This window comes from Pseudomonas sp. WC2401 (assembly GCF_041200115.1).
Taxonomy (GTDB): Bacteria; Pseudomonadota; Gammaproteobacteria; order Pseudomonadales; family Pseudomonadaceae; genus Aquipseudomonas; species Aquipseudomonas fragi.
Genome location: NZ_CP165623.1, coordinates 3291509 through 3349179, shown reverse-complemented (window position 1 = coordinate 3349179; position 57671 = coordinate 3291509). Strand labels below are relative to the sequence as shown.

The 57671-nt window shown below is 59.6% G+C and carries 50 protein-coding genes and 1 pseudogene (2 of these 51 running past the window's edge); 25 read left to right on the top strand and 26 right to left on the bottom strand.

Translation table 11 applies throughout. The annotated features are described in order from the left end of the window. Positions 1–472 carry the 3' portion of a purine nucleoside transporter PunC gene (gene punC / locus AB3G35_RS15265; RefSeq protein ID WP_315246400.1) on the top strand. The gene continues 710 nt to the left of window position 1, outside the view, so 472 of the gene's 1182 nt are visible here — the last part of the coding sequence; its start codon lies off the left edge, out of view; the stop codon is at positions 470–472. A gap of 566 nt (positions 473–1038) precedes the next feature. Here punC and AB3G35_RS15260 read toward each other — a convergent pair. Continuing rightward, positions 1039–1734: a pirin family protein gene (locus AB3G35_RS15260; RefSeq protein ID WP_369781723.1), complete on the bottom strand. Its 696-nt coding sequence runs from the start codon at positions 1732–1734 to the stop codon at positions 1039–1041. Positions 1735–1990: 256 nt separating this feature from the next. Between AB3G35_RS15260 and AB3G35_RS15255 the strand changes: the two genes are divergently transcribed. Beyond that, the gene (locus AB3G35_RS15255) at positions 1991–4462 is read left to right on the top strand and encodes a UvrD-helicase domain-containing protein (RefSeq protein WP_369781722.1); all 2472 of its coding nucleotides are present in this window, start codon (positions 1991–1993) and stop codon (positions 4460–4462) included. Positions 4463–4476: 14 nt separating this feature from the next. Beyond that, entirely contained in the window at positions 4477–6306 is a 1830-nt protein-coding gene (gene ggt / locus AB3G35_RS15250; RefSeq protein ID WP_369781721.1) for a gamma-glutamyltransferase, read from the top strand. A gap of 88 nt (positions 6307–6394) precedes the next feature. On the opposite strand, the gene AB3G35_RS15245 is transcribed toward ggt, so the two are convergent. Next, positions 6395–6673, bottom strand: a complete 279-nt coding sequence (locus AB3G35_RS15245) for a DUF1652 domain-containing protein (protein ID WP_016781028.1) — start codon at positions 6671–6673, stop codon at positions 6395–6397. A 241-nt stretch (positions 6674–6914) separates the two neighbouring features. Here AB3G35_RS15245 and AB3G35_RS15240 point away from each other — a divergent pair, with 241 nt between their 5' ends. Genes AB3G35_RS15240 through AB3G35_RS15225 form a run of 4 tightly spaced genes read left to right on the top strand, consistent with a single transcriptional unit; the run spans position 6915 to position 10694 of the window. Further along, the gene (locus AB3G35_RS15240; RefSeq protein ID WP_016781027.1) at positions 6915–7733 is read left to right on the top strand and encodes an AraC family transcriptional regulator; all 819 of its coding nucleotides are present in this window, start codon (positions 6915–6917) and stop codon (positions 7731–7733) included. A gap of 48 nt (positions 7734–7781) precedes the next feature. After that, the gene (locus AB3G35_RS15235) at positions 7782–9188 is read left to right on the top strand and encodes an FAD-binding oxidoreductase (RefSeq protein WP_106115849.1); all 1407 of its coding nucleotides are present in this window, start codon (positions 7782–7784) and stop codon (positions 9186–9188) included. 30 nt (positions 9189–9218) lie between these two features. After that, positions 9219–9560: a cupin domain-containing protein gene (locus AB3G35_RS15230; protein ID WP_016781025.1), complete on the top strand. Its 342-nt coding sequence runs from the start codon at positions 9219–9221 to the stop codon at positions 9558–9560. A 54-nt stretch (positions 9561–9614) separates the two neighbouring features. Next, the gene (locus tag AB3G35_RS15225; RefSeq protein WP_016781024.1) at positions 9615–10694 is read left to right on the top strand and encodes a polyamine ABC transporter substrate-binding protein; all 1080 of its coding nucleotides are present in this window, start codon (positions 9615–9617) and stop codon (positions 10692–10694) included. Here the strand turns inward: AB3G35_RS15225 and AB3G35_RS15220 are convergent, their stop codons facing one another. The 5 genes from AB3G35_RS15220 to AB3G35_RS15200 form a co-directional block, all read right to left on the bottom strand. Next, positions 10695–11684 (bottom strand): 2-hydroxyacid dehydrogenase, encoded by a 990-nt coding sequence (locus AB3G35_RS15220; RefSeq protein ID WP_369781720.1) that lies wholly within the window; start codon positions 11682–11684, stop codon positions 10695–10697. It lies immediately after the preceding gene. 5 nt (positions 11685–11689) lie between these two features. After that, positions 11690–12985 carry an MFS transporter gene (locus tag AB3G35_RS15215; RefSeq protein ID WP_016781022.1) on the bottom strand — a complete coding sequence of 432 codons (1296 nt, stop codon included), beginning with the start codon at positions 12983–12985 and terminating at the stop codon, positions 11690–11692. 49 nt (positions 12986–13034) lie between these two features. Then, positions 13035–14006, bottom strand: a complete 972-nt coding sequence (locus tag AB3G35_RS15210) for a sugar kinase (protein ID WP_369781719.1) — start codon at positions 14004–14006, stop codon at positions 13035–13037. Then, positions 13999–14781 carry a sugar phosphate isomerase/epimerase gene (locus tag AB3G35_RS15205; RefSeq protein WP_016781020.1) on the bottom strand — a complete coding sequence of 261 codons (783 nt, stop codon included), beginning with the start codon at positions 14779–14781 and terminating at the stop codon, positions 13999–14001. The genes AB3G35_RS15210 and AB3G35_RS15205 overlap by 8 nt, the downstream gene beginning before the upstream one ends. 83 nt (positions 14782–14864) lie before the next feature. Next, positions 14865–15893 carry a LacI family DNA-binding transcriptional regulator gene (locus AB3G35_RS15200; RefSeq protein WP_106116012.1) on the bottom strand — a complete coding sequence of 343 codons (1029 nt, stop codon included), beginning with the start codon at positions 15891–15893 and terminating at the stop codon, positions 14865–14867. A 680-nt stretch (positions 15894–16573) separates the two neighbouring features. On the opposite strand from AB3G35_RS15200, the gene AB3G35_RS15195 reads away from it, so the two are divergent. The 6 genes from AB3G35_RS15195 to AB3G35_RS15170 all read left to right on the top strand — a co-directional run bounded on the left by AB3G35_RS15195 (position 16574) and on the right by AB3G35_RS15170 (position 24890). Further along, positions 16574–18016 (top strand): serralysin family metalloprotease, encoded by a 1443-nt coding sequence (locus AB3G35_RS15195; RefSeq protein ID WP_106115853.1) that lies wholly within the window; start codon positions 16574–16576, stop codon positions 18014–18016. A 135-nt stretch (positions 18017–18151) separates the two neighbouring features. Then, positions 18152–18463, top strand: coding sequence for a protease inhibitor Inh/omp19 family protein (locus tag AB3G35_RS15190; RefSeq protein ID WP_016781017.1), 312 nt, complete (start codon positions 18152–18154; stop codon positions 18461–18463). Between the two features lie 120 nt (positions 18464–18583). Then, positions 18584–20326 carry a type I secretion system permease/ATPase gene (locus AB3G35_RS15185; protein WP_369781718.1) on the top strand — a complete coding sequence of 581 codons (1743 nt, stop codon included), beginning with the start codon at positions 18584–18586 and terminating at the stop codon, positions 20324–20326. Next, positions 20323–21654 (top strand): HlyD family type I secretion periplasmic adaptor subunit, encoded by a 1332-nt coding sequence (locus tag AB3G35_RS15180; protein ID WP_169910144.1) that lies wholly within the window; start codon positions 20323–20325, stop codon positions 21652–21654. The genes AB3G35_RS15185 and AB3G35_RS15180 overlap by 4 nt, the downstream gene beginning before the upstream one ends. 13 nt (positions 21655–21667) lie before the next feature. Further along, positions 21668–23053 carry a TolC family outer membrane protein gene (locus tag AB3G35_RS15175; protein WP_369781717.1) on the top strand — a complete coding sequence of 462 codons (1386 nt, stop codon included), beginning with the start codon at positions 21668–21670 and terminating at the stop codon, positions 23051–23053. Continuing rightward, the gene (locus AB3G35_RS15170) at positions 23040–24890 is read left to right on the top strand and encodes a polyurethanase (RefSeq protein WP_369781716.1); all 1851 of its coding nucleotides are present in this window, start codon (positions 23040–23042) and stop codon (positions 24888–24890) included. Before AB3G35_RS15175 ends, AB3G35_RS15170 begins: the two co-directional genes overlap by 14 nt. A gap of 33 nt (positions 24891–24923) precedes the next feature. Here AB3G35_RS15170 and AB3G35_RS15165 read toward each other — a convergent pair whose 3' ends face one another. Beyond that, entirely contained in the window at positions 24924–26558 is a 1635-nt protein-coding gene (locus AB3G35_RS15165; protein ID WP_134048546.1) for a methyl-accepting chemotaxis protein, read from the bottom strand. A 283-nt stretch (positions 26559–26841) separates the two neighbouring features. On the opposite strand from AB3G35_RS15165, the gene AB3G35_RS15160 reads away from it, so the two are divergent. Further along, entirely contained in the window at positions 26842–27666 is an 825-nt protein-coding gene (locus AB3G35_RS15160) for an undecaprenyl-diphosphate phosphatase (protein ID WP_086797220.1), read from the top strand. Between the two features lie 5 nt (positions 27667–27671). Further along, positions 27672–28085 carry a DUF1294 domain-containing protein gene (locus AB3G35_RS15155; protein ID WP_134048544.1) on the top strand — a complete coding sequence of 138 codons (414 nt, stop codon included), beginning with the start codon at positions 27672–27674 and terminating at the stop codon, positions 28083–28085. On the opposite strand, the gene AB3G35_RS15150 is transcribed toward AB3G35_RS15155, so the two are convergent. After that, positions 28074–28418, bottom strand: coding sequence for an MmcQ/YjbR family DNA-binding protein (locus AB3G35_RS15150; protein ID WP_029611424.1), 345 nt, complete (start codon positions 28416–28418; stop codon positions 28074–28076). The two genes, AB3G35_RS15155 and AB3G35_RS15150, sit on opposite strands and share 12 nt — an antisense overlap. Positions 28419–28423: 5 nt before the next feature. Beyond that, positions 28424–29332 (bottom strand): LysR substrate-binding domain-containing protein, encoded by a 909-nt coding sequence (locus tag AB3G35_RS15145; RefSeq protein ID WP_016781008.1) that lies wholly within the window; start codon positions 29330–29332, stop codon positions 28424–28426. Positions 29333–29458: 126 nt separating this feature from the next. Between AB3G35_RS15145 and AB3G35_RS15140 the strand changes: the two genes are divergently transcribed. Together AB3G35_RS15140 and AB3G35_RS15135 are read left to right on the top strand one after the other, a co-directional pair. Further along, positions 29459–30070, top strand: a complete 612-nt coding sequence (locus tag AB3G35_RS15140) for an FMN-dependent NADH-azoreductase (protein WP_086797215.1) — start codon at positions 29459–29461, stop codon at positions 30068–30070. Positions 30071–30229: 159 nt separating this feature from the next. Continuing rightward, positions 30230–31267: an alpha/beta hydrolase family protein gene (locus tag AB3G35_RS15135; RefSeq protein WP_369781715.1), complete on the top strand. Its 1038-nt coding sequence runs from the start codon at positions 30230–30232 to the stop codon at positions 31265–31267. On the opposite strand, the gene AB3G35_RS15130 is transcribed toward AB3G35_RS15135, so the two are convergent. The 4 genes and pseudogenes from AB3G35_RS15130 to AB3G35_RS15115 form a co-directional block, all read right to left on the bottom strand. Next, complete coding sequence (locus AB3G35_RS15130) at positions 31264–32451, bottom strand: MFS transporter (protein WP_095039605.1); 1188 nt, start codon at positions 32449–32451, stop codon at positions 31264–31266. The two genes, AB3G35_RS15135 and AB3G35_RS15130, sit on opposite strands and share 4 nt — an antisense overlap. A 232-nt stretch (positions 32452–32683) precedes the next feature. Then, on the bottom strand, positions 32684–34270 hold the full coding sequence (locus AB3G35_RS15125; protein WP_029611422.1) for an ABC-F family ATPase: 1587 nt from the start codon (positions 34268–34270) through the stop codon (positions 32684–32686). 20 nt (positions 34271–34290) lie between these two features. Then, positions 34291–34503: pseudogene (locus AB3G35_RS15120) on the bottom strand (hypothetical protein); the annotation flags it as partial. Positions 34504–35189: 686 nt separating this feature from the next. Continuing rightward, positions 35190–36164: a LysR family transcriptional regulator gene (locus AB3G35_RS15115; RefSeq protein ID WP_106115862.1), complete on the bottom strand. Its 975-nt coding sequence runs from the start codon at positions 36162–36164 to the stop codon at positions 35190–35192. 128 nt (positions 36165–36292) lie between these two features. On the opposite strand from AB3G35_RS15115, the gene AB3G35_RS15110 reads away from it, so the two are divergent. The 6 genes from AB3G35_RS15110 to AB3G35_RS15085 all read left to right on the top strand — a co-directional run bounded on the left by AB3G35_RS15110 (position 36293) and on the right by AB3G35_RS15085 (position 40365). Further along, positions 36293–36568, top strand: a complete 276-nt coding sequence (locus tag AB3G35_RS15110; protein ID WP_016781001.1) for a DUF2798 domain-containing protein — start codon at positions 36293–36295, stop codon at positions 36566–36568. 133 nt (positions 36569–36701) lie between these two features. Next, a complete protein-coding gene (locus tag AB3G35_RS15105) occupies positions 36702–37742 on the top strand; it encodes a zinc-dependent alcohol dehydrogenase family protein (protein ID WP_016781000.1) in 1041 nt (346 codons plus the stop codon). Positions 37743–37820: 78 nt separating this feature from the next. Next, positions 37821–38135, top strand: coding sequence for an acid-activated periplasmic chaperone HdeA (gene hdeA, locus AB3G35_RS15100; RefSeq protein ID WP_086797207.1), 315 nt, complete (start codon positions 37821–37823; stop codon positions 38133–38135). Between the two features lie 195 nt (positions 38136–38330). Next, positions 38331–38843: a hypothetical protein gene (locus AB3G35_RS15095; RefSeq protein ID WP_029611419.1), complete on the top strand. Its 513-nt coding sequence runs from the start codon at positions 38331–38333 to the stop codon at positions 38841–38843. Positions 38844–38856: 13 nt separating this feature from the next. Then, positions 38857–39198, top strand: a complete 342-nt coding sequence (locus AB3G35_RS15090; protein ID WP_029611418.1) for a hypothetical protein — start codon at positions 38857–38859, stop codon at positions 39196–39198. Between the two features lie 18 nt (positions 39199–39216). Then, positions 39217–40365, top strand: a complete 1149-nt coding sequence (locus AB3G35_RS15085; RefSeq protein ID WP_369781714.1) for a PQQ-dependent sugar dehydrogenase — start codon at positions 39217–39219, stop codon at positions 40363–40365. Positions 40366–40421: 56 nt separating this feature from the next. Here AB3G35_RS15085 and eco read toward each other — a convergent pair whose 3' ends face one another. After that, positions 40422–40904, bottom strand: a complete 483-nt coding sequence (eco, locus tag AB3G35_RS15080) for a serine protease inhibitor ecotin (RefSeq protein WP_088377431.1) — start codon at positions 40902–40904, stop codon at positions 40422–40424. Between the two features lie 184 nt (positions 40905–41088). Here eco and pgm point away from each other — a divergent pair, with 184 nt between their 5' ends. Continuing rightward, positions 41089–42729, top strand: a complete 1641-nt coding sequence (pgm, locus tag AB3G35_RS15075) for a phosphoglucomutase (alpha-D-glucose-1,6-bisphosphate-dependent) (RefSeq protein WP_169904671.1) — start codon at positions 41089–41091, stop codon at positions 42727–42729. Positions 42730–42789: 60 nt separating this feature from the next. Here the strand turns inward: pgm and AB3G35_RS15070 are convergent, their stop codons facing one another. The 10 genes from AB3G35_RS15070 to AB3G35_RS15025 all read right to left on the bottom strand — a co-directional run bounded on the left by AB3G35_RS15070 (position 42790) and on the right by AB3G35_RS15025 (position 56369). Beyond that, a complete protein-coding gene (locus AB3G35_RS15070; protein ID WP_369781713.1) occupies positions 42790–44661 on the bottom strand; it encodes a DUF3857 domain-containing transglutaminase family protein in 1872 nt (623 codons plus the stop codon). Between the two features lie 173 nt (positions 44662–44834). After that, on the bottom strand, positions 44835–45308 hold the full coding sequence (locus tag AB3G35_RS15065) for a YbaK/EbsC family protein (protein ID WP_369781712.1): 474 nt from the start codon (positions 45306–45308) through the stop codon (positions 44835–44837). Positions 45309–45386: 78 nt separating this feature from the next. Continuing rightward, positions 45387–46397 carry an NAD(P)-dependent alcohol dehydrogenase gene (locus AB3G35_RS15060; RefSeq protein ID WP_083369522.1) on the bottom strand — a complete coding sequence of 337 codons (1011 nt, stop codon included), beginning with the start codon at positions 46395–46397 and terminating at the stop codon, positions 45387–45389. Positions 46398–46451: 54 nt separating this feature from the next. Beyond that, positions 46452–46748 carry an ArsR/SmtB family transcription factor gene (locus tag AB3G35_RS15055; RefSeq protein ID WP_369781711.1) on the bottom strand — a complete coding sequence of 99 codons (297 nt, stop codon included), beginning with the start codon at positions 46746–46748 and terminating at the stop codon, positions 46452–46454. 145 nt (positions 46749–46893) lie between these two features. Beyond that, on the bottom strand, positions 46894–47361 hold the full coding sequence (locus tag AB3G35_RS15050; protein ID WP_095039526.1) for a MaoC/PaaZ C-terminal domain-containing protein: 468 nt from the start codon (positions 47359–47361) through the stop codon (positions 46894–46896). Next, positions 47358–48995: an AMP-binding protein gene (locus AB3G35_RS15045; protein WP_369781710.1), complete on the bottom strand. Its 1638-nt coding sequence runs from the start codon at positions 48993–48995 to the stop codon at positions 47358–47360. Before AB3G35_RS15045 ends, AB3G35_RS15050 begins: the two co-directional genes overlap by 4 nt. A 29-nt stretch (positions 48996–49024) precedes the next feature. Beyond that, positions 49025–50410, bottom strand: coding sequence for a GntP family permease (locus AB3G35_RS15040; protein ID WP_088377428.1), 1386 nt, complete (start codon positions 50408–50410; stop codon positions 49025–49027). A 114-nt stretch (positions 50411–50524) separates the two neighbouring features. Continuing rightward, entirely contained in the window at positions 50525–53581 is a 3057-nt protein-coding gene (locus tag AB3G35_RS15035) for an efflux RND transporter permease subunit (RefSeq protein ID WP_369781709.1), read from the bottom strand. A gap of 9 nt (positions 53582–53590) precedes the next feature. Continuing rightward, entirely contained in the window at positions 53591–54787 is a 1197-nt protein-coding gene (locus tag AB3G35_RS15030) for an efflux RND transporter periplasmic adaptor subunit (protein WP_086797199.1), read from the bottom strand. 28 nt (positions 54788–54815) lie between these two features. Beyond that, complete coding sequence (locus tag AB3G35_RS15025) at positions 54816–56369, bottom strand: efflux transporter outer membrane subunit (RefSeq protein ID WP_369781708.1); 1554 nt, start codon at positions 56367–56369, stop codon at positions 54816–54818. Between the two features lie 230 nt (positions 56370–56599). Here AB3G35_RS15025 and AB3G35_RS15020 point away from each other — a divergent pair, with 230 nt between their 5' ends. Beyond that, entirely contained in the window at positions 56600–57274 is a 675-nt protein-coding gene (locus AB3G35_RS15020) for a dTMP kinase (protein ID WP_106115870.1), read from the top strand. Between the two features lie 44 nt (positions 57275–57318). Here AB3G35_RS15020 and AB3G35_RS15015 read toward each other — a convergent pair whose 3' ends face one another. Further along, positions 57319–57671, bottom strand: partial view of an endonuclease gene (locus AB3G35_RS15015; RefSeq protein WP_106115871.1) — the end only. 613 nt of this gene lie beyond the right edge of the window; the window shows 353 of its 966 coding nt (coding positions 614–966); the start codon falls outside the window, past its right edge; its stop codon occupies positions 57319–57321.

The following is a 57671-nucleotide window of genomic DNA, read 5'->3' as shown; positions in this document are numbered from 1 at the left end:
CCCAAGCGATATCGGCTTGAGCTACGCGCTGCCTACTGTTGCATTTATGGTGGGTGGCTACAGCTGTCGCAGCGCGCTGCAGCGGATCAGCGGACGGGCGCTGTTGCCCTGGTTGCTGGTGGCGTACTGCGCGAGCATGGTCGGGTTGTATGTAGTTGCGACCCAGACCGTGCCGACGCTGACCACCTTGCTGATACCATTTTGTCTAATGGCGCTGGTTAACGGTGCGAGCTATCCGATTGTAGTCGCGAGTGCATTGAAGCCGTTTTCGCAAAATTCCGGCAAGGCCGCAGGTTTGCAGAACACCTTGCAGCTTGGATTGTGCTTTTTGGGCAGCTTGCTGGTGTCGAGTTTTATCAGCCAGCCGCTGCAAATCACGGTAGAAGTGATGCTGGCAACGGCGCCACTGGCGGTGCTGGGGTATTTTATTCAGCGGCGCAAGGTGAATGCCGAGGTGTTGGCGGCGTCTTGACTCAAGAAACTTCCCGTGACGCACCTGTCACCCATCAGGCGCGAGCCACAAAAGAGTGAGGGTAGGCCCCCCATGCCAACAGGCCAACAGGCCGGCCGGTCGGCCGCCTCGGGTGCAGTGCTTTTGATCTGCCAGCCCTCCCGGGAGGCCGAGAGGAAGTTCTGTGGAGTGGGTCGACCGGCATGGATGCCGGGAGAGCCGCGATGGGCCATGGATGGCCCGTGGCGGCGTGCCCACGGAGCAGGACTGTAGCGAGGGCACCTGAGCGAAGCGAAGGCCGTACGATGGGGCGAAAGCGCTTTGGTTACTTTGCCGCTTTTGCAAAGTGACTCGCTGTAAGAGCGAAACCTATCTTCCGGTTAAACGCAAATGCCGGATATGTACACGGTGGGTCAGTTTTTCCCGACACCAACGAGTCAAAACAACGCGCCTGTAGGCAATCAGGCGCGTGTTGTTTGAGTGCGTTACCAGTATGTGTCCAGCGATTTGTCGTTATAACTATTGACCAGCCGTACGCAGCCTTCGTGCCTCGACAGCGACTACAGAAATTGCGCACGCACACTTCGTCAAGCCACATCCACCAGCACAATCTCACTGTCTTCAATTGCCGTGACCCGTAGCACGGTCTCATCGACAACGGCCACACCGTCCCGTGCGCTGGCCCGTAGGCCATTAACCTCGATCACCCCGGTGGCAGGCACCAGATAGGCGCGGCGGCCACTGTCCAGGCGATACTCGGCAGTCTCGCCGGCCTTGAGGTTGGCCGCTACCAGTCGCGCATCGGCACGAATGCGCAGGCTTTGCTGATCGCCATCCTTGCCGCTGGCCAGGGTCACAAAACCCTCGCGCTGGCCTTTGGGGAAAGGCTTGGCCCCCCAGGACGGGGCATCCCCTTGCTGGTTGGGGATGATCCATATCTGGAAAATCCTGGTCGGCGTCGGCTCCAGATTGTATTCGCTGTGGGCAATCCCGGTACCGGCGCTCATGACCTGCACGTCGCCTGCTTCGGTACGGCCCTTGTTACCCAGGTTGTCTTCGTGGCTGATAGCCCCTTCACGAACGTAGGTGATGATTTCCATATCGCGGTGCGGATGCTTCGGGAAACCGGTGCCCGGGGCGATCACGTCGTCGTTCCATACCCGCAGGTTGCCCCAGTTCATTCGCTGCGAGTCGTAATACTCGGCGAACGAAAAGTGGTGATGGGCGTCCAGCCAGCCGTGGTTAGCTGCGCCCAGTGTGTTGAAAGGTCTGAGTTCAAGCATGATGCTTCTCCTGAGTAGGCTGCCAAGGGTTGCCCGGTTGGCGATGGGATGATTCTCCACCCGAAACCTATCGATAAAAAGCTGAAAAAATGCGTTAAACCCATCTATTTGATTGATGTGTTTCTGAGCCATTAAATCGCTATTAACCTTCAAAACAAGCTCTAAACGGCTGATGCCCAAGCAATTAGCTAGAAATTGGCGGGCAATGGGGCGACCATAGCCCTTCCGCCCGGACAGCCTCACACCTGGAGTCAGCGTGCCGCAACACAATCCCGAACTGCCTGAACAACTTGCCCCCATTGCTCAATTGCCTTTGCTCAAGCGCCTGGCGGCGCGATTGTTTGGCAGTGGCCTGAGCCGTTTGCACGCACAGCATGCGCCGTCCTGGTTGCAGGGGCAGGCGGACGGCTTTCGTAGCGGGCACAGTGCCGGGGTGGATTACGGTTTCAAGGAGGGCCATGCCGAAGGGCTGGAAGAGGGCCGCCAGGTGCTGTTTATCAGCGACATGCGCCCGCAGGTACTGCGTGCCCCCGGGATCGACGACAACCTGTTCGATGACTGGCGCCTGCCGCTGGGCCCGGAACTGAAAAAGCTGATCAAGGCCGACGTGGCCGCCAATCTGCCCGGGCATGCCCAGCCCAGTGCGGCACAGTGGAAGATGATCTTCAGCGATACCCCGTCAACCTCGGTGGTTGCAGGCGCCGGTGCTGGCAAGTCGACTTCGCTGGTGTTGCGCATTCTGTTGCTGACCCATTACCTGGGTTTTGAACTCGATTCGATGACCGTGGTGACCTTCACCCGCGAGTCACGCAAGGACTTTATCAAGAAGCTGCAGGAAATCTTCGCCTTGTGGGGGCGCGATCTGTCGCTCAAGGAAGCCCGTGATGTAGTACGCACCTTTCACTCGCGGATTTTGCCTATGGTGCGCAGCTTGCCCGGCTACAGCCAGTTACAGGCCTTCGAGACCCTGAATAATCGCAACCTGCTCAACGACGACGATACCGACAGCAATCCCTTTGACCTGCGCATCAACGACGCCCAACGCCAGCAGCTCAACACCTGTTATCACGCGCTGCATAACCGTGATGAGCGTTTCCGCCAGGCCCTAGCACCGCTGCGCCTGCATGCCTTGCAGCTCAAGGAGCTGGAGCGCGACCACCCGGATGTGCAAAAACGCATGGCGGTGACCGAGCTGGCCGCCAGGCGTGACGAAGAACTGTGTGACACCCTCGAAGACCTCTGGTTTGCCGCCGGCGCGTGGCCGATCAAGGGCATCGAGCCCAATCGCGAAACGGTTGAGATCAATGGCTCGCAGTTCCATTGCCACGGCTATATTGCCGAGCTGGATGCCTGGGTGGTGTTGGGTTTCGACCCGCGTGAGAACCCGCAGATCTGCCGCCCCGGGGCCAAGCTCAGCGTGCGCGCCGAATGGGCAGTCAAGCGCACGCTGTTTCAAGCTTTTTGCAGTAAGCCATTGATATGGCTTGAAAATTATGACGCAGCCAAACGTGTGGTCAGTGCCCTGGCAGGGGATGCCAGCGCAGGCCCAGGGTTCGATTACAAGCTCAAGGGCGAGCTGGGTTCAGCGCCCTTGCTCGACAGTTTTGTCGCGGCCGCCAGTTTTATCGAAAACCTGGGGCTGGACGTGGCCGCTGCCGTGGGCGACATGCGCTTTGCCAAGGATGACCCGGACCGCTTCTTTTTTGAGGCCTTGAGCCTGTTCTGGCGAGCGCTGGAAGACCATTTGCTGGCACAGACCCCGCCGGTGATGACGTACAACCGCATGTTCTCCCTGTTTGGCGAAAACACCCCGCAGAACTTCAAGCTGCTCAGCCACGAGCAGCTGCGCCCGCTGTCGCACTTGATGATCGATGAGTTCCAGGATGTCTCGCCGCAGATTGTGTCCTGGCTGCGCGCCAGCCTGCGCGAGATCCGCAGCCGTGGTCCGGCCATGCATGTTGGCCGTGGGGCCCAGCGTTCTTCGCTATTGTGCGTGGGCGATGACTGGCAATCGATCTACGGCTGGCGGGGCAGTTCACCCAAGTACTTTATGGAGTTCGACAAGCAATTCCTGTCGCCCGCCACTACCCGGGTGATGCTCAGCGACAACTTTCGCAGTCATCAGCACATCATCGATGCTGCCGAGCATATCGTCCGTGCCGCGCCGTCGATTGCCGGCAAGCGGGCCAAAGCCAGCGGTGAGCCCAAGCTGGCGGTCCCGGTGAATGTGCTCAATCGCGATGATCAGGCCCTGGCCGCGCAGTTGATCGAGCATTACAACGCCGGCGACAGTATCTTGATGTTGTTTCGAAAAAGCAGCGACAAGTTATTGATTGAAAAGGATATACAGTCAGTAGTTAATGTTGATTCTAGGTTGGCGCCGGAGCAACGCAGGCTCAAGCAACTGACCTATCACAGTTCCAAGGGCCTGCAGGCCGATGCTGTTTTCCTGCTGGGGGATTGTCAGCATCTGACAACCTCGCCTTACAAAAACCAGGTGTACCGCATGGCAGGCCTGGGCAAGGAGGGTGACCCCGAGCCGTACGATAATGCCCAGAAAGACGAAATCCTGCGCCTGGCCTATGTCGGCATCACCCGGGCCGTGAAGCATTGCTACTGGTATGTGGAAAACCAGGATGGCCAAGGGCCGAATAACCCCAGAGCCTCGGACCGCGTGCCCCAGGGCAAGGCGTTTTTCGAGGATTTGCGCCTCACCCACAATAATTAAAGGATTGCCTTTTGATGGATGCCCTGTTTGCCAAAAATAACCGTGCCCGTGTATTTGCACTTTCAGCCCTGGCCCTGTGGACGGGGGGATGCAGTACCGTGCAGCCGGGGTTGCAACCGCCCAGCGAGTTGCCTCCAGCACCCGAAATAGCCTCGGGTTTGCGCACCGATATGGCTACGGTACAGGCTACCCGGCATATGGCCGCCGCCGCCAACCCGCTGGCCACGCAGGCTGGCCAGCAAATGCTGCGCAAGGGCGGCTCGGCAATAGATGCAGCGATCGCCATGCAGGCCGTACTCGCACTGGTCGAACCGCAGTCCAGCGGCATCGGCGGCGGTGCTTTCATTATGTATTGGGACGGCAAGCGGGTGCAGGCCTTCGACGGTCGCGAAACCGCCCCGGCGGGTGCTACCCCGGATATGTTCCTCGGCGCAGATGGCCAGCCGATACCATTCTCGCAGGCCCAGATAGGCGGGCGTTCAGTTGGCGTGCCCGGGGTGCTCAGGGCGCTGGAGATGGCCCATCAGCAACATGGCAAACTGCCCTGGAGTGACCTGTTCCAACCGGCAATCAAACTGGCCAGCGACGGCTTTCCTGTGTCCAAACGCTTGCATACGCAAATCGCCGCCGACCCGTTTATCGCTGGCTCTCCGGAAATGGCCCGGTATTTCCTCACACCGCAAGGGCAAGCCTTGCCAGTGGGTACCTTGCTGAAAAACCCGGAACTTGCACACACCCTGCAAACCATTGCAGAGCGCGGCGCCGACGGGTTTTACCAGGGGCCAGTGGCCCGGGCGATGGTGGACAAGGTGCGCTCCCACCCGCGAGCCGGCACTCTGTCCCTGGCTGACATCAACGGTTACCAGGCCCGGGAGCGCACGCCGGTATGTGGTGACTACAAGCAGTGGCAAATCTGTGGCATGCCCCCGCCGTCCTCGGGCGGTGTGGCCGTGATCCAGACCCTGGGCATACTTGAGGCCCTGCAACAGCAATCCCCGGCCTTTGACCTGGCCATAATGCCACCTGTACCGAGCAGCACCGGAGCAAGCCTTGAGCCTTCATCTGCAGCCGTACACCTGATCGCCGAAGCCGAGCGCCTGGTTTACGCTGACAGGGCACAGTACCTGGCGGACAGCGACTATGTACCGGTCAATGTGAAAGGTCTGACAGACCAGGGTTATTTCAAGACTCGGGCGGCGTTGATGGGTGACAGGAGCATGGGCCGCGCCGAGGCGGGGGTACCGGCGGGTATTCACCTGGCCCTGGCCCCGGATCGATCGCCACTGCGCATTTCTACCTCACAAATTGCCGCTGTCGACGATCAGGGCGGGGCCATATCCATGACCACCTCGGTTGAAGCCGCGTTTGGTTCGCATGTGATGACCAATGGCTTTCTTTTGAACAACCAGCTCACCGACTTCTCGTTTGTTCCCGAAGAAAACGGCAAGCCGGTGGCCAACCGTATCGAGCCCGGCAAACGCCCGCGCTCTTCAATGGCCCCGACCCTGGTGTTCGACCGCAACAGTGGCGCACTGGTCGCAACCATTGGTTCGCCGGGCGGTTCGCAGATCATCGAGTACGTCAACAAGTCGGTGGTTGGCCTGCTGGACTGGAAACTAAACCCTCAGGACGCCATCAGCCTGCCCAATTTCGGCAGCCGCAATGTCGACACCGAACTGGAGACAGGCCGCTTCAGCCCGGCCCTGGTGCAGCAGCTGCAGGCCCGTGGGCACAAGGTTGCGCTGATTGAAATGACCAGTGGCACGCAAATTATCATGCGCAGCAAGGACGGTTGGGTGGGCGGTGCCGATCCGCGCCGTGAAGGCACTGCATTGGGGGATTGATGTCTGTAGCAGTTGCCGAAGGAACGAGGCGGCGTCGGAGTACCACGCCATCGCAGCATCGCTTCGCTCCTCAGCGGCTACAGCAAACTCAGGCTTGTGCCTGCCACGCCATCGGCGGCACAAAGCTTTCTAGCTCGTCTTCAACGCACTGGATGATGCGCCCCACCTGGCCGGGCGTCATGACTGCCGAGCAGGGGATACCGGCGACGGCAATCACGGTTTCGCCACTGGCGCGGTCAAACAGCCTGGCCACCATGCTGCTGGGCGCGTCCATGGTCGCCTCGAAGCCCATCGGGTGGAAATGCCAGCGCATCAGTTGGCAGGCATTGGGGAAGGTGACCTTGTTGATGTTGTCCATCGGGTACATAGAGCAATTCCTTTAGCTCAAGGTATCGGGCGGTTGTTTCTGACCGCATCTGTATATCGAGTATTTCGAGTTCAAACCTAGCACCCAAAAGCATTGCTGCTAAGCCTTTTTTACCCTGCAACCCGGTTGTTTACCCGTACTTTGATGTGAATCATGCACTTAGGTGATTTATCCGCTGCCTGTCCCCATTGAAGGCCACGCGCAAACTCGGCACTCTGTATTTTTTGCCCTTGAGCCTGCCATGCCAGCCCCAGACGACGGCCCCGAAAATACCCGCGCCACTGGCGAAACCGTGCTGCGTTACCACCTGTGCTGGAAGCATCGGGATCTGGACGGGGTCATGGCGCTGTATCACCCCGATGTGACCTACAACGACTTCTTCCAGAATCGGGTCATGCTGCTCGATGAACTGCGCGAATATGTGCAGTCGTCCATGCCCAGGGCGCCGGATGAGGCCCTTGAGCACAGCGACCGTATCCGGCTGGATGGCAACACCGCGTTTATTCAATACCGCATGACTTTGCGTGGTAGCCAGGGCCTGGTGTCATTTCGCGCCAGTGAGGCGATTACCGTGCGCGACGGGCTGATCTGGCAGGTCAATGAGTACGCCTCGCTGGTTCACGAAACGGCGGCCAGCCCGGCCCGACAGGGCTCGTTGCGCCCGGCGGTGAGCCGTTTGGGGCTGTCGGCACGGCAACTGAGCTTTATGGCGCAAGACCTGCAAACCTACTTTGAACGCCAGCAACCCTTCCTTGACCCCGAACTTGACCTGCAGCAAGTCGCCAGGGCCTGCGGTTACACGCGCAACCAGATGTCGTACCTGCTTAATCAGGTGCTCGGGCAAAGCTTTTACCGCTATGTGAATCAGGCGCGCCTGCGCCATGTGCTGGCGGCGATGGACGCAGCTGCAACTCCGGCCAAAGTTGATGAAATGGCCTTTGCGGCAGGCTTCAATTCGATTTCGGCGTTTTACAGCTGTTTTCGCCAGCACACCGGGCAATCGCCCAAGGCTTACGCCAAACAAATTTCTTTGCGGGCACGCACGCAAGACGCGCCCTGATGCCAGCGACTAGGATCGAGCCATTCCTGGATCGGTGTGGAGTCGCAAATGCCAGCATGGCGTTCAATCAGTTTATGGATGGACCAGCTCGGGGAGGACCTGACGCCTCGCCCGTCCCTTGAGCATGATCTGGATGTCGATGTGGCCATTATCGGCGCCGGTTACACAGGGCTCTGGACGGCCTATTACCTCAAGCGCCATGCGCCTGAACTGAGCATTGCCATTGTTGAAGCGCAAACGGCCGGTTTTGGTGCATCAGGGCGCAATGGCGGCTGGCTGATGGGCAACCTGCTGGGCGAAGACCGCTTGCTTGCAGGCCTGCCTGCAGCACAGCGGCGCCAATCCTTCGATTTGCTCCACGGCATTCCCGATGAGGTGAAAAACGTCATCGATCGTGAAGGCATCGACTGCGATTATCGCAAGGGCGGCGGGCTGTATTGCGCAGCACGCTACCCGGAGCAGGAAGCCAGCTTGCGCCGCTATCTGGCAAACCTGTATGGCGAAGGCTTGAATGAATCCGACTACCGCTGGTTGAGCCCCGCCGAACTGGCAGAGCAAATCCGCGTGGCAAAACCGTATGGCGCAATCTTCACCCCCCATATCGCCACCCTCCATCCTGCCAAACTGGTGCGTGGACTGGCCCGTGCCGTTGAGCGCATGGGGGTGCAAATCTTCGAACAAAGCCCGGTCACTGAATGGCGTGCAGGCTTTGCCCGCACCGCCAGGGCACAAGTGCGCAGCCGCTGGGTGGTGCCTGCCGTGGAAGGCTACGCCAACACCCTGGCGCCTTTGGGGCGCTATCAACTGCCGGTACAAAGTCTGATCGTGGCAACAGAGCCATTGTCTCAAGCCACTTGGAACGAGATTGGTCTGTGTCATGGCCAGGCCTTCAGTGAAAGCAGCCGGCAGGTCACCTACGGCCAGCGTACGGCAGACAACCGCCTGGTATTCGGTGCCCGGGGTGGCTATCAGTTCGGCGGGCGCCTGCGTGAGAATTTTGACCTCAGCAGTGACGAAATCGAACTGCGCCGCTATCTGTTCAGCGAACTGTTCCCGCAACTTGAAGACGTCGAGATCAGCCATGCCTGGGGCGGCAATCTGGGCATGTCGCGACGGTTTCAGCCGCACATGCTCTGTGATCACCAGCAGGGCATAGCCCTGGCAGGGGGTTACGGCGGTGAGGGGGTAGGCGCCAGTCATTTGGGCGGGCGCACCCTGGCCGACCTGATTTTGCAGCGCGACACCCTTGAGGTCAGGCAGCCGTGGGTATTGACCGCAGGCGGGCTTGGCGCACTCAAGGCTTGGGAACCCGAGCCGTGCCGCTGGCTGGGCTACAACGCGATCATTCGCAGCTTTGTGTACGAAGACAAAACCCTGGCCAATCCGCATAGCCCGCCCTGGCGTCGGCAGTTTGCCAGCCGCATGGCCGGGTTTATGGAAGGCTTCATGCATTAACCACCACGTGCGCTTAACAGGAAGCATGCCATGAGCATCACTCAGTTTAAAAACACCGCCAACGTCACCTTGCAGGAATCTTTCCCCGTCGCCGTGCCGCTGGGTACGCCGGTGGCCGTGACGTCGGTGACCTGCGTCGAGCGCAACGACGGTGTCGAAACCGGTATCTGGGAATGCACCCCGGGTCGTTGGCGCCGGCAGATCATGGAGCAGGAGTTCTGCCACTTCATTCAAGGCCGCTGCACCTTCACCCCGGATAACGGTGAAACCCTGACCATAGAAGCGGGCGATGCACTGATGTTGCCTGCAAACAGCACCGGCATCTGGGATATCCAGGAGACCGTGCGCAAGACTTATGTATTGATCCTTTGATCGCCGAAACCTGCCTATAAAAACAGCTGCCCCAAACATGCAAGGAATCGAATCATGATCCGTATGACCCTGTTGCCCCTGATGCTGGCCGGTACGCTGTGTCAGGCCGCCGAGACCGTGAAGGTCTATAACTGGTCGGACTACATTGCTCCCGACACGATGAAGAACTTCCAGCGTGATACCGGCATTGCCTTCAGCTATGACCTGTTCGACAGCAACGAGACGCTGGATGGCAAATTGATGACGGGTTCATCGGGTTATGACGTGGTATTTCCGTCCAACCACTTTATGGCGCGGCAAATTCAGGGCGGGGCACTGAAGAAGCTCGACAAGAGCCAGTTGCCGAACTGGAAAAACCTCAACCCGGTGCTGCTCAAGGCACTGGAGGTCAACGATCCGGGCAACGAGCATGGGTTTCCTTACCTGTGGGGCAGCACCGGGATTGGTTACAACGTCGCCAAGGTCAAGGCCGTGCTGGGCGAAGATGCGCCGGTGGACTCCTGGGACCTGATCTTCAAGCCCGAAAATATGCAGAAGCTCAAGTCCTGCGGCGTGGCGATTCTGGACAATGGCCCGGAGGTCTTGCCGGCGGCGCTCAACTATCTGGGCTTGCCTCATCACAGCAAAAACCCCGCTGACTACAAGAAAGCTGAAGAGTTGCTGCTTAAGGTCCGACCTTATATCAGCTACTTTCACTCATCGAAGTACACCAGTGACCTGGCCAACGGCAATATATGCGTAGCGGTAGGTTTCTCAGGCGATATCTTGCAGGCCGAAACCCGGGCCAAAGAGGCCAAAAATGGCGTTGAGATCGGGTATTCGATCCCCAAGGAAGGTGCTGCGATCTGGTTTGACATGGTTGCCATGCCCGCCGATGCGCCGGATGAAAAAGCCGCTTACAGCTTTATGAACTATTTGCTGCGCCCGGACGTGATGGCCGGGATCAGCAACTATGTGCACTACGCCAATGGCAACGAACAGGCCGATGCCCTGGTCAGCCCTGAAATCAAGGCTGACACCAAGGTCTACCCAACCCCCGCCATGATGGACAAGCTGTTTGCCCTGGAAGCCATGCCGCTGAATATTGACCGGGTTCGCACGCGCGTCTGGACCAATATCAAAAGCGGCAAATAATCAGCGCAATGCCTGCGGGTTGACCAGGTTGGCCGGGCGTTCACCGGCCAATGCCGCCAGCAGGTTGTCGACGGCGCAGCGGGCCATCGCTTCGCGGGTTTCGAAAGTCGCCGAGCCGATATGCGGGGTGGCCACCACGTTATCCAGTTGCAGCAGCGGCGAGGTCGGCTCCAGCGGCTCGCGCTCGAACACGTCCAGCCCGGCCGCGCGAATCTGGCCTTGCTGCAGGGCGTTGATCAACGCCGCCTCGTCCACCACTTTGCCCCGCGAGATATTGATAAAGATGCTCTCGCGGCGCATCAGGGCAAATTGCTCGGCACCGATCAAACCTTCGGTATCTGCGGTGAGGGGCAAGGTCAGGCAAATAAAGTCGGCTTCTTGCAGCAACGCGTCGAGGCTGCGGTACTGCGCATTGAAACGCGCTTCGACTGCGGGCTTGGGTGAATTGCTGTGGTAGATCACCGGCATGCCAAAGCCAAAGTGACCGCGTTGCGCCAGGGCTTCGCCGATGCGGCCCATGCCGATAATACCCAGGGTCTTGCCATGCACGTCGGTACCGAACTGCTCGGGGCCGACGTTTTTCAGCCATTGCCCATTGCGCACCATATTGGCCAGTTCCACCACCCGCCGGGCGCTGGCCAGAACCAGGGCAAAACCGGTGTCGGCGGTGGTTTCGGTCAGGACGTCAGGGGTGTTGGTGAGCTGGATCTTGCGCTCGGTCATATAGTCGATGTCGTAGTTGTCGACACCCACCGACACGCTGGCCACTGCTTCCAGGTTGGGTGCCAGGTCCAGCAGTTGCGCATCCAGTTTCAGGCTGGCGCCCAAAATCCCCTGGGCTTGGGGCAGGGCGGCACGCAATTGGTCCATGCCCGCGGCGTCCAGCTTGTCGATCAGCGTGACATTGGCCTGGGCCTGCAAGCGCTGCATCAGTTGCGGGGAGAGTTCTTTGTAAAGCACGACATTCTTTTTCAAGGGATTCACCGACATTGAATTCAAGAGTGGGCCAGGCGTTGCGATGTGCTGTGCTGCGACGCAGCAGGGTCTTTGGCTGCGGGTTTAAGCATCAGGGTGAGCAGTACCGAAATCAGCAGCGCGCCGCTCATCAACAGAAAGGACGCGCCCGTCGAACCGGTGGAGCTGTTCAGGTAACCCACCAGGTACGAACCGGCAAACGAGCCCAGTGCGCCCATGCTGTTGATCAGCGCCATCGCGCCACCGGCCACGTTGGAGGGCAGGATTTCCGGGATGATGGCGAAAAACGGACCATAAGGGGCGTACATGCAGCCACCTGCAATCACCAGCAGTGCGTAGGACCACCAAAAGTGTTCTGCACCCAGCATGTAGGAAGCGTAGAACGCGATAGAGGCGATCAGCAGCGGCGGCCAGACGAAGCGTTTGCGCTTTTGCATCTTGTCCGAGCCCCAGGACACCACCAGCATCGCGATCACGGCTGCCAGATACGGCAGGGCCGAGAGCCAGCCGGCTTCGATCATGTCCATCTGCGCGCCTTGCTTGAGAATTGACGGCAGCCACAGGACAAAACCGTACACGCCGATGCTCCAGCAAAAGAACTGCAAGGCCAGCAGGATCACGGCGGGGGTACGGAACGCCGCAGCGTAGTTTTTCACCGGCTTGAGGCCCACTTGCTCGGCATCCAGTGCGCTTTGCAGGTCTTGCTTCTCCTGATGGCTCAGCCACTTGGCTTCGCTTGGGCGGTCATCGGCCAAGCGCCACCAGATAAAGGCCCAGAGCACTGCCGGCAGGCCCTCGACGATAAACATCCAGCGCCAGCTGTAATGCTGCACCAGATAACCCGATACCACCGACATCCACAGCATGGTTACCGGATTACCGAGGATCAGGAAGGTGTTGGCGCGTGAGCGTTCGGCACGGGTAAACCAGTGGCACAGGTACACCAGCATGGCCGGCATCACGGCCGCTTCGACCACGCCGAGGGTAAAACGGATCACGATCAGCCAGTAGGCGTTTGATACCACACCGGTCAGGGTGGCCAGGCTGCCCCAGAGGATCAGGCTGACAAAAATCAGCTTTTTCACGCTGTTTCTCTGGGCGTAGATCGCCCCGGGTACTTGAAAGAAGAAGTAACCCAGAAAGAACAACGCGCCCAGCAGCGATGACAGGCCGGGGGTGATATTGAGGTCTTCGGCCATGCCGGAGGCCGCTGCGAAGCCGTAGTTGGCACGGTCAAGGTACGCCAGGCTGTAGGTGATAAACACGATCGGCATGATGTACCACCAACGACGGGCGGCGAGTTTTAGCGATTGCATATGAGGATGCTCCTGAGCTTGTTTTTGTTTTTTCGCAGCAGGTGACAGGTCAAGCAGATTGCGTTGTTTCATCAGGTGCGCGCAGCGCGTTGTAGTGGTCGAGTTCGGCGCGGGTGGGCAGGCCTTCCATATCGCCGCGGCTCTGCACGGCGCGGCTGCCGATCCAGTTGCCGCGTTGTACCGCCTGGGCAAAACCGAGGTTTTCCAGCAGGGCACTGACCACCCCGACGGCAAAGCCGTCGCCGGCCCCCACGGTATCGATGACATTGGCCACCGGCACCGCCGGGACAAATTGTTCAATCTGGGCGGTGCGGTAAAATGCGCCTTCGGCCCCCAGTTTGATAATGACGGCCTCAGCCCCCTGGTCGAGGTAGAAGGCGGCGATATCGGACGGGTCGTCAAAGCCTGTCAGTAGACGGCCTTCACTCAGGCCCGGCAGTACCCAGTCAGCGTGGGCAGCGAGGGCATTGATGTCGCGAATCATCTGTTGTTCGCTGGCCCACAGTGAAGGGCGCAGATTGGGGTCGAATGACACGCTGTTGCCGGCGGCACGCATTGACTTCATCAGTTCAAACGACAACTCGTTGCAACTGGCCGACAGCGCCGGCGGGATACCGGTGGCGTGCAAGTGGCGGGCGCCGAGCAACTGCGGGTTGAGCGCAGAACGGTTCAGGTGGCTGGCCGCCGAACCGCGTCGAAAGTACTCGACTTGCGGGTCGCTGCCGTCGTCGACGCGAGACTTGAGCTGGAAACCTGTCGGATGTTGCGGGTCGACGGCTACGTGCTGGCAGTTCAGGCCTTCGGCTTGCAGAGTGTTGAGCACAAAACGCCCCAGGGAATCCGCGCCCACGCGGCTCAACCAGGCCACATTGAAGCCCAGCCGCGCCAGGCCAATGGCCACATTGCTGTCGGCCCCTGCAATGCGCTTGTGAAAACGTTCGACCAGGGCCAGGTCACCGGTTTCTTCGGCCACCAGCATGGCCATGGTTTCGCCGAACGACAGCACATCGACCTTAGACATGGCTCAGCTCCTGTTGCTTGTGGCTCAAGCGCGCCAGTACGGCGACGTGTTCCAGGGTCAAGCCGTCGAGGTCCGAACCTTGCAGCGGATACTCGATGGCCCGGGTCAGGCCGTGGGGCATATGGGTCATCAGGTGCTGCCAGTGCTGCAGATCGGTGTCGGTCGGCGGGGTGGCGACCAGCTTGCCGTCCGGGCGACGGCTCACGCCTTTGCAGTGCAGGTAGGTGACATAGCGGCCCAGCAGGCGGGCTGCGGTGCTGGCCGACTGATCCTGCCAGTGCCAGTTGCCGATATCGAAGGTCATGCTGATCGGCGCTTGCTGCTGCTCGACCTGATCGAAGAAGCGCTGCATGGGCTCGATGCGCCCGCCATAGGAGGTCTGGTCGTTTTCCACCAGCAGCCGCACCGGCTGCTGGTTGAGCAGGGCCGCGAGGTTTTGCAAGTCGCAGTGTTCGGTGAAATAGCCCAGCGACACTTTCAGCCATTGGGCGCCGAACGCGTGGGCGCGCTGCAGGGTGGCCTGCAATTGGGTGTTGGGCCGTGACTGCCCGGCTTCCCACAGCTCCAGTGGCGATGAGAATACGCATTCAAGGCCTTGTTCCTGTACGGCCTGGCTGAAGGCGAGCGGATCTTCTGTGGTCAGCAGTTCTTCGCGCAGTTCGATGCGTGACACACCGGCGTTGGCCAACACTTCAATAAAGCTGGCCTGGCCGCGCTGGCGAACCAGATCGGCACCGTAGCTCGACAAACTGATGGAAACGGGAAATGTAGTCATTGTCATTATTCTCTGAAACCGGTTTCATTTTGTTGTGTGTCAAACGGCTGGCAACCGGGTCAAGGTTGCCAGCCGCTAAAGTGTCAGGCAGTCAGGGGCTGTCGGGTGGAGCCGCGAACAATCAGTCGCGGGGCAAAATCCAGCGCCAGAGGCTCTGATTTGTCGCCGCCCAGGCGTTTAAGCAGGCAGTCAAAGGCACTGGCACCGATTTGTTGCGTGGGCTGGGCCAGGGCGGTGATGCCGTTGCCCACCAGCGGGAACCATTCGAGGTCATCCAGGGCAATCAGGCCCACGTCTTCGAACAAACGGCAATTCAAGTCGCGCAGTACCTGGGTACAGGCCAGCGTGGCCAGGCCGTTGGCACAAAATATAGCCTTGGCGTCGCTGCCGGGGCTTTGCAGGAAATGGTGCAGTGCGTCTCGCAGGCCCGCACCGGTGTTGACCACGGCGCCGCGCAGGGTGGGGTGGCTGGCAAGCTGGCGGGTAAAACTGTTGATGCGCTCGATCCGCGAGCTGGTGCCATCGACCGGTTCGCTGACCATCAGCACATCGCGATAACCTTGCTGCTCTAGATGCTCCAGGGCCATGCGTACCGCGTCGGCATTGTCCAGGCCCACCAGATCGGTGTGCAGTTGTTCGACTTTGCGGTCGATCAGCACGATGGGCATTTCCTGATGCAGCTCTTGCAGTGCGTCCGGGTGATGGCCAAGAGTGTTAAGGATCAAACCTTCGATATTGTAGGAACGCAGAGCTGCCAGATGTTGACGCTCTTGCTCATCATTGCGGTCGGTGTTGCACACCACCAAGTTATAGCCGTGCAGGCGGCAGGCGGTTTCGACACCGTGCATGACAGCGATGGAGTAGGGGTTGCGGATATCGGCCACCAGCATGCCGATCAGCCGCGTACGTCCGCGTTTAAGGCCACGGGCCATTTGATTGGGGCGATAGCCCAGGTCATTGATGGCGCGCTCGATCCGTTCGGCGATGGCTTCGGAGAGCAAGGCACGGTCTTCGCCGATAAAGCGCGACACGCTGGCCTTGGAAACGCCGGCGCGCAGGGCAACATCGAGCATGGTCACGCGGGTGCGCTGAGCTGCGGAAAAACTGTTCACGGCCTGAAACCTTTTATTGGTGTTATCGCAGGCGATTTCGCGAGTGGACGCTGAAACCGGTTTCATGGAAACCCAAATGCCCGGGTGGCGTCAAGTGACAATGGTTTAAGGAAGGGTAGCCCCGTAGCAGCTGACGAGTGGAACGAGGCTGCGTCCGAGTGCGCAGCGCTCGTAAAACCGGCAATTACGGTGTGCCTGAGAGATCGAGCCGCCTGGTTTACGACTGCTGCGCAGCCGGACGCAGCCTCGTTCCACTCGTCAGCTGCTACAACGGTCAGGCAACTTTCAAGTCACGACGAAAACTTATTAATAAGCGACATCGCGCATATAGCAATAGAGAGCTGGAAGTGATACGAAAGTTATATGACGGGTGTTATATAAATACAGTATCGGCCCAAGTTCAAGACGGATGAGAAGCCCCTCGATTTAACTTTTTGTGTTTAGACCGTGCAGTCAGTTATTGGCCGCTTGCGCATTAAAAAATACTTTTGCTTGAGCATTCAATGTTTCCGGTAACTTGCGGCGTTTGCGCAAATTAGCCCTGAGAAAGTGCTGGACTAAATATTTCAGATTGTGTCAGTTTCACTCCGCCATAAAACGGCGAGTGATAGGACGATCTCGCCAAGGGGTCGTCGTGGTCTGTCAAAAAACTTTCTACTGCTAAACAAGGAAATGTTTACATGTCGAAACTTAAAGAGAAAGCAGCATTGTCCGTTGGCCAGGTGCAAGCGGCAAACACCGGCAGTTCTGCCTTCACTCAGATTGATAACTTCAGCCATTTCTATGATCGCGGTGATCATCTGGTCAATGGCAAACCTTCGCTCACCACCGACCAGGCCGCGGATCAGCTCACGCGTTCCGGGGCCAGTTGGCATGACCTCAACGGCGATGGTGTGATCAACCTCACCTATACCTTCCTCACGGCGCCGCCGGTGGGTTACGCCACCCGTGGCCTGGGCACGTTCAGCCAGTTTTCTTCGCTGCAAAAGGAACAGGCCAAGCTGTCGCTGGAGTCCTGGGCCGATGTCGCCAAGGTGACGTTCACCGAAGGCCCGGCAGCCCGTGGCGGGGATGGCCACATGACCTTTGCCAATTTCAGTGCCAGCAACGGCGGCGCGGCGTTTGCCTACCTGCCCAGCAGTGCGCGCAAAGGCGAATCGTGGTACTTGATCAACAAAGACTACGCGGTCAACAAAACCCCGGGCGAGGGCAACTACGGTCGCCAGACCCTGACCCACGAAATCGGCCACACCCTTGGGCTGTCGCACCCGGGAGACTACAACGCCGGCAATGGCAACCCTACTTACCGCGATGCGGTGTATGGCGAAGACACCCGTGCCTACAGCGTCATGAGCTACTGGAGCGAAAGCAACACCGGTCAGCACTTCACCAACAGCGGCGAAGGTGCCTACGCATCGGCGCCATTGCTGGATGATATCGCCGCGGTGCAAAAGCTCTATGGCGCCAATCTCGAAACCCGCGCGGGCGATACCGTCTACGGTTTCAACTCCACCGCTGATCGCGATTACTACAGCGCAACGTCTGCCAGTTCCAAGCTGATTTTCTCGGTGTGGGATGGCGGCGGCAATGACACGCTGGACTTCTCCGGTTTCACCCAAAACCAGAAGATCAACCTTACGGCCGGTTCGTTCTCCGATGTGGGCGGCATGACCGGTAACGTGTCGATTGCTCAGGGCGTGACCGTGGAAAACGCCATTGGTGGTTCAGGCAATGACCTGCTGATCGGCAACGACGCCGATAACGTGCTCAAGGGCGGTGCCGGCAACGACATCCTCTATGGCGGTGGCGGGGCTGACACCCTGTGGGGCGGCACCGGGTCGGATGTCTTTGTATTTGGCGCAGTGTCTGACTCCGCGCCGGGTGCAGCCGATATCATCATGGACTTCCAGTCCGGCATCGACAAAATCGATGTCTCGGCCATCACCAAGCTGGCGGGGCTGAACTTTGTCGATGCCTTCACCGGCCGCGCTGGCGAAGCGATTGTCAGCTATGACACGGCTAGCAACCTGGGCCACTTTGCGGTCGACTTCAGCGGTCATGCTGTAGCCGACTTCCTGGTCAACACCGTGGGTCAAGTGGCAACTTACGACATCGTCGTGTAAGCCTGCCGGTACACGGGCAGTGCGCAAGCGCTGCCCTCTGCCGGACAGTGTCAATGGATGAGCCCTATGGCATGCAGATATTTCAAGGTAATGGGCTGTATCGCCGCATTACTGACATTTACCACGGAGAGCACCATGGCCAGTTCCTTGCTGCTGCTGAGCCCCGCGCAACTGGCGGGCAGTTGGACGTTTTACCCGCAGGATGATGCAACGCACCGCTGTACGGTACAGCTGGTGGCCGAACACAAAACCTTCAACAGTGAAGTCAAGTGTCTGAAAACATGGTTGGGCGAAGTGCCAAAAAGTTGGTCGCCAACCCCCGACGGTATTTATCTGATGGGACCGGACGGCACGGCGCTGGTGCATATGAACCGTATCGAGCCGGGGCACTATGAAGCGCAGGTCAAAACCGAAACGGTCTTGGTCATGGTGCGTAACCCTGAATAAAGAGTGTGGCCGTTCAGCAGGAGTTCTCAATACCTGAGCGATACCTGAACAGTACGGTTCAAGTGTGCCTGGCTGTTTTGTTCAGGCCTGCCTGCCGTTTTTGTCGATCAAGGAAGATTCATGAGGCGATTGAAAAACAGCCCCGTTGCGCCGCTGATACATGCACTGGCCGACTATAAAAGCATATTGATCAGCGTTGGCTGTTTTACGGCCCTGATCAATATATTGATGCTGGTGCCATCGATTTACATGCTGCAGGTATATGACCGGGTGTTGTCGTCGCAAAACACCACAACACTGGCCATGCTGTCATTGATGGTAGTGGGGTTCTTTATCTTTATCGGTACGCTGGAAACCGTGCGCAGTTTTATTGTAATTCGCGTCGGCAGTCAGCTGGAGCGCCGCTTCAACCAGCAGGTGTACCGCGCCGCATTCGAGCGCAACCTGTTCAGCGGCCAGGCCCATGCTGGCCAGGCATTGGCCGATCTGACCTTGATCCGCCAGTTTGTCACCGGCCCTGCGTTATTCGCCTTTTTTGATGCGCCGTGGTTTCCGGTGTATCTGTGGGTGATTTTTTTGTTCAGCCCCTGGCTCGGGCTTATGGCAACGGCGGGTGCGCTGCTGCTGATTGCTTTGGCGTGGATCAATGAAGTGATGACGCGTAAAGCCCTGGGCCGCGCCAGCCTGTATTCCATGCAGTCCAGCCAGTTGGCTACCAGCCATTTGCACAATGCCGAGACCATTCAGGCAATGGGCATGCTGGGGGTGTTGCGCCAACGCTGGTTTGCTCTGCACTCGCGCTTTCTGGCCGAGCAAAACAAGGCCAGCGACACCGGTGCGGTGATCGGTTCGCTGAGCAAGACCCTGCGCTTGTGCCTGCAATCGCTGGTATTGGGCTTGGGGGCCTTGCTGGTGATCCAGGGCGACATGAGCGCGGGCATGATGATTGCCGGTTCGATTTTGATGGGCCGCGTGTTGAGCCCCATTGATCAGTTGATTGCGGTCTGGAAGCAATGGAGTTCGGCGAAGCTGGCTTATCAGCGCCTGGACAGCCTGCTGCGCGAGCATCCGGCCAGTGAGGACAGCCTGCCGCTACCCGCCCCCAAGGGTCAGTTGAGCTTTGAACAGGTCAGTGCGGCCCCCCCGGGCAAGCGCCAGCCCACCTTGCAGCACGTCAGTTTTAGCCTCAATGCCGGCGAAGTGCTCGGCGTGCTGGGGGCCTCGGGCTCTGGCAAGTCGACTCTGGCACGGGTGCTGGTGGGGGTATGGCCGACGCTGGCGGGCACGGTGCGTCTGGATGGTGCCGACATTCACCAGTGGAACCGTGAGCAGTTGGGGCCGCATATAGGCTATTTACCCCAGGATATGGAGCTGTTCAGCGGCAGCATTGCCGAGAATATCGCCCGCTTTCGCGACGCAGACCCCCGGCAGGTGGTTGCTGCGGCGCAGCAGGCTGGGGTTCACGAGATGATTTTGCGTTTGGCGCAAGGTTACGACACGGTTCTGGGGGACGAGGGCAGTGGCCTGTCGGGCGGGCAAAAGCAACGGGTCGCGCTGGCCCGGGCCTTGTACGGCAACCCGCGGCTGGTGGTGCTGGATGAGCCCAATTCCAACCTCGATGCCGTCGGCGACGCAGCGCTCACCCGGGCCATTGGCCATCTCAAGGGGCAGGGCTGCACCGTGGTGCTGGTCACGCATCGTTCAGCGTCGCTGGCCCAGGCCGACAAGCTGCTGGTTCTCAATGAAGGTCGCTGCCAGGTGTTCGGCCCCAGTGCCGAGGTGCTCAAGGCACTGTCCGCAGCCCAGTCGCAACAGGCCGCGCCGCAGGCGGCCAGTATCCACCGTCAGAGTGCTGACGCATGAGCAAGGACGCTGCATTGATAAACAAGCACACTCAATCGCCATTGCCTGAGCGCAGTGCGGGCTTTTATGTGCGCGCAGGCTGGGTGCTGACCCTGGTCGGTGCGGGCAGTTTTTTCCTGTGGGCCAGCCTGGCTCCGCTGGACGAGGGCATTGCGGTGCAAGGCACGGTGGTGGTGTCCGGCAAGCGCAAGGCGGTGCAATCGCTGGGCGGCGGGGTGATGCGCCAGATTCTGGTGCGCGAGGGCCAGAGGGTGCAGCAGGGCGAGCCGTTGTTTCGCCTGGACCAGACCCAGGTCGAAGCCGACGTGCAATCGTTGCGTGCGCAGTACCGCATGGCCTGGGCCAGCCAGGCCCGCTGGCAAAGCGAGCGTGACAACCTGGCACGGGTGAGTTTCCCTGCGCAATTAAGCCAGGCCGCTGACCCGCGCCTGGCCCTGGTCCTGGAGGGCCAACAGCAGTTGTTCAGTAGCCGGCGCGAAGCCTTTGCCCGCGAACAGGCTGCACTCAAGGCCAGTATCGAAGGCGCTACCCGGCAATTGAGCGGGATGCGTCAAGCTCGCAGCGATCAAATGGCCCAGGCCGATTCCCTGCGTGAGCAATTGAACAATCTTCGGCCCCTGGCTGAAAAAGGCTATATCCCGCGCAATCGTTTGATGGAGTACGAGCGGCAGTTGTCCCGGGTTCAGCAGGATCTGGCGCAGAACACCGGTGAAAGCGGACGTATCGAGCAAGGCATTGTGGAATCGCGGCTCAAACTGGCACAGCACAGCGATGAATATCAAAAGGACGTGCGCAGCCAGCTGGCCGATGCCCAGCTCAAGACCCTGACCCTTGAGCAGCAACTGGCCTCGGCGGGGTTTGACCTGCTGCACAGCGAGATCAATGCGCCAGCCGATGGGATCGCCGTCAACCTCAGCGTGCACACCGAGGGCGCTGTGGTGCGAGCGGGTGAAACCCTGCTGGAGATCGTGCCCCAGGGCACGCGCCTTGAGGTGGAAGGGCGCTTGCCGGTGAATCTGGTGGACCGGGTGGGCAGCCAGTTGCCGGTGGACATCCTGTTTACGGCCTTCAACCAAAGCAGCACGCCGCGGGTGTCGGGCCAGGTGAACCTGGTGTCGGCCGACCAGTTGCTCGATGAGAAAACCGGGATGCCGTACTACGTGCTGCGCAGCTCAGTGAGTGATCAGGCACTGGAGAAGCTCAACGGGCTGGTGATCAAGCCCGGCATGCCGGCCGAGATGTTTGTGCGCACCGGCGAGCGTTCGCTGCTCAACTACCTGTTCAAACCCCTGCTGGACCGCGCAGGTTCTGCGTTGACTGAGCGCTAGGATGCTGCCCTTTATGAGAACTACTGCACTGTTGGGCCTGGGTTTTGCCCTGTGGGCAGGCAATGCCCAGGCGTTGGGCCCGTTTCAGGTGTACGAACAGGCGTTGCGCAATGATCCCGAGTTCCTGGCCGCCCTCCAGGAGCGCGATGCCGGCCAGGAGAGCCGCACCATCGGTCGTGCGGGGCTGTTGCCAAAGCTGTCGTACAACTACAACAAAGGCCGCAACAACTCCAGGGCCACTTATTTGAATGAGCGCGGCAACAGCCACGAAGACCGCAACTACAACAGCTACGGCTCGACCTTTACGGTGCAGCAGCCATTGATTGATTACGAGGCGTACGCCAATTACCGCAAAGGCGTGGCGCAGGCGCTGTTTGCCGATGAGACCTTTCGCAGCAAAAGCCAGGAACTGCTGGTGCGGGTGCTGACCCATTACACCCAGGCTCTGTTTGCGCAGGATCAGATCGACAATGCCCGGGCCAAGAAAAACGCCTACGAGCAGCAGTTTCAACAAAATGAGCAGCTGTTTCGCCAGGGCGAGGGCACGCGCACAGACATTCTTGAGGCCGAGTCCCGTTACGAGCTGGCCACCGCCGAACAACTCCAGGCTCAGGATGAACAGGACGCAGCCCTGCGCGAGCTGGGCGCGTTGATTGGCGTGGCTACGGTGAATATCGACGAGTTGACGCCATTGCCCGTCAGCTTCAGCGCTTTGCCGCTGCAACCCGCGAGCTTTTCGAGCTGGCACACAATGGCGCTGGAGAGTAATCCGCTGCTGGCCTCGCAACGTGAGGCGCTGGAAGTGGCGCGGTACGAAGTTGAACGCAACCGGGCAGGGCATCTGCCCAAACTCAATGCCTATGCCAGCGTGCGCAAGATGGAGTCCGAGAGCGGCAACACCTACAACCAGCGCTATGACACCAACACCATCGGTATCGAGATCAGCCTGCCACTGTATGCGGGGGGCGGGGTGGCCGCGTCGGTACGCCAGGCCAGCAGCAATCTGGCGCGGGTGGAGTACGAGCTGGAGGGCAAGACCCGCGAAACCCTGATTGAGCTGCGCCGCCAGTTCAATGCGTGCCAGTCGGGGGTGAGCAAATTGCGGGCTTATCAAAAAGCCCTGGTCTCGGCCGAAGCGCTGGTGGTGTCGACGCGCCAGAGCATCCTCGGCGGTGAGCGGGTCAACCTGGATGCGCTAAACGCCGAGCAGCAGCTTTACAGCACCCGGCGCGACCTGGCCCAGGCCCGTTACGACTATCTGCTGGCCTGGACCAAATTGCACTTCTACGCCGGCACCTTGGGCGAGCAGGATCTGGCCCGGGTCGACGAAGTCTTTGTGCCGCGCGAGCCCGCCACAGTTTTATCAACGAAGAAGGTAAGCAGTCATGGCGATTTTTGACTACATGGATGTGGGATCAAAGGCTTCAACGGCGTTGGTCGCCGATGCTCTGGCTATCACCCTTTACAGCTATCACAACCTCGATAATGGCTTTGCCGTGGGCTACCAGAAGAACGGCATGGGCCTTGGGCTGCCCGCCACCCTGGTCAAGGCCGTGCTCGGTGGCACTGATTCCCAGGGCGTGGTGCCGGGCATTCCGTGGAACCCGGACTCGGAAAAACTCGCCCGCGAAGCCGTCGAAAAAGCCGGCTGGACCCCCATCAGTGCTGATCAGTTGGGGTACGCAGGCAAGGTCGATCAGCGCGGCACCTTTTTCGGTGAGCAAGCGGGCTATGGCAGTGCTCAAGTGGAAATCCTCGGCAAGTACGGCGCCGATGGCCAACTGACCTCGATCGGCATCGGGTTTCGCGGCACCAGTGGCCCGCGTGAGTCGCTGATCAGCGATTCCATTGGCGATGCCATCAGCGATTTGCTTGCCGCGATCGGCCCTGCCGATTATGCGAAAAACTACAGCGCCAATGCCTTTGACCTGCTGCTGGGCAAAGTGGCTGCCTTTGCCAGCGCGCAAGGGTTGAGCGGCAAGGACGTGCTGGTCAGTGGCCACAGCCTGGGCGGCCTGGCCGTCAACAGCCTGGCAGATTTGAGTGGCGAGCACTGGGCAGGGTTTTACCGCGATGCCAATTACATTGCCTTTGCTTCGCCCACCCAGAGCGAAACCACGGAAAACGTGCTTAATATCGGCTTTGAGAACGACCCGGTGTTTCGCGCCCTGGACGGTTCGGACTTTAATCTGTCGTCGCTGGGTGTGCATGACGCGCATCAACCGTCCGCTACCAACAACATTGTCAGTTTCAACGATCACTACGCCTCCACCGCGTGGAATCTGATGCCTTTTTCGATTGCCAATGTCTCGACCTGGATCAGCCACTTGCCCAATGGCTATGACAGCGCGATGACGCGCATCCTCGATTCGGCATTCTATGACCTGACGACCAGGGACTCGACCCTCGTGCTCGCCAACCTGTCCAACCCGGCGCGGGAAAACACCTGGGTCCAGGACCTCAATCGCAACGCCGAGCCGCACAAGGGCAGCACCTTTATCATCGGCAGTGACGGCAATGACTTGATTCAAGGGGGGCGCGGCAATGACTTTCTCGAAGGTCGCGACGGCAATGACACCTTCCGTGACAGTGGCGGCTACAACATCATTTTGGGTGGCAAGGGCGTCAACACCCTCGACCTGCAGCAATCGCTGAACCGCACACAGGTGGTCAATGACGGCCAGGGCACCTTGTATGTGCGCGATAGCCACGGCGGCATCACCCTAGCCCGCGATATCAGTGTGCTGTTAAGTGACGAACCCGCGTGGTTGGGCTTGAGCCATCGCCCGGTCAGCCATCGGGTGGCTGACGATGGCTTGTGGGCGGGTAATACCCGCAGTGAGTACACTCACTCGGTCAAGGCCGGTGCCGAGGACAGCACGGTCACGGCGCCAGGCCCCGCAGGCTGGTTGCTGGGCCAGGGCGGCAACGATCATTTGATCGGCCTGCACGGTAATAGCGTGTTTGTCGGCGGTGCAGGCAACGACCTGCTGGAATCGGCAGGCGCCAGCAACACCTTCGTGTTCAGCGGGCATTTTGGCAACGATACGCTGCTGGGCTACCAACCCACTGACACGCTGGTGTTCCTGGGCGTGGAGGGCGGGCATCACAGCGATTACCGTGCCCATGCCAGCGCCGTGGGGCATGACACCGTGCTCAGCTTTGGCAACGATTCGGTGACCCTGGTGGGCGTTGCCCTGGCCACACTGGCGGGCACCGACATCGTCATCGCCTGACAGCCAGCGGCCAGCTGTCGCTGGCCGCTGCCTCTACACCTTGAACTGACGCAACAACCCATTGAGCTGAACGCTCAATTCCTTGAGGTGGACACTGGCGGCGCTCGACTGTTCTGCCGCCTGGGCGGTGCCCTGGGACAGCTCGGCGGCCTGGGTCACGTTCTGGTTGATGTCCTCCACTACATGGGCCTGCTGCAGGGTGGCGCTGGCAATCGAGGCGTTGAGGTCGTTGAGGTTAGTCAGCGCCTGGCCGATGCTGGTCAGGCTCTGCCCGGCCTGGGTGGCCTGCTCGATGGTCAGTTGCGAGGCGCGGCTGCTGCTACCGATCACATCGACGGCGGCTTCGGAATGCTTTTGCAGGCCCTCGATCATCGTCTGAATCTCGGCCGTGGATTTTTGCGTGCGCTGGGCCAGCAAGCGCACCTCATCGGCCACCACGGCAAAACCGCGGCCTTGTTCACCGGCCCGCGCCGCTTCGATTGCGGCGTTAAGGGCCAGCAGGTTGGTTTGCTCGGCAATCGAGCGGATCACTTCCAGTACGCTGCCAATTTCGCTGCTTTGGGTGGCCAGGGTGCGGATGACCTCGACCGCCTGGTTAATGGTGCCGGACAATTGGTCGATCTGCTGCAAGCTGCTGTCGATGTTCTGCTGGCCTTGCTCGGCTTGCGACTGGGCGCCGCGCATTTCACTGGCAGCGTGTTCGGCATTTTTAGCCACCTCCTGCACGGCGTAGGTGACTTCGTTGATCGCCGTGGCCACCTGATCCATTTGCAGGGCCTGTTGCTGGCTGCGCTGTTGCGCGTCGCTGGCGTCGCTGCCCATCTCGGTCGAGGACTGCTCCAATGCGCTGGCAGTGGCCTGCAAATGGCTGATGACGTTGCGCAGCTTGGCGGTAAAGGCATTGAAATGATGCGCCAGCAGGGTTACTTCATCACGGCCGTGGGTATCCAGGCTACGGGTCAGGTCGCTTTCGCCACTGGCAATATTAGCCATTGCCTGCACGGCCTCTTGCAGCGGTCGCACGATGCTGCGGGCGATCAGGGTGACCAGTACGGCCATGATCAGCGCAATGCCCAGGCCCGCCCAGCTGGCCTTCCAGGCCTGGGCGCGAAACTCGGCCTGCATGTCGTCGATATACACCCCTGAACCAATGACCCAGCCCCAGGGCTCGAACAGTTGCACATAGGAGGTTTTCTGCACCGGCTCCTGGGCGCCGGGTTTTGGCCAGCGGTAGTCGACCATGCCCGCGCCCCGGGTTTTCGCCAGGCTGGCCATCTCGTTGAAGATCGCAAAGCCGTCCGGGTCCTTGATGGCCGACAGGTCCTTGCCGTCGAGCTTGGCATTGGTCGGGTGCATGACCATATAAGGGCGCAGGTCATTGATCCAGAAATAGTCATCGTGGTCATAGCGCAGGGTGCTGATCACGGTCAGCGCCTGCTGTTGCGCGGCTTCCCGGCTCAGGCTGCCGGCGGTTTCCAGGCCGTGGTAGTAGCCCAGTACGCCACTGACGGCCTGCACCACATGTTGGGTCTTCTGGGCTTTGCCTTCATACAAATCGTCATGTATCTGCTTTAGCATCAGCAGGCCCAACGCCAGCAACATGGCCATGGCCACAATCAGGATCAGCCACAAACGGCGGCTGATGGATAACCCGCGCAGGGTATTCATAAAGGGCGACTCCTTGTTTTTCTTGTTGTGGTGTTTCACAGGACAACTTTTTCCAGACTTGTCTGTCAGACCAAACCGAAGTCATGTCATAGCAGCGAAAGTAGAACGTGTCTGATAGGATCTCGGCCGAAATTGGCAAAGCTTCATCTTTATTGATTTCTGACAGTTTTTTCACAGCTTTCTGGGGAACATGTCGCACCTTTGACCTGCTCCAGGGCCGTGCTTGCAACACCTTAATCAAGACTAATCAGCTCTGCATGAGGCAGGGCTTTATGGGGGAATAATGGATCTTTGGACTGCCGCTCAGGCGTTGATACTGGGCGTCGTTGAAGGCTTGACGGAGTTTTTGCCGATCTCGAGTACGGGCCACCAGATTATTGTGGCCGACTTGCTCAATTTTGGCGGCGAGCGGGCGATGGCGTTCAACATCATCATCCAGCTGGGTGCGATTCTGGCTGTAGTCTGGGAATTTCGCCGCAAGATCATCGATGTTGTCGTCGGTCTGCCCACCAAACCCGAGGCACGCCGCTTTACCACCAACCTGATTATCGCCGTGATGCCGGCGGTGGTGCTGGGGGTGATTTTTGCCGATGTGATCCACGAGTACCTGTTCAACCCGATTACCGTGGCCACGGCCCTGGTGGTGGGTGGTGTGATCATGTTGTGGGCCGAGCGTCGCCAGCATGTGATTCGTGCCGAGACCGTGGATGACATGACCTGGAAAGACGCGGTGAAAATCGGTTTCGCCCAGTGCCTGGCGATGATCCCCGGCACTTCGCGTTCGGGCTCAACCATTATCGGCGGCCTGTTGTTTGGCCTGTCGCGCAAGGCGGCCACCGAGTTCTCGTTCTTCCTGGCCATGCCGACCATGGTCGGTGCTGCGGTGTACTCGGGCTACAAGTACCGTCATCTGTTCCAGCCTGATGACCTGCCGGTGTTCGCCATCGGTTTCGTCACCTCGTTTATCTTCGCGATGATCGCAGTACGGGCCTTGCTCAAGTTTATTTCCAACCACAGCTATGCCGCCTTTGCCTGGTATCGCATTGCCTTTGGTCTGCTGATCCTGGCCACCTGGCAGTTTGGCTGGATCAACTGGGCCGAGGCTTGAGAGGCTTGCCCGAACGACAGGGTGCGCCGGTTCGCGCCCTGAAGCTCAAGCTGCTGGCCTGGGTTGTGCTGTGTGCATTGCCGGTCGGCGGCTCGGTGAGCCTGTGGCTCACCGGGGGCACCAGGCTACCCTTGCTCGCTTATGGGGTTGCCAGTGTTCTGGCGTATGGCCTGTACTGGCATGACAAGCAGCAAGCCAGGGCAGGGCAATGGCGAACCCCGGAGAAGGTGTTGCACGGGGTAGAGCTGCTGGGCGGTTGGCCAGGGGCTTTGCTGGCGCAACAGATGTTTCGCCACAAAACCCGCAAGCTGCCCTATCAACTGTCGTTCTGGCTGATTGTGGCTGTGCATCAGGTGGTATGGATTGACGCTCTGTTCCTCAACCGCTCCATTCTCCACCTGTTGCAGCTACAGCAATAAACCGATCTGACGCTTTTTCGCCAGTTTTCCCACCACCAGTTGGTGGGAACGGCGCAACAGGTCCTGGAGTTCCGCAGCGCCCATCGGGTAGGGCGCCTGCATATTGATCCAGTACGCGCGCGCCAGATAGGGCGAGGGGCGGATACCCGGGCGATCGATATAACCCAGGAACAGGTCTTTCTCGACCTTGAATGAAAGCCCGTCGCTGTTGAGGTTGAACAGGGCAAACATCTTGCTGTCATCGACGAAAAACACCTCGACCCCACCCCATTTCACCGCGTACTGAGCGCCCGGCAGGTTCCGGCAGAACTCGGCGACTTCCTGCTTGCTCATCGGGCTCATAGCAGTTTCTCTCCACAACGTTCAAATGACTCGACCAGGTGATCGATCCAGGCCCGCACCGCCGGCATCACTCCGCGCCGGTGAGGGTACACCGCGTGCAGCCAGCCCCCCGGCAGGGTCCATTTGGGCAGCAGTTGCACCAGTTGGCCGTCTTGCAGTTCCTGCTCGCAATACATCATGGGCAGCACGGTAAAACCCAGGCCAGCCAGGGTGCAGGCCTTGCGCACGATAAAATCGTCAATCCCCAGCCGCGCCTCAAGTACCAGGGTGCTGGCCTGGCCATGCTCATCGAGCATGCGCAAATGCACCATGCGATCGGCCTCCAGCGCCCCCAGCAGCGGCACGCTTTTCAGGTCATCGGGGCGGTCGACTGGCCACTTACTGGCAAACTCGGGAGTGGCTACCATCACGGTGCGGGCCTGGCGCAGGCGCCGCGTGACCAGCGACGGGTCTTCGTCGCCTTCCTCGCGCACGCGCAAGGCCACATCAATGCCTTCGGTGACCAGATCCACCCGGCGGTTGAGCAGGTTGACCTCCAGCTGTACCAGGGGATAAGCCTGCAAAAACGAGCTGATCACCCCGGGCATGAATTCATGGGCCAGCCCCACCGGGCATGACACGCGCAAGGGGCCGCGCGGTTCGCTGGACATACTGGCCACGGCCTCGTCCGCCATCTCGGCTTCCAGCAGCATGGCCTGGCAATGGCGCAGATAACGCTCACCCACTGCGGTCAGCTTCAACTGGCGCGTGGTGCGTTGCAGCAAGCGGGCGCCCAGGCGCTCCTCAAGCTCGGCCACACGGCGTGACAGGCGTGATTTGGGGATGCCCAGCAGTCGCCCGGCAGCGGCAAAGCCACCGGATTCGACCACCTTGGCGAAGTAGTAAAGGTCGTTGAGGTCTTGCATGGCGTGCTCACTGTCCTGCAGGTGGGACGAACTATCGCATAATGGCTAACTTATCGTCGATTGCTTTCATCGGTAGTATCCATTCCATCGAGATCGCCCAGAGGCGGTCATCATCTGGAGATCACCATGAAACTTTTGCATATCGATTCGAGCATTCTGGGCGACAACTCGGCATCCCGTCAGTTGAGCGGCGAAGTGGTCAAAGCCTGGCAGGCAGCGGATCCACAGGTTGAAGTCAGCTACCGTGACCTGGCCAGCGAAGCCATCGCCCACTTCTCGGCTGCGACCCTGGTGGCTGCCGGCACACCCGCCGAGCTGCGTGATGCCGCGCAGAAACACGAAGCCCAACTGAGCGCCGACACCCTGGCGCAGTTTCTGGCAGCTGACGCAGTAGTGATTGCTGCGCCGATGTACAACTTCACCATTCCGACCCAGCTCAAGGCCTGGATTGACCGTATCGCCGTAGCCGGTCAGACCTTCCGTTATACCGAAGCCGGCCCTGAAGGCCTGTGCGGCAACAAGAAAGTCATTGTAGTTTCCACCTCCGGCGGCCTGCATGCCGGTCAGGCAACTGGCGTAGCCCACGAAGATTACTTGAAAGTGATGCTGGGCTTTATCGGCATCACCGACGTTGAATTTGTCCGCGCCCACGGCCTGGCCTATGGTGACGAAGTACGCAACAAAGCCATGAACGATGCCCATGCACAGATTAAGCAGGATCTGTTCAGCGCCGCGTAAGCCTGTACAGCGCTTCACCGGCTAAACTCTGTACTCCGGGTGTCTTGCCAAGACCGGAGTACGGAGTTTTTTTGCGTTTGGCCCAGGTTATGCACTGCTTTTGGCGAAAGCTTCTGGCACAGCCGATTTCAAGCCACGCGCCATTGCAGGTGAACCTCGATGATGGGTCTCAGGGCGGTACTGATGTTGTGGCTGGCATGTTGCTCCGTGATGGTGCAGGCCGAGCCCGCGTTGCAGTGGGGCGTAGGTTTTCACCGTTTGAGTTTTCTCGATCCGCTGGACGATCAACCCATGCGGGCGATCGCCTTTTACCCGTCCAGTGAGGCCCAGGGGCTGACCAAAATAGGCAGTTATGAAGTGGCGGCGACCGAGGGGGCTAAAGTCGCCATCGGCCGTTACCCGCTGCTGATGCTGTCCCATGGCAATACCGGCACGCCCCTGGCGCTGCATGACCTGGCCACCTCGCTGGCGCGCAAGGGCTTTGTAGTGGTGGCGGTGCTGCACCCTGGAGACAATTACAAGGACCACAGCCGCCTGGGTACCTTGAGCAACCTTTACGGGCGGCCGATGCAGATATCGGCCGCCATCAGCGCAACCCTGGACGACCCTGAGCTGTCACCCTATGTGCATGACGACCAGGTAGGGGTGATCGGTTATTCGGCAGGTGGCGAAACTGCGTTGATCCTGGCAGGCGCCCAGCCTGACCTGGATCGCCTGCGCCGCTACTGCCAAGAGCGCCCCGAAGACCGTGATGCCTGCACCACAAAAGGGGAGCTGATCGCCGACCGTGATGACCTGATGCCCGTTGCTGACCCCCGGGTACACGCGCTGCTGCTGATGGCTCCCTTGAGCCTGATGTTTGGCCGCCAGACCCTGGCCGATGTGCATGTGCCTGTGCTGCTGTACAGCGGCGAAAACGACAGGCTGGTGTTCCCCGACAAAAACGCTGACGCCCTGGCCCGCAAGCTACCGGTGGAACCGGAGTTCAAGGTGATACCCGGTGCCGGCCATTTTGTGTTCATGGCCCCCTGCAATGACGAGCAAATGGCGGCCATGCCCGGCTTGTGCACGGATGCGCAAGGGGTTGATCGGGAAGATATCCATCGCGACCTGATTTACGAGGCCGGGCGGTTTTTCAGCAAGACGCTGCAGGCCCATACCGGGTCCGGTTTACGCACTGCCGCGCATACCCGCTAGCGCTGCGCCCGCCGCGACAGGCTCAAACTCAGCAGCAAGCCCAGGCAGCACATCACGGCCGCACTGAAGAAAATCCACGGATAACCCAGGTTCAGCGCAATGGCCCCCATGATCGGCCCGGCAATGGCCAGTGCCAGGTCAAAAAACACGGCATAGGCACTCAGCCCCGCGCCGCGGCTGGAAACCGGGACTTGCTTGACCGCCTCGACCCCCAGGGCCGGGTACACCAGGGACAAGCCAAAACCGGTCAGCCCGGCACCTGCCAGGGCAAAAGCGGTACTGGGTGCCAGCCACAACATGACCAGGCCCACCGCTTCGATGCTCATGCAGGCGATTGCCACGTTGTAGCCACCAAAGCGGCTGATACTGTTGGTAAAGATCAGGCGGCCGAGGATAAAGCACACGCCAAATACCGACAGGCAATACGCCGCACCTTCCCAGCCCTGGTCGATATAAAACAGGGTGATAAAGGTAGTCAGCGTGCCATAACCAATCGAGGCCAGGGTCAGGCTGATGCCATAGGGGGCAATCAGGCCGAATACCGACCAAAAAGGCAGGCGCACGCCCGGGATCGCGGCGATTGCCGGTTTGTTGCGAATCAGCCCCAGGGCGGCGAGGGCCAGCAACAACAGGGTCACACCCAGCATGGCGAAGCCCAGCCGCTCGACCATCACCACGCCCAGCGGTGCACCTATGGCGATCGCGCCGTAGGAGGCAATGCCATTCCAGCCAATGGCTCTGGCGGTATGTTGTGAGCCGACCCGGGCAATGCACCAGGAAATGGTGCCGACGCCAATCAGGCCCTGGGCAACACCGAGAAATACCCGGCCGACAATCAGAATGCCCAGGCTCAGCAGGGGCCAGTCTTGCAGCGCAACGGCCAAGGACGTGAGCACGCCGCTGATGGCGATGCCAGCCAGGCCATAGACGATGGCAGGCTTGGTGCCGATGCTGTCGACCAGGCGTCCGGCTGACGGGCGGCTCAGCAGGGTAGCCAGATATTGCGAAGCGATGGCCAGCCCGGCGACCACGGCACTGAAGCCCAGTTGGTCATGCACATAGCCCGGCAATACGGCGATGGGCAAGCCAATGCAGATAAAGGCAATAAAGGTGTAGAACACGATCGACAGGATTTGCAGGGTGATCGACAGGCTGCTCGGGGAGGAGGGGTGTTGCACAGGCATGAGCGGGGAGTCCGGCTGGCGATCGGTAACCGCCATGATGGCGTGGCCCCGGCATAAAAGAAAGCAGGCTAACGGTAATAGTGGGCCAGGCACACAACCTGTGGGAGCGGGCTTGCCCGCGATAAAAGCGCTGCGTTGTATCAGGCCCCCCGCGAGTGATTAAAAGGCCAGAAACGAAAAACCCCGTCACCAGGACGGGGTTTTCGTTACAACCTGCAGGGCTGCGTCTGAATCAGAACGTCACGCCCTGGCTGCGCAGGTAGTCATCGTAGGTGCCGCTGAAGTCGATCACACCGCTTGGGCTCAGCTCGATAATACGAGTGGCCAGCGAGGACACGAACTCACGGTCATGGCTGACGAATACCAGGGTACCCGGGTAGTTCTCCAGTGCCAGGTTCAGCGCCTCGATGGATTCCATGTCCAGGTGGTTGGTCGGTTCGTCCATGACCAGCACGTTGGCCTTTTGCAGGATCAGCTTGCCGAACAGCATGCGACCTTGCTCACCACCGGAAATGACTTTTACCGACTTGAGGATGTCATCGTTGGAAAACAGCATGCGGCCCAGGGTGCCACGCACCATTTGCTCGCCCTGAGTCCACTGGCCCATCCAGTCGAACAGGGTCATGTCATCTTCAAAATCGTGGGCATGATCCTGGGCGTAGTAGCCCAGTTCGGCGGCTTCAGTCCACTTCACCGTACCTGCATCCGGGGTCAGCTCGTTGACCAGGGTACGCAGCAGGGTAGTTTTACCGATACCGTTCGGGCCAATGATCGCAACGCGCTCGCCGGCTTCAACGGTGAAGCTGAAGTCCTTGAACAGGGTCTTGCCATCAAAGCCTTTGGCCATTTGCTCGACGATAACCGCCTGGCGGTGCAGCTTCTTGTTCTGCTCGAAGCGAATGAACGGGCTGACCCGGCTCGAAGGCTTGACCTCGGCCAGGGTGATCTTGTCGATCGCCTTGGCGCGGGAGCTGGCCTGCTTGGATTTCGAGGCGTTGGCCGAGAAGCGGCTGACGAACGCTTGCAGTTCGTTGATCTGCGCTTTCTTCTTGGCGTTTTCCGACAGCAGTTGCTCGCGCGACTGGGTAGCGACGGTCATGTACTCGTCATAGTTACCCGGGAACAGACGCAGCTCGCCGTAGTCCAGGTCAGCCATGTGGGTGCACACGCTGTTCAGGAAGTGACGGTCGTGGGAGATGATGATCATCAGGCTGTTGCGCTGGGTCAGAATGTTTTCCAGCCAGCGGATGGTGTTGATATCCAGGTGGTTGGTCGGTTCGTCGAGCAGCAGCACTTCAGGATCGGAGAACAGCGCTTGCGCCAGCAATACGCGCAGTTTCCAGCCTGGCGACACTTCGCTCATCGGGCCGAAGTGTTGCTCGATGCCGATACCCAGGCCCAGCAGCAGCTCACCGGCACGGGATTCGGCGGTGTAACCGTCCATTTCAGCGAACTCGGTTTCGAGTTCGGCAACGGCCATGCCGTCTTCTTCGGTCATTTCCGGCAGCGAATAGATGCGATCGCGCTCGGCCTTGACCTTCCACAGCTCTTCGTGGCCCATGATCACGGTATCGATCACGGTGAATTCTTCGTAGGCGAACTGGTCCTGGCGCAATTTACCCAGACGCACGTTCGGCTCCAGCATGACCTGGCCGCCGGACGGCTCAAGATCATCACCGAGGATTTTCATGAAGGTGGACTTGCCGCAACCGTTGGCACCGATCAGGCCGTAGCGGTTACCGGCGCCAAATTTTACTGAAACGTTCTCGAATAGCGGCTTTGCGCCGAACTGCATCGTGATATTTGCTGTGGAGATCAATTACTTTACCTATCAATAGCTTAGAGTTCGCTGGTTTCAGCCGGTACCCATTTGGGACCAATTTGGAGCTTTTCCAGCTCGCTCCAATCTGAGCTTGAGTCGAACCAATGCGCATACGTTGACAGCAACATTTGGACGCTATGGCCAAGCTGCTGGGAAATGAAGGCGGGATTCAAACCGGACATTACGCGTATTGTCGCATAGGTGTGACGACAGTTGTACGGCAGGCGATGACTGATTAAGGGTGTTTCCAGGCGTTTGCCCGAATCAGCAGTCCAGAGGCAGGCTCGCCCAGCGATAACGGGCGGTGCAGGTACGGTTTTTTTCCAGAGCTTGCGGTGGTAGCACTTGCGACATTGCGACGCATGCCAGGCCACGCAAAAAAACTGCAAGTTACGCTTGGCCCTGCCAGGCGCAGACGTTGGCATGTAGTTGAACCTTGGCATAAGCAAATGCCGACGCATCATATAAAGTCACTGGCCTGGCTGCACAGCCCTGCCTTGATTTGGTAAAGACCAAAGCGTGCGTGAGTTCACACTTTTGCTTAGCGAGTGGGGCGCGTTGGTAATAATTATAAGTTAACGATTAATACGGATCTTTTTGTGCGTTAGTTCACAAACAAATGTGCCCGTATCCCCGCGCAGCCAGTAACGGGTCGCCCTGTACAAGGCGGAGCTGCGGCTGCAGTGCAGGTCGCGCATCTTGCGGTAGGCCCATGTCCATCCACGTTTAGTTGAGGCGCTCATTTTTATTCGTCCTTGAATGGTTTCTACAGACAAGTGTATCAGTACATTAAAAAATTCAACTACCCCCTATAGGGGTGTTTTTTCTCGATAGTCTGTGTTGCCATGGATAACAAAGTACGATTTTATACTGTTTTGAATGTGTAAAAGTTAAAGTTAATTCAAATGAGTTTGCACTAATTCGGTGCGCTGAAGTCGTGCAGTGAGTTGGGCCTTGTTATTACAGCACTGGCCTGTATCCAGCTTTTATCCAGATGTTCGGTCAGGTAGTCCATAAACGCTTTTACTTTTGCGGTCATGGCTGCGCGATCCTGGACACAAGCATAGATGTCCAGCGGCTGCGCGCTGGATTCATTGGGCTCATGGCTGTGTTTGAGCAGCGCTATCAGTTGGCCTGATTCGAGGTAAGGCGCCGCCAGGAACTCGGCCAGGCGTGCCACCCCGGCGCCATAAATGGCCATTTGCGTAAGCGCGTCGATATCGTCGCTGATTGCGCTGAAGGTCAAGGCTGCGTAAGCGTGCTGGCCATTGCGAGTAAACCCCCAGCGCAACAGGCGCCCGTCCAGGGGGTAGCGAAAACCCAGGCAGGCATGGTGCTGGAGGTCTTCCGGCGTGCGGGGGATGCCGGCGCGCTCCAGATAGGCCGGCGCGGCGCAGACAATAAACGGCACCGAGGCTATTTTGCGCGCCACGATGCCGTCTTCCAGTTGCGGCTTGATGCGCAGGCTCAGGTCAATATTGTCCTGAATATGATTGATCTTGCCGTCGCTGGTACACAGTTCCAGTGCCAGGCGCGGGTAACGCGCAGCAAAGCCTGCGATGAGCGGGGCGACTACATGCCGACCGAACGCAGAGGTAGACGCAATGCACAGGCGCCCTTGCAGTTCGTTATCGTCAGTACGGATGGCCATTTGCGCGGCTTCAAGGTCGGAGGCGATGCGTCGTACCTTGGCGTAATACAGTGCACCGTTTTCGGTCAGGGCCATGCGCCGGGTGGTGCGTTGCAGCAGGCGGGTGCCCAGATGTTCTTCCAGGCGGTTGAGGGTCTGGCTGACGGCTGCCGCACTGAGCCCCAGGTTTCTGGCTGCGCCCACGATGGAGCCGGTTTCCACCACTTTGATAAAACTGGCAATCGCTGCTAACAAATTCACTGTGGGCATACTCGCAGGCATTCGTAAGTTTTTATTTATAAAGTAACTGCTGCTGGGCGTCTAGTTGCCGGTTTTCGATCTTGCTAAGGTGCGCTACACCTGAAATCCAAGCTGAAAAAGGCCTGTATATGACGTCACACAACACTGAAAACACCCTGGGTGGCCGGCGTTTCAAACTCTCGGCCCGGGTTACCCCGTATGTATTTGCGTTTTACATGTCAGCGATCATGGCTTTTTTGATGTCGCTGGTGATTACTGCGGCAAACTCCGGCATTGAGGGGGATTACCTGAGCAATGCCTTGCATGCCTATCAATTGGCAATGCCGGTAGCCTTCCTGTGCATCCTGGTCGTGCGACCCATTGTGATGAAGCTGGTGGCGTTTACGGTTCACCCGCACCGTTAGTCCGAAAGGGCATTTTATGACCTGTGGCAAGGGTGAGTCGGTAAAAGGCTGCTTAACTGCATCAATGATTTTGGGGGGCTGCCACCTCAACGGCAGCCGCTGATGATTTTTGATCAGATAAAGGAAAGCCATCATGAAAGCGCTCACCTATCAGGGGCCAGGCGAAAAAGCCTGGGCCGAGATCCCGAATCCGGTCATCGACAAACCGACCGACGCCATTGTCCGAATCCTGCACACCACCATCTGCGGCACGGACCTGCATATCCTCAAGGGCGATGTGCCCGAGGTGACCCCTGGCACGGTGCTGGGGCATGAAGGGGTCGGCGTGATCGAGTCGGTAGGCTCGGCGGTGCGCAATTTCAAACCGGGCGATCATGTGCTGATTTCCTGTATCACCTCGTGCGGCAGTTGCGCCAATTGCCGGCGCCAGATGTATTCGCACTGCGCTGATGGTGGCTGGATCCTGGGCCATACGATCGACGGCACCCAGGCCGAATATGTCCGCATCCCCCATGCGGACAACAGCCTCTACCCCGTGCCTGCCGGGGCCGATGAGCAAGCCCTGGTGATGCTCAGCGATATCTTGCCCACCGGGTTTGAAATCGGCGTACTGGCGGGCAAGGTCAAACCGGGTGACAGCGTGGTGATCGTCGGTGCCGGGCCTGTGGGCATGGCGGCGTTGCTGACCGCTCAGTTCTATTCACCCGCCCAGTTGATCATGGTCGATGGCGATACCAATCGGCTGGAAGTTGCACAGCGTTTTGGCGCGACCGATGTCATCGATATCAACACGCAAAATGCGGTTGAGCGCATTTTCCAGCTGACCGATGGCGTGGGCGTGGATGTCGCGATTGAAGCGGTAGGCATCCCGGCCTCGTTCGACACCTGCCAGTCGGTGATTGCCCCGGGCGGGACCATTGCCAACGTCGGCGTGCATGGCAAAAGTGTCGAGTTGCACCTGGAAAAGCTATGGATCCAGAACGTCACGATTACTACCGGGCTGGTCAATACCAATACCACGCCGTTGTTGATGAAGACCGTGCAGTCGGGGAAAGTCGACGCCGGCAAGTTGATCACCCACCGCTTTGCGCTGGCGGATATCCTCAAGGCTTATGAGGTGTTCGGCAATGCGGCCAAGGAGAAGGCCATGAAGGTTATCCTGTCTCAAAAATAGACAGATACCCCTTCCACTACTATGTTGTTTGCGGCAGAACTCATGTTACTTAATCGTTGATAATAGGGATATTGGCATATGAAAAAGCACATTCTGTTTATGGGCGTCGTTGGCTTGGCGGCACTTTCCACACTGGCTCAAGCTGAAACCAAGCAGCCCGTGGCAAAATGGACATGCGCGGATTTCCTGGCCGTGGACGAGAGCTTCCAGCCAACTGCGGTTGGCTTGGGTGAAGCCATCAACAAGAAGGGCAAGGTTGAAGATGCCGTGCTGGATGTTGACGGTATCGCCAAAATCACACCGCTGGTGGTGACGGCCTGCAAGGAAACCCCGAAAGAATCCTTTGTTTCCAAGCTCAAGGCTGAGTGGGATAAGGTCAAGAAAGACGTGTAAGCCACGCCCGGCCTGTACTTCACAAGAGTACAGGCTACCCCCTCTGTGGGCCTGCGCGGCCCTTGCGGGCAAAAACATCCCCGTTGTTGTGAATTTCCTGCGCTGTAACCCCTCTACATAAAGACAGGCCTGCCTTGCTGGTTGCAAGAGCGTAGTAAACTACGCTGGTTCTATCTCTATCTGTCGGGGAATCCTATGTTAATCAGATCATTAGCCGAACTTGACCGTATTCGTGACGAGTGCCGTGCCATGGTCACCAAGCGCTCGGCTGTGTCGGCAGGTGCGGCTGCGTTGCCGATACCGGGGCTGGACATCGGCACCGACGTGGCACTGCTGGTAGAGATGCTGCCGGCTATCAACAGCAAGTTCGGCTTGACCCCGCACCAGATCGAGCAGATGGACTCACGCTCCAAACGCCTGATCGTGGTGGCAGTCACCGGTATTGGCAGTGAAGTGATCGGCAAATTTATCAGCCGCACCCTGGTGATGTCGCTGGTGCGCAAAATGGGCGCCAAGGTGGCCACCAAGTCGGTGATTCGTTTTGTTCCTTTTGTGGGGCAGGCCGTGGCGGCCACCATCAGCTTCGGCGTGATGAAAGTGGTCGGCAACGGTCATATCGAAGACTGCTACCAGGTCTGCCGCGAAGCATTGCTGGCGCAAGCGCGGGAGTCGACGGTGATTGAGATTGGCCCCGACATCGAGACGTGATCCGGAGGGCGTAATGAATCCGCTTAAATACAGTTGTTTACTCATGTTGATCGGCGGCGTACTGGCTGGCCAGGCGCAGGCGCACACCCCGCCAGGTTCGCCAGTGCTGCTGGCGCAGAATACGCCGATCACCAATACCCCGCCGGCCAATGATGCCATCCGCCGCATCAACCCCAATAGCCGCCAGGGCACGGGCGCATCCGTTCCAGGGGCAGGAGGCCCGTCAACAGCCCCTGTGCCGCGAGCACCGAGCCTGGAAAATGGAGCCATCGGCAATGGCTACCCACGTCACCAGGCGCCGCCACCCACCCGCAAACCGACAGCTCCATCGCTCCAGCCGCGAGACAAACCTTAACAAAACAAGGAATTGCTGATGTTGAGAACAACCTTGCTGGCCACCTTGTGCGCCTCTTCGCTACTCACTACTGTCTTCACGGCCCATGCCGGTCCGCAAAAGTCCTTTGCCAGCGAATCCGGAACCGTCACCGTAACCCCAGTGGTAGAAGGCCTTGACCATCCCTGGGCACTGGCCTTTTTGCCTGACAAGCAAGGCATGCTGGTGACCGAGCGCCCGGGCAACCTGCGAACCGTCAGCCCTGATGGCAAACTCTCGGCACCGCTCTCAGGCGTGCCCCAGGTGTGGGCCAAAGGGCAGGGCGGTTTACTCGATGTGGTGCTGTCGCCCAGTTTCGGTGAAGACCGGCTGGTGTACTTGTCCTACGCCGAAGGCGGCGAAGACGGCAAGGCGGGCACCACGGTGGGCCGTGGGCGCCTGTCGGATGACCTGACCCGCTTGACCAATTTTGAAGTGATCTTCCGCCAGCAACCCAAGCTCTCCACTGGCAACCACTTTGGCTCGCGGCTGGTATTCGACCGCGACGGCTATCTGTTTATCGCCCTGGGCGAAAACAATCAGCGCCCGACAGCACAGGACCTGGACAAACTGCAGGGCAAGGTCGTGCGCATCTACCCGGATGGCCGCATCCCTGACGACAACCCGTTTGTCGGCAACAAGGACGCAAGGCCGGAAATCTGGTCATACGGGCATCGTAACCAGCAGGGCGCGGCACTGAACCCCTGGACCGGCACCCTGTGGACCCATGAGCACGGGCCAAAAGGGGGGGATGAAATCAACCTGATCGAGCGCGGTAAAAACTACGGCTGGCCGCTGGCGACCCACGGCATTGACTACTCTTCCAGGCCGATTTCCGAGGCGCAGGGCACAATTGTCGAAGGTACGGTGGGGCCGTATCACGTTTGGGAGAAATCGCCAGGTATCAGTGGCATGGCCTTTTACGATTCAGACCGGTTCAAGCCGTGGCAGCACAACCTGTTTATCGGTGCCCTGGCCGATAAAAACCTGATCCGCCTGCAGCTCAAGGATGACAAGGTGGTGCATGAGGAGCGCTTGCTGGGTGAACTCAAGGCGCGTATTCGTGATGTGCGCCAGGGGCCGGATGGCTATTTATATGTGCTGACCGATGAGGACAATGGCGTGCTGTATCGAGTGGGCTTGCAATAACCCTCAACCCTTGTGGGAGCAGGCATGCCAGCTCCCACAAGGCAAAGACCAAGCGCTTACTCGCTTACAGCCTGCTTGATCTGCTTGGAGGCTGACCAGATGCGGTAGCGCACTTCGATATCCTTGGGTACATACACCACGATCGGCAGTTTGCTGTTGTAGCGCAGCATAAAGCCTTCACCGACCACAGGGACGAATTCGGGGTGGGCCTTGCCATCGGGGCAGGCCATCATCGTGCTCATCGGCCCGCTGACTTTGTTCAGGCGATACATCGGGTAGCCCCAGCCCTTGAGGGTTTTTTCTTCCAGTTTACCGCCAAGGCGCTGCTGGTTGCAGTCGACCTGCAGGGTCTTGCCCGCGATGATCTGGACTTTGTAATCGTCTTCATTCTTCTGCTTGGGCAAATGAATGACCTGGCGGCTAAAGCCCGCCTCGGCTTTGGGATAGGGAGCGACGTCTTCCAGTTTGGCGGCGTTGGCCGCACTGCACAGTGTACCCAGGGCAAGTAGTACAGCCGCACTGTTCACCAGTGATTTCATGGTGCTTTCCTTATTTCAGATCTGAAGATGTACAAAACAACGTGTCTGGAGCAACTACAGACAACGCAGAGTGCATTAAAGTGCAAAACAGATCACTTGGCATGGATAGATTGCATCGCGCCAGTGTCGAACTGCCAGTAAACTGCTTTTTTTCCTCCGAATCACATATTTCCCGAGGTTTTGCATGACACTCAGTCCTCTTGCGGGCAAACCGGCTCCGGCTAACGTGCTGGTCGATATTGCGCGACTGGTGACCGCTTATTACACCGGTCAACCCGATGCCGCCATCGCCACCCAGCGTGTTGCCTTTGGTACTTCCGGGCACCGCGGCAGTTCGTTCGAGCTGAGCTTCAATGAGTGGCATGTACTGGCTATCAGCCAGGCCATCTGCCTGTACCGTCAAATGAAGGGCATCAATGGTCCGCTATTTGTAGGCATCGATACCCACGCATTGTCGACGCCTGCTGGCGCCAGTGCCCTGGAAGTATTTGCTGCCAATGGTGTCGAGACCATGATCGCAGCGGACGATGAATACACCCCGACGCCAGCCATTTCCCACGCCATCATCTGCTACAACCGTGGCCGCACCAGCGGCCTGGCGGATGGCGTAGTGATTACGCCGTCGCACAATCCGCCAGAAAGCGGCGGTTTCAAGTACAACCCGCCCAATGGTGGCCCGGCCGATACCGATGTCACCAAATGGATCGAGGCCAAGGCCAACGAGTTGCTGGCCGACAAGCTGCGCGGGGTCAAGCGCATGGGCTACGAGCAGGCCCTGAAAGCCGCCACCACCCACCGCCATGATTACCTGAACACCTATGTTGCCGATCTGCGAAACGTGATCGACATGGACACCCTGCGCGGCGCCAATCTGCGCCTGGGCGTTGACCCGCTGGGCGGTGCCGGTGTGCGCTACTGGTCGGCGATCGGCGAGCACTACGGTCTGAACCTGGACGTGGTGAACACCGAAGTCGACCCGACATTCCGCTTTATGTGCGTGGATTGGGATGGTCGCATCCGCATGGACCCGTCATCCAGCTATGCCATGCAAGGCCTGATCGGCCTTAAAGAGCGCTTCGACGTGGCGTTTGCCTGTGACCCGGACCACGACCGCCACGGTATCGTTACCCCATCGGGCGGGCTGCTGGCGCCGAACAATTATCTGGCCGTGTCCATCGACTACTTGTTCCGCAACCGGCCGCAATGGCGCGCCGATGCTGCCGTGGGCAAGACCGTGGTCAGCAGCGGCCTGATTGACCGTGTCGCTGCGCGCCTGGACCGTCGCCTGTACGAAGTGCCGGTAGGTTTCAAGTGGTTCGCCGATGGTTTGTTTGACGGCTCGCTGGGCTTTGGTGGCGAAGAAAGCGCCGGCGCCTCGTTCCTGCGTCTGGACGGCAGCGTCTGGTCCACCGACAAGGACGGCTTGATCCCGTCGCTGCTGGCTGCCGAGATGACTGCGCGCAGCGGTCGTGACCCTTACCAGCTGTACCAGAAAATGACCGAGGAACTGGGCCAGCCGTTCTCCACCCGCGTCGACGCCAAGGCCACCCCGCAGCAAAAAGCGCTGTTGGGCAAGCTGTCGCCCGAGCAGGTCAAGTCCACCCACCTGGCAGGCGAAGCCATTACCCAGATCCTTAGCCATGCACCGGGTAACAACCAGGCCATCGGCGGGCTCAAGGTCATGACTGAAAACGGCTGGTTTGCGGCACGCCCTTCGGGCACCGAAGACATCTACAAAATCTACGCCGAGAGTTTTATCGGCGACGAGCACCTCAACCGCCTGGTTGAGGAAGCACAAGTGCTGGTCGATACCGCCATCGCCTAAGCCAATAAAAAGCCCGGCCCCGCAAGGGGTCGGGCTTTTTTGTGGCTGGGCGCAAAGCGCTTAGCCCTTGGCGTTGAGTTGCACCACTTGCTGCATGTTCTCGTTGCAGGCCCGGGCTTGCTGGAGCATTGCCTCGAACGGTGCACTCATGATCTCGTCATGACTCAACCAGCTGTGTTTTTGCGTCATGGTGTACAGGTAGCGGTACTCATCCTTGCTGCGTTGGCTGCTCAAGGTCATATCGAACCACGGCGAGTTCACCTTGCAGGCCTTGATCGCCTTGCCCACCTTGGCCCCTGAGAGGGTGATGTCGTAGGTCACGGTTTCCGGATCGGCCATGTACAAATCCGCCAGTTGTCCGGTGCGTCGATAGTTCATCAGGCTGTCCCAGCGCTCGCTGGCAAAGGCCGGCTTGTACACCAGTTGCCCTGACAGGTTGTCCAGTGGCCGAAGGTTGGTCAGCGTGGCCTGCACCTTGTAGCGCTCAGGCACGACAAAAGCGGTTTTCTCGCGGTTGATCTTGCAGTCGCTGATTTCCTTGCCGAAATGGTTACACAGGTTCAGGTCGGTCGCGCTGACTCCGGAGTCGGTGTCGGCAAAGCTGAGCTGCATCAGGGTCATTTGCCCCATCTGTACCTCAGCCGTGGTGCGGGCCTGACCGTCGCGGTTGAAGTGCTCGAACTTCTTCACGGCCATGCTCAGGCTTGGCTGTTCTTCAGGGATATGGTCCTGGTACACCTTGCCCTCGGCATCGATGACCAGCGCCCAGCGATTCTGGATGTCGGGCATGCTGCGCCCCGGCATAAACACCGGGTTGGTCGGGTCCAGCCACCAGACCTGGCCATTGACGTGCGCCTTGACAATGGCGTGGTTGGCCGCGCCGATGCCAGGCAGCAGCAACCCCAGCGGGTTGCTGCCACGGCTGACCCAGGCGGTCTGGGCGTTTATGCCGCTGGCCTGCAACATGGCGGTCAGCAGCACTGACAGGTCCTTGCAATCGCCGTAGCCGCGCTCTTCGATTTCATTCAGGGTAAACGGCACATAGCCACGATCCGTGGCGCGCCAGTCGCCCATATACCGGTATTGCTCGTGGATGTATTGCATCACCCCGGCCACTTGCCCGGCGGCAGGCAAACCCTTGAGGCCTGAGACGACCCTGGCGGCGCCCGCTGGCAGGTTGGCGGCGAGGATTTGGTGATAGCGCGTGGCCAGGCTGGCGAGATGATCCTGCACCTGGCCGGAACTGGCGATTTCAACCCGTGGCATCTGGCGGATATAGGCGTTGCCCGCTTCGTTGATGTAGTTAACAAAGCGCGGTGTTTTCTGCTCGATCACCAGGGTCTTGTTGTCGGATGACGGGCTGAAGGTAAAGTCCTCCATCAATTCACTGCGCCAGACGATGGGCTGTTCGGCGGTGAAAGTGCTTTTGAAGGCATCCGAACGCACGGGGGCAGGGCCGAACATCATCGGGTAATGGAAGTGCGTCATCAGCGGTTTGGCCACCGTATGTTCACGCACGGTGTAGCTGATTTGGGTGCCGATGCGCAGGTTGGGGAACGCGATCGAGGTTTGCCGAGCCCGCTGGAAGCCCTGGTCGGGGTTGGGCGCCATGCGCGTATCGATTTGCGTGGGGGCCAGGGCGACCGGTTTGCCGCCGGGTTGCGTCGACTGGGCGTCGATGATCTCCAGCTGATCAGTCTCGGGGAAGCTGAAGTCGATGCGCGACAGCATCTCGCGGCCATTGTTGGTCAGGATGGTGTAACGGTAAGTGGTGCTGCAATCGCTGCTGGTGTCTTGGTTGAAATGGCAGATCTTGGTTGTTTCGCCCGCCAGTGCGGCCTCTGATGCCGGTTGCAATGCCGCAATAGACGGCAGGCTGATAATCCCCAGTGTTGCGCAAATCAAAGATTTGCTGAAAGTAAAGCGGTGCATGAGCGCCTCAGGTCGTTCCCTTGAAACAGCACCCTGCGACGTTTTAGTTATGTCGATACACGCTTGCAGGATGCTGAGCGAACGGCGGATGATAATCGATCGCAACTGTATTTTCTACATTGTCAGACAATCATCTTCGCGCAGATGCCTGTTCCAGAGCCTTCGCTGTGAATTCAGGCGGCCGGCAGGGGCTGGCAGACATCTACCCATTGCGCCTTGACCAGATCGGCCATGCGCGTCGGGCAAATCTTCACCGCTGTATGCGTGGCGCCGGCGGCGGGCATGACTTCACTGAAGCTTTGCAGCGAAATATCGCAGTACACCGCCAGATCGGTGGCCAAGCCGAATGGGCAAACACCCCCCACTGGGTGACTGGTCAAGGCAATGACCGTTTCGGCATCGAGCATTTTGGCTTTGCTGCCCAAGGCGTCCTTGATTTTTTTGTTGTCGATACGTGCGTCACCCCGTGCCACGAGCAACACGTTGCGTTCACCCACCCGAAAGGCCAGGGTTTTGGCAATTTGCCCGGGCTCCACGCCGTGGGCCTCGGCGGCCAGCGCGACAGTTGCGGTGCTGGTGGCCAATTCGATGATGTGCAGGTCGGGGGCGTTGGCGTGAAAAAATGCGCGTACGGATTCAAGGCTCATCAGGCTCACTCTCTGGGCAAAAGCCTGAATCTAGAGAAGCCGATGGCGCACTGTCAATGCGCCATCGGCGAGGGTGGGTCAGATGTCCAGAATGATCTTGCCGAAGTGCTGATTGGTTTCCTGGTACTTGAACGCTTCGACGATGTCGGTAAGCGGGAAGTGGCGATCAATTACGGGGCGCATGCCATTGGCATCGATGGCCCGGATCATCGCCTGCTGCTGGCTGCGGCTGCCGACCAGCACACCTTGCAGGCGCACTTGCTTGATCAGCATCGGTACAAAGTCCATCGCCCCGGTGACGCCGCTGAGGATACCGATGATCGAGATATGCCCGCCCACCCGGATGGCAATCATCGACTGCTCCAGGGTTGCCGGGCCGCCGACTTCAATGATGTGATCGACTCCGCGCCCGCCGGTCAGGGCCAGGGCGGTTGCGCCCCACTGGCTGTCCTTGCGGTAGTTGATCACATGGTCGGCGCCCATCGCCTTGAGGCGCTCCAGTTTTTCGTCACTGGAGGAGGTCGCAATCACCGTGGCACCCGCCATCTTGGCAAATTGCAGGGCGAAGATCGACACACCGCCGGTGCCTTGCACCAGAACCGTGTCGCCCGGCTTGAGCGAGTCGTCGGCCATCAGCGCACGCCAGGCGGTGAGGCCGGCGGTGGTCAGGGTCGCTGCTTCGGCATGGCTCCAGCGGGCCGGGGCGTGGGTGAACGATGCGGCGCTGGCGGTGACCTGCTCACGGGCATAGCCGTCAATGCCGTCACCCGGCACGGTGACAAAACCTTCTACCAGCGGGGTGCCGTCGATCCACTGCGGGAAGAAGGTGCTGACTACCGAATCGCCGACCTTGAATTCACTCACATCCGTGCCTACGGCAATCACTTCACCCGCGCCATCGGCCATCGGGATACGCTCTTCGCTCGGCCCCCACATGCCGCTAACCACCGCAAAGTCGTGATAGTTCAGCGAGTTGGCATGCAAACGCACCGTGATTTCACCGGCACCTGGCGCAGGCGCTTCGCTGTGGCCGACCACTACATTCTGATAGCCGCCGCCGGGTTTGACGAAGATTGCTTTAGTGCTCATGGGGCTTCCTCATGTTTTTACATTGCGCGAAATAACGAAATGTATAGGTAAAAATTACAACTCGATTTTCAGCCTAGCCGCAAAGTCATTAATCGCCTGCTCATTGCGTCGGTAGTAAGTCCACTTGCCGATACGCGTGGTCAGAACGAACCCGGCGCGCTGCAAAATGGCCAGATGCGCCGACGCGGTAGAAGGCGACAGCCTGGCCTTGTGCTGCAAATGGGTGACGCACACACCGATCGCAGGATCACCGTGGTCCTGGGGCGGGAAATTGCTGAGCGGGTCTTTGAGCCACTCCATCATTTGCATGCGAGTGTCATTGCCCAAGGCTTTGAGCTGTTCGAGAATCATGGATGGGGATGTTACGCTTTTTTACGAAATGTTCAAGGCTGCAGGTGTGGAGGGCGCAGAGTCGGCTCAAGGGCTGCCCAAGCCAGCAACTGACCTGCGCTGGCGCCCTGAGGCTGCAGCACAGGCCCGCCTGGCCGCGTGCGGTTTACCCGCCTGCCTGCACCACGTCGACCAGCGCACGGTTACTGAGCAGAATCTTGCCGCTGGCCTCGGCGATCTGTTCGCCGCGCTGGTTGCTGCACTCGCCGCGCAGCACGGCAATGCCGCCATTGCTGCGGGGTTTGTCCAGGGTCTGGGTGATGGTCCATTGCACGCTGAGGGTGTCGCCAGCGAACACCGGGGCGACAAACCGGCAATTGTGCTCCAGGTAGGCCACGGCGGTGCCGTAGAAGTACATGCCGATGGAGGCCGACATAAAAGCGCTGGTCATCGGGCCGTGGAGGATCGGGCGGCCAAAACGGCTGTTGGCGCAGAATTCGGCATCGCTGTGCAGCGGGTTGAAATCGCCAAACATGCCGCAGGCCCGGCTGATATGGGATGCATCAATGGTCAGTGACTGGCCAAAGGTTTCGCCTTCACTGATTTCGTCGAATGCCTTGCCTAGAAAGTTCATGTATCAAGCTCCATTGCAGTGCGTTGTTCTTCAAGCTCGCGCAGGGCCTTGCGGATGATTTTGCCGGTGGTGGTCATGGGCAGTTCATCGAGAAACTCAATTTCCCGCGGGTACTCATGGGCGGCGAGCTGGGCGCGGACATGGGCCTGCAGCTGGCGCACGGTATCGTCGCTGGCGGCGTAGCCGTGGTTGAGCACGACAAAGGCCTTGACCACTTCCGTGCGTATAGGGTCTTTCTTGCCGATGGCCGCGGCCAGTTTTACCGCCGGATGCTTGATCAGGCAGTCTTCAATCGGGGTGGGGCCAATGCGGTAGCCGGCGCTGGTGATAACGTCATCATTGCGCCCGAGAAAGTAGATATAGCCGTCGTCATCCATCGAGCCCTTGTCGCCGGTCACCAGCCAGCCATTGAGGTATTTGTCCTCGGTGGCCTGGCTGTTTTCCCAATAGCGCAGCATCTGGCTGCCGTTGGGCGTGGCCACGGCAATATGCCCTGAGCCACCTGCGGGCACGACCACGCCATAGTCGTCGACGATGGCCACGTTGAAACCCTCGACTGCACGGCCTATGGCGTGGGCACGGTAGATGCCCTGGCTGGCGCAGGAGGACACCACCAGGTTGCATTCAGTCTGGCCGTAGAATTCGTTGATGCGCACCCCCAGTGCATGATCGCCCCAGGCCAGCAGCTCATCACCCAGGGACTCGCCGCCACTGGCCACTGAACGCAGCGCCAGTGGCCAGCGCTGGCGCGGGTTTTCCACGCTGCGCAGCAGCTTGAGCGCGGTGGGCGGGAAGAACACATTTTTGATCTGCAAGTCAGCGATCAGCTCGAACACGTCTTCGGCGACAAATTTGTCGGCCCGGTAGGCCACCACGGGCACACCGTGGTACCAGGCGGGCAACAGCACGTCGAGCAAGCCGCCGATCCATGCCCAGTCCGCCGGGGTCCACATGCGGTCGCCGGGCTGGGGGAAGTCGTCATGGGAGCTGCATACCCCCGGCAGGTGGCCAAGCAGCACGCGATGGGCATGCAGCGCGCCCTTGGGGTGGCCAGTGGTGCCGGAGGTGTAGATGATCAGGGCCGGGTCCTGGGCTGCGGTGTCGAGGGTCTCGAAACGGTCGCTCTGGCGCTTGAGCTGGGTGTGATAATCCAGCACATCGGAACGCTGCGCGGGAGCATCAATGACATAGCACAGCTGCAATTGCGGCAGGTTGGCGCGTACCCCGTCGATCTTGTGCAGGCCGCTCAGATCGGTGATCAGCCCGCGCATGCCGCAGTTCGACGCGCGATGTTCGATGGCATCGCTGCCGAACAGCTTGAACAGCGGCACCGCAATGGCACCCAGCTTGTACAGGGCAATATGCGCGGTGCCGGCCTCCAGCCCCTGTGGCAGCATGATCCCGACCCGGTCCCCCGCCTGCACACCGTGTTCACGCAGGCTATTGGCCAGGCGGTTGGCGTGCTGTTGCAGGGTTGCAAAACTGTGCTGGTGTACCGAACCATCGGCGTTTTTTTCGATGATCGCAATGCGTGTGGGGTCCTCTGCCCAGCAGTCGCAGCAGGCCCGGGCAATATTGAAACGCTGCGGGGCATCCCATTGCGGGTAGCGGGCAGAGACGTGCGCTGTGTGCATGGTCGAATCCTTGTTGTTATGCGCCATGATCAGAAGCTGCCGAACGTTGAACCCAGCACCATCACCACCAGCAAGGCGGTCATGGGCACAACGGTCGTCATCATGAAAATTTGCGGGTAAGACTGGCGATGGGTGAGATTGCAAATCGCCAGTAAGGTGATCACCGCGCCCGAATGGGGCAGGGTGTCCAGGCCACCGGCAGCAATGGTGGCGACCCGGTGGAACAGGTCCGGGCTGATACCGGCGGCCTCGATCATGCGCAGATAGTCACTGCCCAGGGTCCGGAAGGCGATGCTCAGGCCTCCGGACGAAGAACCGGTGATGCCCGCCAGCACGTTCATGCTCAGCACGGCGGAAATCAGCGGGTGCTCCGGCGAGATATTGAGGATGGTGTCCTTGATGACCGCAAACCCGGCCATGCCGGCGATCACTGCGCCGTAAGCCACTTCCGAGGCGGTGTTGAAGATCGGCAGCAGTGCGCCGATGGTGCCCTTGTTGATAGTGACCGTGAGGTTGTCCCAGCGCCGCCAGTTGAGCAGGATCACAAAGACGATCGCACACATCAGTGCCAGCAGCACCGACCACAGGCCTATGACGCTCAGCGGGTCGATATTGCCAAAGCGCTCCTCACGCAACACGCTGAGGTCCAGCGCAGGCAGGATCCAGTAGCTGAAGGCCGCGTTAAGGCCGATCACCACAATAATCGGCAGCAGGGCGACCAGCAGCCCGGGCCTTTTGACCCCGTCACTGGCCGGTATTTCGTCGTCGTGGGGGCCGTAGCCTTCACCGTTGGCCATGGCCTTGCGGGCCCGTGACTGCAGCAGCCAGCTGCCCATCCAGAGCATGACGATCGAGGCAATAATGCCCAGGCCCGGGGCGGCAAAGGTGGTGGTGCCCAGATACGCGGTTGGAATCGAGTTCTGGATCGACGGCGCGCCCGGCAGCGCGGTCATGGTGAAGGTAAAGGCCCCCAGCGCGATGGCGGCAGGCATGTAGCGTTTTGGCGTGCCGGACTCACGAAAAATCGCGGCGCCGATCGGGTACACGGCAAAGGCCACCACAAACAGCGACACGCCCCCGTAGGTCAGCAGTGCGCAGGCCAGGACCACGGTGAGAATGGCATGGCGATGGCCCAGTTTGCGCATAAACCAGTCAGCGATGGTATGCGCCGCCCCGGAGTCGGCGACCAGCTTGCCGAACAGGGCACCGAGGATGAACAGGGGGAAAAATTTGATCACATACAGCCCCAGCTCTTTCATGAACAGCTGGGTATAGGTGGGCATGATATCGGCGGCGGCGCCGCTGAGCAGAACCGCCAGGGCGGCCATCAGCGGTGCCAGGATCAACACCGTCACGCCCCTATAGGCGAGAAACATCAACAACAGAAGGGATATCAGTATCGCCATCGTGCTCATGGGTGACTCTCTTATAATTATTGTTTTGGTAAACGGGGTCGGGATGGCTTCCGTTTACGTTTGCGTCAACCTAGAGCACGTATGCGAACCTGTCAACCTTGCCCCCCGTATTCATCAGGCGTGCGGGTCGGTCGATAGCTGTGCCGCCTGGAGGTGATGGCTGGAACCGATAAACAGGTACATCGCCGGCACCATAAACAGCGTCAGCAGGGTGCCGATGGACAGCCCGGCGAAGATCACCAGGCCCATGTCATGGCGCCCTGCAGCGCCGGCGCCTGAAGCCCACACCAGTGGCACTACGCCCAGTACCATCGCAGCCGTGGTCATCAGGATCGGCCGCAGACGCACGCCGGCGGCTTCCTCAATGGCCTCACGCTTGCTGCGGCCAGCGCGTTGCAGTTCATTGGCAAACTGCACGATCAGGATCCCGTGCTTGGTGATCAAGCCCAGCAATGTCACCAGGCCCACCTGGGTATAAACATTGATCGAGGCAAAGCCCATGGTGATAAAGGCCAGCGCACCAAACAGTGCTGGCGGCACCGAGAACAGGATCACCACCGGATCGCGAAAGCTTTCGAACTGGAAGGCCAGCGCCAGGTAGACGATCAAAATCGAAAACAGCAGCAAGCCGACAAAACCCCCGGACTCCTGGATAAACTGACGCGACTCACCGGAAAAATCCGAGGTGTAGCCCGAGGGCGCAATGTTGCTCAGAATGGTGTTGAGCTTCGCCAGCAACTCGCCCTGGGACACGCCGCTGACGCCCGAGAGGGTTGCCGAGTTCAACTGCTGGAAGTGGTTGATCGACTCGGGTTGGGTCGAGGTCTCGATATGCGCCACGGTGCGCGCCGGGATCATGACCCCGGCGGGCGTGCGGATGTAGTAATCGAGAATCTGCCCGGGGTTGAGCCGGTCAACCTGCAGCACTTGCGGGATGACCTTGTACGAACGTCCGGCGGTGGAGAAGTAGTTGACATAGTTGCCACCCAGAGCCGCGGACAGGGCGGCGCCGACATCAGCCTGGGTCATGCCCAGCGCGGCAATTTTTTCCCGGTCGACCACCAGTCTGGCCTGCGGCTTGTCCAGTTTCAGGTCCATGTCGGCAAACCAGAACAGCTGTTGTTTCTGGGCCTCGGCCATTACCGCCTGCGCCACTTCATTGAGGTTTTCTACCGAGTCGGTGGTGGTGATCACAAACTGCACCGGCAAGCCCTGGGCGCCCGGTAACGAAGGCAATGGAAAAGCGGCGACGGTAGCGCCCGGCACCTGATTCCATTTTTGCTGCAGGTCCATGATCAGCTCGGCCTGGGAGCGTGTGCGTTCGTTCCAGGGCTTGAGCAAGACCCCGCCCAGGCCCTGATTGAGGGCCGGCAGCCCGGTCAGCTGGAACATTTGCGCGTATTCAGGTTCCTTGTTGGCGATCTGGAACGCCTGGTCGGCAATGCGCTCCATCTGCTGGGGCGCAGCCGTCGGCGGGCCCTTGATCATCATGAACACCAGCCCCTGGTCCTCGGTCGGTGACAGTTCGCTCTTGGCGGTCATGCCACTGGCGGCAACCAGCACAAACAGGACAAAACCAAATATCACCAGCACCGGCCAGACGTCCAGGCCAGCTGACAGGACGCGATGGTAACGCCCGCGCAACCAGTCAAAACACTGATCGAGCCAGCGCGCGAAGCGACCTTCATCCTGCCCGGGTTTCAACAGCCGGGAGGTCATCATCGGCGACAGCGTCAAGGCCACCACCGCCGATACGGTCACTGCACCGGCCAGGGAAAAACAGAACTCCTTGAACAGTGCCCCCGTCAGGCCGCTGCGCAGCCCGATCGGTACATAGGCGGCAATCAACACGACGGTCATCGCGATAATCGGGCCGCCCAGTTCCCGCGCTGCCACCAGCGCGGCTTCAAATACGCCTTTGCCTTGCTCCTTGATATGCCGGTCGACGTTTTCCACCACGATAATCGCGTCGTCCACCACCAGGCCAATGGCCAGAACCAGTGCCAGCAAGGTCAGCAGGTTGATCGAATAACCCAGCAGGTACATGACAAAGAAGGTACCGACCAACGACAGCGGTATCGCCACCAGCGGCACGATCACCGCGCGCAATGAGCCGAGGAACAGGTAGATGACCACAGACACGATGACCATGGCTTCCGCCAGGGTCTTGACCACCTCGACAATCGACGTGTTGATGAACGCCGTGGAGTCATAGACGATTTCGCCGCGCACGCCGGCAGGCAATTGCGCCTGCAGTTCAGGGAAGGCGTTGCGCACGCTGGTGGCGACGCTGAGGATATTGGCATTGGGCGCGGCCTTGATACCGATAAACACCGAACGCTTGCCGGAAAACGCCACGCTGCTGTCGTAGCTTTCTGCGCCCAGGGTCACGGTCGCGACATCTTCCAGGTACACCAGGGCATCGTCGTTGTTCTTGATCACCAGCCGTTTGAATTCATCCACCGTGTGCAAGTCGGTCCCTGCCGTCAGGTCCACCGTGACCATTTGCCCGCGGGTCGAGCCGACGGCAGACAGGTAGTTATTGTTGGCCAGGGCAGTGGCTACGTCCTGGGCGGTGACGTCATGGGCGGCCAGTTTGTCCGGGTCCAGCCAGGCGCGCAGGGCGAACTGGCGCCCGCCGAGGATTTCTGCGGTTTGCACGCCCTGGATCGAGTCGAGCTTGGGTTTGACCACCCGCACCAGGTAGTCGGTGATGTTATTGGTGGGCAGGGTGTCGCTGTAGAACCCCAGGTACATGGCATCCGTGGTTTGCCCGACGGCAACCGACAGCACCGGCTCCTGGGCCTGGGCCGGCAGCTGGTTCTTCACCGAGTTGACCTGGGTGTTGATCTCGGTCAGGGCCTTGCTGGCGTCGAAGTTCAGCCGCAGCGTGGCGGTAATGGTCGAGACCCCGGTAATGCTCGACGACGACAGATAATCAATGCCCTGGGCCTGGGCGATCGCCGACTCCAGGGGCTGGGTGATAAACCCGGCGACTGTAGCCGCATCGGCACCGTAGTAAGCGGTAGTAATGGTCACCACCGCATTTTCGGTGCGCGGCCATTGGTTGACGGGCAGCTCGAAAATCGAACGCAGCCCCAGGATAAGAATAAACAGCGAAACGACCACAGCCCAGACCGGGCGCTGAATAAAGGTATCGGTGAGCTTCATGGGTCACCTTCAGTGTTCTTGAGGCGTTGGTGCCGCATCGTTGAGCGGTGCAGCACTGTTATCGATGTGCACCGGCGAGCCATTTTTGAGTTTCATCTGGCCACTGGTGATCAACAGGTCGCCTTCCTTCACGCCGGACAGGATGGCGACCTGATCGCCACGGGTCGGGCCGGTCTTGATAAAGGTCTGTTGCGCCGTAAGTACCTCTTCACCCTTATCGTTCTTGCTCGACAACGCGATAAAAACGGTGGTGCCGTAGGGGTTATAGGTGATCGCTGTTTGTGGCACGGTCAGGTAGCGCAGCACCGCCCCCGAGTCGACAACCGCACGCGCAAACATGCCCGGCACCAGTTTTTTGCCGGGGTTGGCCACGCTGGCTTCGACCGTGATGTTGCGCGTGGTCGGGTCGAACCGGGTGTCGATGGTGCTGACGCGCCCCTTGAATGTCTGGTTGGAGAGGCCATCGGCGCTCACCGATACTGTTTGCCCGACGGCAATCGCTTCCAGTTGGGTCTGGGGCACGTTGAAGTCGATGTAAATGGGGTCGAAGGTCTGCAGCGTGGCGATTTTGTCGCCCGGGTTAAGGTATTGCCCGGGGTTGACGGCGGTAATCCCGATACGCCCGGCAAAGGGGGCGCGAATGGTTTTTTTCGCCACCAGTGCACGCTGCTGCTCTGCAGCGGCCAGTTTGGCTTTGAGGTCGGCGCTGTCGCTGTCCACTTGTGCCTGGGACACGGCGTTGACCGCCAGTTGCGCACGGTCACGCTTGAGGACGATGGCGGCCAGGTCCGCCGTGGCTTCCAGCGAGTGCAGCAGGGCGATGTCCGAGTCGGCATTCAATTGCACAAGCAGCGCCTGTGCTGCCACTTCCTGGCCCGGGACAAAGCCGATGCTGCGCACGATGCCGCCCACTTCGGTGGTCACATCAACCCCGCGCACAGCCTTTATCGAGCCGATGGCGGAGACCGTTGGCTGCCAGTCGTCGAACGGTACCTTCAGGGCCGTGACCACGGCCGCGGGCAAGGGCTGTTTCGACTGGGCGATCAGGGCTGAAATCTGGGTGAACTTGACCCCGGCGATGATTGCCACGATAACCAGCACCACCACGATCATGATGATCATCGGCCGCCACAGCCGACGCTTGCGCGGACCGCCGGGTGCGGTGGGCTGAGGAGGCAGGGCAGAGGCAGTCTTGACGTCAGCCATGTGGGGTCTCGCTGTATCGGTGAGCCGGTCAGTCGAACCGGGTGGGGGCGGCAGGCGCTGCCTTGTTGTGGGCCGGCATCAGTTCTTCCCGGGTTGGCAGGCCGAAGCGGTCAGGGTGACCCTTGCTGCCAGGGTCAACGTCGCGGCGGTTCCACCAGCCACCGCCCAGCGCCTGAAACAGCGCTGCGCTGTCGCTGTAGCGCACGGCCTGGGCCTGGACCCGGGTGAGTACGGTGTTCTGGTATGTTTGCTGCGCCGTGAGCAGGTTGATATAAGCCACTGCACCCAGGCGGTACTGCGCCTGCACCAGCGCAAGGCTGGCCTGGGCCGAGCGTTCTGCGGCCACTTGCTGCTTGAGTGCCTCGGCATCGGCCTCCAGCGCCCTGAGCACGTTGGCCACATCCTGGAACGCAGTAATCACCGTACCCCGGTACTGCGCCGCCGACTGGTCATACGCCGCCACCGCCGCCCGTTTGCGGTGTTCAAGCGCACCGGCATCGAACAGCGGCTGGGCGATGGCCCCGGCCAGGCTCCACACGCCCGAGCCTGCGGAAAACAGCTTGCTGCCACTGGCCACCGTGGAACCCAGTGACCCGGTGATGCTGAACTGTGGCAATTGATTGGCCACCGCCACGCCAATATTGGCACTCGCCTCATGCAGTTGCGCCTCTGCGGCACGCACGTCCGGGCGCTGGCTGACCAGTGCCGAGGGCAAGCTTACCGGCAATTCTTGCGGCAGATGCAGGGAGGCCAGGTTGAAACGCTCGCCCTTGTCCTGATTGGGGAACCTGCCCAGGTAGCTCATCAACTGGTTACGGGTTTGCGCCAACTGTTTTTGCAACGGCGCCAGCGTCGCGCGGGTTTGCGCCAGGGCGGTTTGCTGGGTCAGCACATCGGTATCGGCAATGGCGCCGAGGCGTCGCTGCGCCTGCAGCAGGTCGAGCTGGTCACTTTGTAGCTGGATGATTTGCCCGGTCGCCGCGATCTGGTCGCGCAGGGACGCCAGGTTCACCGCAGTGTTGACCACATTGGTGGACAGCGTGAGGTAGGTGGCCTCCAGCGCAAAGCGCTGGTATTGGGCTTGCGCCGTGGACGATTCGATTTGCCGGCGCGTACCGCCGAAGACATCCGGTGCATACGACACATTCAGGGATGCGGAGCTCAGGGTCAGAATCGGCGCAGACGCAGCGCCTGTGCTGGCCCCGGAGACCTTCTCACGGGTTTTCGACAGGTTGGCGCCCACCGAGGGAAACAAGGACGCCTGATCGGCATAGACCAGCTCATTGGCCTGGCGCAAGGCTGCCTGGGCGGCGCTGACATCCGGGTTGGCGCGCAACGCCTCTTCGACCAGTGCGTTCAACTCCGGCGAGCGGAACAGCGTCCACCATTGCCCGGGGATATCCATGCCGGCGATCAGCCGTTGCGCAGCGCCCCCTGCGGCAATATCAGCCTGCGCGGTGCGGGTGAATGCCTGTTGTGTGTAGTCGGCATCCGCAGCCAGCTCGGGCCGCACGAAGTCCGGCCCCACGGTACAACCGGCGAGGGCTATCAACAACAGGCTCAGCGGCAGGCGCCGGGACATCCAGCAGCCCTCCTGAAAGGGCACGCAGTGACTGGCTTCAAGTCACGTTGGCAGGTGGATTGAACGTTAATCCAAACCCGATGCAACCGCCAATAGAGGAAACTTTGCCCCGCAAGGGTTGTGCGCGGCTCCAGGCTATCGGCTGCAGCGGCTGTGCCATCTATTTTTGCGACCGGTTAGCCAGTAATCAGGTTAGAGTGCCCATCACCCAATCAATCGTTATGTGAAGAATGAATCGTGCGCTGTTTGTTTCTCTGGATGGGCCTAAGGGCGCCGGCAAAACCACACTGTTGGAAGCCGTCACCCAAGTACTGAGGGCAGACAACAAAAAGGTCATCCGGCTTTGCGAGAAAAAAAGCGATCCCGGCCGGGGGGCAACAATGGCCCTGGTGAACCAGCTCGTCAGATATCCCGACCGGGAATTGGAGTTACGGGTTTGCGAGCGCCTTGCCGATAGCCGTAGCTGGATTTCCCGGCATGTATTGGCTAAACAGCCCTCAGACAGCATCATCCTGATCGATCGCTGGTACCCGTCTGATGCCGCGTTTCGCCGGCTAACCCCGTTTGCAGAGATTCTGCAGTTGAATATCGATCGCAACGTGCAAGTCCCGGACCTGCATGTCGGGGTGGTCACGCCCCCGGAAATATCATGGGCGAGGGCCGCGGCACGGTCACGCGGGTTGGGCAGTACGGTGATGCTTAAGCTGGAGGAACATGTCGCTTCTACTCAGGCGTTCGAACGGGCGATCACCGATCACGGCTGGGTTTTATGCCGTAATGAAGGAACCGTTGAAGAAGCAACGATGCAGGTGGTTTCGCAGATCTATAGAGTGCTTCAATGCTCCGTAGACGAAGCTGGCTGCACCGGTGTTGATACAGTTGAAATAGCCGTTGCGCGGAGCTGAACCGGCCTCATGAATTCGTGAGGCCGGTTTTCACCGAAAGGCAACTATTTGCAGTTGCCTGCCTTTCGATATCCCGCCGCTTGAGCCTCTGATTCAGAGCCGAAAGCTATCTGGTTTTTCGCGGACACCTGGGCATAACCAGGGCACCCCGTAGACAGGTGGTAGATCTGGCTCTTGCGGTTGCCCTTGATCGTAGTTGCGCCACTTGCACTCGCCAGGGTTGGCTGCACGGGTATACGTTGAGGATCAAGCGCAATGGCACTGACGACCCCGTCACCCACCGCCTTGTACCCTTGGCTCCATCGACGCTCGCCCGTTACGAAAGGATTGGAGTGCCCCATTACGGCTGCAATGCGCCGATCTCGCTCTTTCTCCCAGGATGACACCGGGTATTGCT

Excerpts from the sequence above, each read along its gene's own strand:
- AB3G35_RS15165 (WP_134048546.1), bottom strand. The coding sequence starts at position 26,558 with ATGAATACCCTGCGCGGGTTATCCATCAGCCGCCGTTTGTGGCTGATC.
- AB3G35_RS15225 (WP_016781024.1), top strand. The coding sequence starts at position 9,615 with ATGATCCGTATGACCCTGTTGCCCCTGATGCTGGCCGGTACGCTGTGT.
- AB3G35_RS15070 (WP_369781713.1), bottom strand. The coding sequence starts at position 44,661 with ATGCACCGCTTTACTTTCAGCAAATCTTTGATTTGCGCAACACTGGGG.
- AB3G35_RS15030 (WP_086797199.1), bottom strand. The coding sequence starts at position 54,787 with ATGGCTGACGTCAAGACTGCCTCTGCCCTGCCTCCTCAGCCCACCGCA.
- eco (WP_088377431.1), bottom strand. The coding sequence starts at position 40,904 with ATGAAATCACTGGTGAACAGTGCGGCTGTACTACTTGCCCTGGGTACA.
- AB3G35_RS15110 (WP_016781001.1), top strand. The coding sequence starts at position 36,293 with ATGACGTCACACAACACTGAAAACACCCTGGGTGGCCGGCGTTTCAAA.
- AB3G35_RS15050 (WP_095039526.1), bottom strand. The coding sequence starts at position 47,361 with ATGAACTTTCTAGGCAAGGCATTCGACGAAATCAGTGAAGGCGAAACC.
- AB3G35_RS15140 (WP_086797215.1), top strand. The coding sequence starts at position 29,459 with ATGAAACTTTTGCATATCGATTCGAGCATTCTGGGCGACAACTCGGCA.
- AB3G35_RS15175 (WP_369781717.1), top strand. The coding sequence starts at position 21,668 with ATGAGAACTACTGCACTGTTGGGCCTGGGTTTTGCCCTGTGGGCAGGC.
- AB3G35_RS15240 (WP_016781027.1), top strand. The coding sequence starts at position 6,915 with ATGCCAGCCCCAGACGACGGCCCCGAAAATACCCGCGCCACTGGCGAA.
- AB3G35_RS15095 (WP_029611419.1), top strand. The coding sequence starts at position 38,331 with ATGTTAATCAGATCATTAGCCGAACTTGACCGTATTCGTGACGAGTGC.
- AB3G35_RS15035 (WP_369781709.1), bottom strand. The coding sequence starts at position 53,581 with ATGAAGCTCACCGATACCTTTATTCAGCGCCCGGTCTGGGCTGTGGTC.
- AB3G35_RS15105 (WP_016781000.1), top strand. The coding sequence starts at position 36,702 with ATGAAAGCGCTCACCTATCAGGGGCCAGGCGAAAAAGCCTGGGCCGAG.
- AB3G35_RS15215 (WP_016781022.1), bottom strand. The coding sequence starts at position 12,985 with ATGCAATCGCTAAAACTCGCCGCCCGTCGTTGGTGGTACATCATGCCG.
- hdeA (WP_086797207.1), top strand. The coding sequence starts at position 37,821 with ATGAAAAAGCACATTCTGTTTATGGGCGTCGTTGGCTTGGCGGCACTT.
- AB3G35_RS15235 (WP_106115849.1), top strand. The coding sequence starts at position 7,782 with ATGCCAGCATGGCGTTCAATCAGTTTATGGATGGACCAGCTCGGGGAG.
- AB3G35_RS15230 (WP_016781025.1), top strand. The coding sequence starts at position 9,219 with ATGAGCATCACTCAGTTTAAAAACACCGCCAACGTCACCTTGCAGGAA.
- AB3G35_RS15190 (WP_016781017.1), top strand. The coding sequence starts at position 18,152 with ATGGCCAGTTCCTTGCTGCTGCTGAGCCCCGCGCAACTGGCGGGCAGT.
- AB3G35_RS15045 (WP_369781710.1), bottom strand. The coding sequence starts at position 48,995 with ATGCACACAGCGCACGTCTCTGCCCGCTACCCGCAATGGGATGCCCCG.
- AB3G35_RS15185 (WP_369781718.1), top strand. The coding sequence starts at position 18,584 with ATGAGGCGATTGAAAAACAGCCCCGTTGCGCCGCTGATACATGCACTG.
- AB3G35_RS15180 (WP_169910144.1), top strand. The coding sequence starts at position 20,323 with ATGAGCAAGGACGCTGCATTGATAAACAAGCACACTCAATCGCCATTG.
- ggt (WP_369781721.1), top strand. The coding sequence starts at position 4,477 with ATGGATGCCCTGTTTGCCAAAAATAACCGTGCCCGTGTATTTGCACTT.
- AB3G35_RS15170 (WP_369781716.1), top strand. The coding sequence starts at position 23,040 with ATGGCGATTTTTGACTACATGGATGTGGGATCAAAGGCTTCAACGGCG.
- AB3G35_RS15090 (WP_029611418.1), top strand. The coding sequence starts at position 38,857 with ATGAATCCGCTTAAATACAGTTGTTTACTCATGTTGATCGGCGGCGTA.
- AB3G35_RS15065 (WP_369781712.1), bottom strand. The coding sequence starts at position 45,308 with ATGAGCCTTGAATCCGTACGCGCATTTTTTCACGCCAACGCCCCCGAC.
- AB3G35_RS15130 (WP_095039605.1), bottom strand. The coding sequence starts at position 32,451 with ATGCCTGTGCAACACCCCTCCTCCCCGAGCAGCCTGTCGATCACCCTG.
- AB3G35_RS15150 (WP_029611424.1), bottom strand. The coding sequence starts at position 28,418 with ATGAGCAAGCAGGAAGTCGCCGAGTTCTGCCGGAACCTGCCGGGCGCT.
- AB3G35_RS15020 (WP_106115870.1), top strand. The coding sequence starts at position 56,600 with ATGAATCGTGCGCTGTTTGTTTCTCTGGATGGGCCTAAGGGCGCCGGC.
- AB3G35_RS15040 (WP_088377428.1), bottom strand. The coding sequence starts at position 50,410 with ATGAGCACGATGGCGATACTGATATCCCTTCTGTTGTTGATGTTTCTC.
- pgm (WP_169904671.1), top strand. The coding sequence starts at position 41,089 with ATGACACTCAGTCCTCTTGCGGGCAAACCGGCTCCGGCTAACGTGCTG.
- AB3G35_RS15085 (WP_369781714.1), top strand. The coding sequence starts at position 39,217 with ATGTTGAGAACAACCTTGCTGGCCACCTTGTGCGCCTCTTCGCTACTC.
- AB3G35_RS15025 (WP_369781708.1), bottom strand. The coding sequence starts at position 56,369 with ATGTCCCGGCGCCTGCCGCTGAGCCTGTTGTTGATAGCCCTCGCCGGT.
- AB3G35_RS15220 (WP_369781720.1), bottom strand. The coding sequence starts at position 11,684 with ATGTCGGTGAATCCCTTGAAAAAGAATGTCGTGCTTTACAAAGAACTC.
- AB3G35_RS15135 (WP_369781715.1), top strand. The coding sequence starts at position 30,230 with ATGATGGGTCTCAGGGCGGTACTGATGTTGTGGCTGGCATGTTGCTCC.
- AB3G35_RS15160 (WP_086797220.1), top strand. The coding sequence starts at position 26,842 with ATGGATCTTTGGACTGCCGCTCAGGCGTTGATACTGGGCGTCGTTGAA.
- AB3G35_RS15205 (WP_016781020.1), bottom strand. The coding sequence starts at position 14,781 with ATGACTACATTTCCCGTTTCCATCAGTTTGTCGAGCTACGGTGCCGAT.
- AB3G35_RS15145 (WP_016781008.1), bottom strand. The coding sequence starts at position 29,332 with ATGCAAGACCTCAACGACCTTTACTACTTCGCCAAGGTGGTCGAATCC.
- AB3G35_RS15210 (WP_369781719.1), bottom strand. The coding sequence starts at position 14,006 with ATGTCTAAGGTCGATGTGCTGTCGTTCGGCGAAACCATGGCCATGCTG.
- AB3G35_RS15060 (WP_083369522.1), bottom strand. The coding sequence starts at position 46,397 with ATGAGCACTAAAGCAATCTTCGTCAAACCCGGCGGCGGCTATCAGAAT.
- AB3G35_RS15260 (WP_369781723.1), bottom strand. The coding sequence starts at position 1,734 with ATGCTTGAACTCAGACCTTTCAACACACTGGGCGCAGCTAACCACGGC.
- AB3G35_RS15245 (WP_016781028.1), bottom strand. The coding sequence starts at position 6,673 with ATGTACCCGATGGACAACATCAACAAGGTCACCTTCCCCAATGCCTGC.
- AB3G35_RS15195 (WP_106115853.1), top strand. The coding sequence starts at position 16,574 with ATGTCGAAACTTAAAGAGAAAGCAGCATTGTCCGTTGGCCAGGTGCAA.
- AB3G35_RS15055 (WP_369781711.1), bottom strand. The coding sequence starts at position 46,748 with ATGATTCTCGAACAGCTCAAAGCCTTGGGCAATGACACTCGCATGCAA.